The sequence below is a fragment of the Aquirufa sp. genome, assembly GCF_044239315.1.
GTDB lineage: Bacteria > Bacteroidota > Bacteroidia > Cytophagales > Spirosomataceae > Aquirufa.
Genome location: NZ_JBIIBQ010000007.1, coordinates 1 through 57,671 on the forward strand (window position 1 = coordinate 1; position 57,671 = coordinate 57,671).

The 57,671-nt window shown below is 39.7% G+C and carries 52 protein-coding genes and 1 pseudogene (1 of these 53 running past the window's edge); 26 read left to right on the forward strand and 27 right to left on the reverse strand.

Annotated elements, in window-relative coordinates; translation table 11 throughout:
• Both ACILP5_RS03675 and ACILP5_RS03680 read left to right on the forward strand, forming a co-directional pair.
• Window positions 1-300, forward strand: a pseudogene (locus ACILP5_RS03675) (MFS transporter); the annotation flags it as partial.
• An 82-nt stretch (window positions 301-382) separates the two neighbouring features.
• Entirely contained in the window at window positions 383-577 is a 195-nt protein-coding gene (locus ACILP5_RS03680; RefSeq protein WP_395617308.1) for a hypothetical protein, read from the forward strand.
• 75 nt (window positions 578-652) lie between these two features.
• Here the strand turns inward: ACILP5_RS03680 and ACILP5_RS03685 are convergent, their stop codons facing one another.
• From ACILP5_RS03685 to ACILP5_RS03710, 6 genes are all read right to left on the reverse strand, one after another.
• Complete coding sequence (locus ACILP5_RS03685) at window positions 653-2,488, reverse strand: RagB/SusD family nutrient uptake outer membrane protein (RefSeq protein ID WP_395617309.1); 1,836 nt, start codon at window positions 2,486-2,488, stop codon at window positions 653-655.
• A gap of 11 nt (window positions 2,489-2,499) precedes the next feature.
• Window positions 2,500-5,640 carry a SusC/RagA family TonB-linked outer membrane protein gene (locus tag ACILP5_RS03690; RefSeq protein ID WP_395617310.1) on the reverse strand — a complete coding sequence of 1,047 codons (3,141 nt, stop codon included), beginning with the start codon at window positions 5,638-5,640 and terminating at the stop codon, window positions 2,500-2,502.
• Between the two features lie 105 nt (window positions 5,641-5,745).
• Window positions 5,746-7,125: a Gfo/Idh/MocA family protein gene (locus ACILP5_RS03695; protein ID WP_395617311.1), complete on the reverse strand. Its 1,380-nt coding sequence runs from the start codon at window positions 7,123-7,125 to the stop codon at window positions 5,746-5,748.
• Between the two features lie 8 nt (window positions 7,126-7,133).
• A complete protein-coding gene (locus ACILP5_RS03700) occupies window positions 7,134-9,746 on the reverse strand; it encodes a family 20 glycosylhydrolase (protein ID WP_395617312.1) in 2,613 nt (870 codons plus the stop codon).
• 35 nt (window positions 9,747-9,781) lie between these two features.
• Entirely contained in the window at window positions 9,782-10,672 is an 891-nt protein-coding gene (locus ACILP5_RS03705; RefSeq protein WP_395617313.1) for a PmoA family protein, read from the reverse strand.
• A gap of 2 nt (window positions 10,673-10,674) precedes the next feature.
• Window positions 10,675-12,027: a putative oxidoreductase C-terminal domain-containing protein gene (locus ACILP5_RS03710; protein ID WP_395617314.1), complete on the reverse strand. Its 1,353-nt coding sequence runs from the start codon at window positions 12,025-12,027 to the stop codon at window positions 10,675-10,677.
• A 335-nt stretch (window positions 12,028-12,362) separates the two neighbouring features.
• Here ACILP5_RS03710 and ACILP5_RS03715 point away from each other — a divergent pair, with 335 nt between their 5' ends.
• The gene (locus tag ACILP5_RS03715; RefSeq protein ID WP_395617315.1) at window positions 12,363-13,532 is read left to right on the forward strand and encodes a LacI family DNA-binding transcriptional regulator; all 1,170 of its coding nucleotides are present in this window, start codon (window positions 12,363-12,365) and stop codon (window positions 13,530-13,532) included.
• 194 nt (window positions 13,533-13,726) lie between these two features.
• Here the strand turns inward: ACILP5_RS03715 and ACILP5_RS03720 are convergent, their stop codons facing one another.
• Window positions 13,727-15,034 carry a hypothetical protein gene (locus ACILP5_RS03720; RefSeq protein ID WP_395617316.1) on the reverse strand — a complete coding sequence of 436 codons (1,308 nt, stop codon included), beginning with the start codon at window positions 15,032-15,034 and terminating at the stop codon, window positions 13,727-13,729.
• Between the two features lie 213 nt (window positions 15,035-15,247).
• Between ACILP5_RS03720 and ACILP5_RS03725 the strand changes: the two genes are divergently transcribed.
• From ACILP5_RS03725 to ACILP5_RS03735, 3 genes are all read left to right on the forward strand, one after another.
• A complete protein-coding gene (locus tag ACILP5_RS03725) occupies window positions 15,248-15,715 on the forward strand; it encodes a GNAT family N-acetyltransferase (RefSeq protein ID WP_395617317.1) in 468 nt (155 codons plus the stop codon).
• A gap of 100 nt (window positions 15,716-15,815) precedes the next feature.
• Complete coding sequence (locus ACILP5_RS03730; protein WP_395617318.1) at window positions 15,816-16,289, forward strand: nuclear transport factor 2 family protein; 474 nt, start codon at window positions 15,816-15,818, stop codon at window positions 16,287-16,289.
• A gap of 53 nt (window positions 16,290-16,342) precedes the next feature.
• Complete coding sequence (locus ACILP5_RS03735) at window positions 16,343-17,194, forward strand: alpha/beta fold hydrolase (protein WP_395617319.1); 852 nt, start codon at window positions 16,343-16,345, stop codon at window positions 17,192-17,194.
• A 20-nt stretch (window positions 17,195-17,214) separates the two neighbouring features.
• On the opposite strand, the gene ACILP5_RS03740 is transcribed toward ACILP5_RS03735, so the two are convergent.
• Window positions 17,215-17,748 (reverse strand): DinB family protein, encoded by a 534-nt coding sequence (locus tag ACILP5_RS03740; RefSeq protein WP_395617320.1) that lies wholly within the window; start codon window positions 17,746-17,748, stop codon window positions 17,215-17,217.
• A gap of 283 nt (window positions 17,749-18,031) precedes the next feature.
• On the opposite strand from ACILP5_RS03740, the gene ACILP5_RS03745 reads away from it, so the two are divergent.
• The gene (locus ACILP5_RS03745) at window positions 18,032-18,352 is read left to right on the forward strand and encodes a hypothetical protein (protein WP_395617321.1); all 321 of its coding nucleotides are present in this window, start codon (window positions 18,032-18,034) and stop codon (window positions 18,350-18,352) included.
• A 94-nt stretch (window positions 18,353-18,446) separates the two neighbouring features.
• On the opposite strand, the gene ACILP5_RS03750 is transcribed toward ACILP5_RS03745, so the two are convergent.
• Genes ACILP5_RS03750 through ACILP5_RS03785 form a run of 8 tightly spaced genes read right to left on the reverse strand, consistent with a single transcriptional unit; the run spans window position 18,447 to window position 28,371 of the window.
• On the reverse strand, window positions 18,447-19,277 hold the full coding sequence (locus ACILP5_RS03750) for a hypothetical protein (RefSeq protein ID WP_395617322.1): 831 nt from the start codon (window positions 19,275-19,277) through the stop codon (window positions 18,447-18,449).
• A 31-nt stretch (window positions 19,278-19,308) separates the two neighbouring features.
• On the reverse strand, window positions 19,309-20,373 hold the full coding sequence (locus ACILP5_RS03755) for a serine hydrolase domain-containing protein (RefSeq protein ID WP_395617323.1): 1,065 nt from the start codon (window positions 20,371-20,373) through the stop codon (window positions 19,309-19,311).
• 39 nt (window positions 20,374-20,412) lie between these two features.
• Entirely contained in the window at window positions 20,413-21,561 is a 1,149-nt protein-coding gene (locus ACILP5_RS03760; RefSeq protein WP_395617324.1) for a Gfo/Idh/MocA family protein, read from the reverse strand.
• A gap of 14 nt (window positions 21,562-21,575) precedes the next feature.
• Window positions 21,576-22,598 (reverse strand): sugar phosphate isomerase/epimerase family protein, encoded by a 1,023-nt coding sequence (locus tag ACILP5_RS03765; protein ID WP_395617325.1) that lies wholly within the window; start codon window positions 22,596-22,598, stop codon window positions 21,576-21,578.
• A 12-nt stretch (window positions 22,599-22,610) separates the two neighbouring features.
• Window positions 22,611-23,819: a class I mannose-6-phosphate isomerase gene (locus ACILP5_RS03770; RefSeq protein ID WP_395617326.1), complete on the reverse strand. Its 1,209-nt coding sequence runs from the start codon at window positions 23,817-23,819 to the stop codon at window positions 22,611-22,613.
• A 3-nt stretch (window positions 23,820-23,822) separates the two neighbouring features.
• Window positions 23,823-24,881: an aldose 1-epimerase family protein gene (locus ACILP5_RS03775; RefSeq protein WP_395617327.1), complete on the reverse strand. Its 1,059-nt coding sequence runs from the start codon at window positions 24,879-24,881 to the stop codon at window positions 23,823-23,825.
• 11 nt (window positions 24,882-24,892) lie between these two features.
• Entirely contained in the window at window positions 24,893-27,595 is a 2,703-nt protein-coding gene (locus tag ACILP5_RS03780) for a c-type cytochrome (protein WP_395617328.1), read from the reverse strand.
• 2 nt (window positions 27,596-27,597) lie between these two features.
• Entirely contained in the window at window positions 27,598-28,371 is a 774-nt protein-coding gene (locus ACILP5_RS03785) for a DUF1080 domain-containing protein (RefSeq protein WP_395617329.1), read from the reverse strand.
• Window positions 28,372-28,472: 101 nt separating this feature from the next.
• Between ACILP5_RS03785 and ACILP5_RS03790 the strand changes: the two genes are divergently transcribed.
• Window positions 28,473-29,711, forward strand: coding sequence for a neutral/alkaline non-lysosomal ceramidase N-terminal domain-containing protein (locus tag ACILP5_RS03790; protein ID WP_395617330.1), 1,239 nt, complete (start codon window positions 28,473-28,475; stop codon window positions 29,709-29,711).
• 20 nt (window positions 29,712-29,731) lie between these two features.
• Here ACILP5_RS03790 and ACILP5_RS03795 read toward each other — a convergent pair whose 3' ends face one another.
• Window positions 29,732-30,235, reverse strand: coding sequence for a cupin (locus tag ACILP5_RS03795; RefSeq protein WP_395617331.1), 504 nt, complete (start codon window positions 30,233-30,235; stop codon window positions 29,732-29,734).
• 84 nt (window positions 30,236-30,319) lie between these two features.
• Here ACILP5_RS03795 and ACILP5_RS03800 point away from each other — a divergent pair, with 84 nt between their 5' ends.
• Genes ACILP5_RS03800 through ACILP5_RS03810 form a run of 3 tightly spaced genes read left to right on the forward strand, consistent with a single transcriptional unit; the run spans window position 30,320 to window position 33,208 of the window.
• Window positions 30,320-31,519 carry a glycosyltransferase family 87 protein gene (locus ACILP5_RS03800; protein WP_395617332.1) on the forward strand — a complete coding sequence of 400 codons (1,200 nt, stop codon included), beginning with the start codon at window positions 30,320-30,322 and terminating at the stop codon, window positions 31,517-31,519.
• The gene (locus tag ACILP5_RS03805) at window positions 31,503-32,426 is read left to right on the forward strand and encodes a glycosyltransferase family 2 protein (RefSeq protein ID WP_395617333.1); all 924 of its coding nucleotides are present in this window, start codon (window positions 31,503-31,505) and stop codon (window positions 32,424-32,426) included. The genes ACILP5_RS03800 and ACILP5_RS03805 overlap by 17 nt, the downstream gene beginning before the upstream one ends.
• Complete coding sequence (locus ACILP5_RS03810; RefSeq protein WP_395617334.1) at window positions 32,423-33,208, forward strand: polysaccharide deacetylase family protein; 786 nt, start codon at window positions 32,423-32,425, stop codon at window positions 33,206-33,208. The genes ACILP5_RS03805 and ACILP5_RS03810 overlap by 4 nt, the downstream gene beginning before the upstream one ends.
• A 60-nt stretch (window positions 33,209-33,268) precedes the next feature.
• On the opposite strand, the gene ACILP5_RS03815 is transcribed toward ACILP5_RS03810, so the two are convergent.
• The gene (locus ACILP5_RS03815) at window positions 33,269-34,201 is read right to left on the reverse strand and encodes an alpha/beta hydrolase (protein ID WP_395617335.1); all 933 of its coding nucleotides are present in this window, start codon (window positions 34,199-34,201) and stop codon (window positions 33,269-33,271) included.
• 96 nt (window positions 34,202-34,297) lie between these two features.
• On the opposite strand from ACILP5_RS03815, the gene ACILP5_RS03820 reads away from it, so the two are divergent.
• The 3 genes from ACILP5_RS03820 (at window position 34,298) to ACILP5_RS03830 (ending at window position 35,803) form a co-directional block, all read left to right on the forward strand.
• On the forward strand, window positions 34,298-34,585 hold the full coding sequence (locus ACILP5_RS03820) for a hypothetical protein (protein ID WP_395617336.1): 288 nt from the start codon (window positions 34,298-34,300) through the stop codon (window positions 34,583-34,585).
• A 170-nt stretch (window positions 34,586-34,755) separates the two neighbouring features.
• The gene (locus ACILP5_RS03825) at window positions 34,756-35,136 is read left to right on the forward strand and encodes a helix-turn-helix domain-containing protein (protein ID WP_395617337.1); all 381 of its coding nucleotides are present in this window, start codon (window positions 34,756-34,758) and stop codon (window positions 35,134-35,136) included.
• A complete protein-coding gene (locus tag ACILP5_RS03830; RefSeq protein WP_395617338.1) occupies window positions 35,117-35,803 on the forward strand; it encodes a hypothetical protein in 687 nt (228 codons plus the stop codon). The genes ACILP5_RS03825 and ACILP5_RS03830 overlap by 20 nt, the downstream gene beginning before the upstream one ends.
• 24 nt (window positions 35,804-35,827) lie before the next feature.
• Here ACILP5_RS03830 and kbl read toward each other — a convergent pair whose 3' ends face one another.
• From kbl to ACILP5_RS03855, 5 genes are all read right to left on the reverse strand, one after another.
• Window positions 35,828-37,024 (reverse strand): glycine C-acetyltransferase, encoded by a 1,197-nt coding sequence (gene kbl, locus ACILP5_RS03835; protein WP_395617339.1) that lies wholly within the window; start codon window positions 37,022-37,024, stop codon window positions 35,828-35,830.
• Window positions 37,025-37,031: 7 nt separating this feature from the next.
• A complete protein-coding gene (locus tag ACILP5_RS03840) occupies window positions 37,032-37,979 on the reverse strand; it encodes an NAD-dependent epimerase/dehydratase family protein (protein WP_395617340.1) in 948 nt (315 codons plus the stop codon).
• Window positions 37,980-38,195: 216 nt separating this feature from the next.
• Complete coding sequence (locus tag ACILP5_RS03845) at window positions 38,196-38,936, reverse strand: hypothetical protein (protein ID WP_395617341.1); 741 nt, start codon at window positions 38,934-38,936, stop codon at window positions 38,196-38,198.
• Between the two features lie 107 nt (window positions 38,937-39,043).
• Window positions 39,044-40,633, reverse strand: a complete 1,590-nt coding sequence (locus ACILP5_RS03850; RefSeq protein WP_395617342.1) for a beta-N-acetylhexosaminidase — start codon at window positions 40,631-40,633, stop codon at window positions 39,044-39,046.
• 38 nt (window positions 40,634-40,671) lie between these two features.
• Window positions 40,672-43,662, reverse strand: coding sequence for a PVC-type heme-binding CxxCH protein (locus ACILP5_RS03855; protein ID WP_395617343.1), 2,991 nt, complete (start codon window positions 43,660-43,662; stop codon window positions 40,672-40,674).
• A 128-nt stretch (window positions 43,663-43,790) separates the two neighbouring features.
• Here ACILP5_RS03855 and ACILP5_RS03860 point away from each other — a divergent pair, with 128 nt between their 5' ends.
• Window positions 43,791-45,107 (forward strand): Gfo/Idh/MocA family protein, encoded by a 1,317-nt coding sequence (locus tag ACILP5_RS03860; protein WP_395617344.1) that lies wholly within the window; start codon window positions 43,791-43,793, stop codon window positions 45,105-45,107.
• On the opposite strand, the gene ACILP5_RS03865 is transcribed toward ACILP5_RS03860, so the two are convergent.
• Window positions 45,102-46,799 carry a GMC oxidoreductase gene (locus ACILP5_RS03865; RefSeq protein WP_395617345.1) on the reverse strand — a complete coding sequence of 566 codons (1,698 nt, stop codon included), beginning with the start codon at window positions 46,797-46,799 and terminating at the stop codon, window positions 45,102-45,104. The genes ACILP5_RS03860 and ACILP5_RS03865 overlap by 6 nt on opposite strands.
• Window positions 46,800-46,802: 3 nt before the next feature.
• Window positions 46,803-47,699, reverse strand: coding sequence for a sugar phosphate isomerase/epimerase family protein (locus ACILP5_RS03870; protein WP_395617346.1), 897 nt, complete (start codon window positions 47,697-47,699; stop codon window positions 46,803-46,805).
• Window positions 47,700-47,799: 100 nt separating this feature from the next.
• Here ACILP5_RS03870 and ACILP5_RS03875 point away from each other — a divergent pair, with 100 nt between their 5' ends.
• The 9 genes from ACILP5_RS03875 (at window position 47,800) to ACILP5_RS03915 (ending at window position 53,105) form a co-directional block, all read left to right on the forward strand.
• Window positions 47,800-48,150: a bleomycin resistance protein gene (locus ACILP5_RS03875; RefSeq protein WP_395617347.1), complete on the forward strand. Its 351-nt coding sequence runs from the start codon at window positions 47,800-47,802 to the stop codon at window positions 48,148-48,150.
• Window positions 48,147-48,884, forward strand: a complete 738-nt coding sequence (gene bla, locus ACILP5_RS03880; protein WP_395617348.1) for a subclass B1 metallo-beta-lactamase — start codon at window positions 48,147-48,149, stop codon at window positions 48,882-48,884. Before ACILP5_RS03875 ends, bla begins: the two co-directional genes overlap by 4 nt.
• On the forward strand, window positions 48,877-49,164 hold the full coding sequence (locus ACILP5_RS03885) for a hypothetical protein (protein ID WP_395617349.1): 288 nt from the start codon (window positions 48,877-48,879) through the stop codon (window positions 49,162-49,164). The genes bla and ACILP5_RS03885 overlap by 8 nt, the downstream gene beginning before the upstream one ends.
• Window positions 49,165-49,262: 98 nt before the next feature.
• Window positions 49,263-50,063, forward strand: coding sequence for a type II toxin-antitoxin system antitoxin SocA domain-containing protein (locus ACILP5_RS03890; protein ID WP_395617350.1), 801 nt, complete (start codon window positions 49,263-49,265; stop codon window positions 50,061-50,063).
• On the forward strand, window positions 50,060-50,404 hold the full coding sequence (locus ACILP5_RS03895; protein ID WP_395617351.1) for a hypothetical protein: 345 nt from the start codon (window positions 50,060-50,062) through the stop codon (window positions 50,402-50,404). Before ACILP5_RS03890 ends, ACILP5_RS03895 begins: the two co-directional genes overlap by 4 nt.
• Before the next feature lie 71 nt (window positions 50,405-50,475).
• Window positions 50,476-51,348, forward strand: coding sequence for a sugar phosphate isomerase/epimerase family protein (locus ACILP5_RS03900; protein ID WP_395617352.1), 873 nt, complete (start codon window positions 50,476-50,478; stop codon window positions 51,346-51,348).
• A 24-nt stretch (window positions 51,349-51,372) separates the two neighbouring features.
• Window positions 51,373-51,819, forward strand: a complete 447-nt coding sequence (locus ACILP5_RS03905; RefSeq protein ID WP_395617353.1) for a winged helix-turn-helix transcriptional regulator — start codon at window positions 51,373-51,375, stop codon at window positions 51,817-51,819.
• Between the two features lie 154 nt (window positions 51,820-51,973).
• Complete coding sequence (locus ACILP5_RS03910; RefSeq protein ID WP_395617354.1) at window positions 51,974-52,522, forward strand: hypothetical protein; 549 nt, start codon at window positions 51,974-51,976, stop codon at window positions 52,520-52,522.
• A gap of 25 nt (window positions 52,523-52,547) precedes the next feature.
• Window positions 52,548-53,105, forward strand: coding sequence for a hypothetical protein (locus ACILP5_RS03915; protein ID WP_395617355.1), 558 nt, complete (start codon window positions 52,548-52,550; stop codon window positions 53,103-53,105).
• Window positions 53,106-53,160: 55 nt separating this feature from the next.
• Here the strand turns inward: ACILP5_RS03915 and ACILP5_RS03920 are convergent, their stop codons facing one another.
• Window positions 53,161-54,498, reverse strand: a complete 1,338-nt coding sequence (locus tag ACILP5_RS03920) for a PhoPQ-activated pathogenicity-related family protein (protein ID WP_395617356.1) — start codon at window positions 54,496-54,498, stop codon at window positions 53,161-53,163.
• Between the two features lie 43 nt (window positions 54,499-54,541).
• Window positions 54,542-56,965: a TonB-dependent receptor domain-containing protein gene (locus ACILP5_RS03925; protein ID WP_395617357.1), complete on the reverse strand. Its 2,424-nt coding sequence runs from the start codon at window positions 56,963-56,965 to the stop codon at window positions 54,542-54,544.
• A 178-nt stretch (window positions 56,966-57,143) separates the two neighbouring features.
• On the opposite strand from ACILP5_RS03925, the gene ACILP5_RS03930 reads away from it, so the two are divergent.
• Window positions 57,144-57,584, forward strand: coding sequence for a ubiquinol-cytochrome c reductase iron-sulfur subunit (locus tag ACILP5_RS03930; protein ID WP_395617358.1), 441 nt, complete (start codon window positions 57,144-57,146; stop codon window positions 57,582-57,584).
• A 48-nt stretch (window positions 57,585-57,632) separates the two neighbouring features.
• Window positions 57,633-57,671 carry the beginning of a hypothetical protein gene (locus tag ACILP5_RS03935; protein WP_395617359.1) on the forward strand. The gene runs 189 nt beyond the window's last position, so only the first 39 of its 228 coding nucleotides appear in the window; it begins with the start codon at window positions 57,633-57,635; its stop codon lies beyond the right edge, outside the window.

Here is a 57,671-nt window from a genome sequence, read left to right on the forward strand (position 1 = left end):
TTCTTAATTTCTGTCGCGGCCTCTGCACACCAGGCCTGGTCAGCGAACATCTTCACGACGGTGTCGGATATGTTTCCCAAACACGCCGTTTCATCCGTCGTGGGTATTGGTGGCCTCGCGGGTTCGCTGGGAGGTGTGATTTTCCCCTATATTATCGGAGTCATTTTAGATTCCTACAAAGCGGATAACGCTTTGTCTGCCGGATATAATGTTATATTTGTGGCTTGTGGCTGCGCGTATTTATTTGCGTGGTTGCTCATTCATTTCATTTCTCCTAAAATGGAGATCGTTAAATCGTAAATCTACTCAGAAGTGTTTTTAATGACAGCGCGTTGGACAAAGAGGAAACTGCACTTAAATCCTATCCTGTTTCAAGGCGATCATGGCACCGTGGAGTATCGAAATAGTAGAGAAAGTAGTGATTTATCAACCAGAGTGGCTGTATTTTAAATACCTCAATAAACCCTTTAGAATCAAATCGCTTAGCTGGTCCGTATTATCGCCTACAAGTGGAGACCTTTGCACGGTAAAAGAATGCCCGTCACTATTTAACAAATACTTTGATACCATTACCTAAAAACGAAAAAAAGCCCCGCTGATACAACGAGGCTTTTAGTCAATCTACAACTTAATTTTAATACTAACCTTTTTCTTATTCTACTATTTTATCTAATGCAGGCTTATTTGATTCACTGCCAGCGTATCCTATATTTTGATTAATCTGTCCCAAGCTATTTGCCAAAATTGCAGCTCTAGGAATTGGCCATAAAACATGGTATGGACTCATCGTATATGCATCATTACGAATATTTCTAACCTTATTGTAGAAATTATTTTTCTCAATTACTCTGTCATAAAAGAAATTAGCGGTTGAAAAATTTTGTAATGAATACGTTTTGCCCTTATAACTTCTACCTGCCTTAGCCATTTGATAGGCAATACGAGTTAATTCAGTTTTGCGAGGCTCTTCATAGTACAATTCTCTTCCTCTCTCATCTAGTATGGTGCCTATATCAATTACTTTATTTTGAGGATATGGGCTACAGTTCGCTCTAGTTCTAACTGCATTTAGGTCGGCAATAGCCAATGCATTATTACCCTTAAACCAATGAGCTTCTGCTCTTAAAAGATAAGTTTCTGCTAAGCGATATACATACCAGTCTGAGTTTCCACCCTGAAATGGAATTCGGATTTGGTCTTCAACATAAAGTTTGTAATGAGGCCAGTTATACCAATTTCTTATAGTATCGCCATTGCTTATCAATAATTTTCCAGCGGCGTCTCTTAGTTGGAGAGGTTTCCCATAAAAAGGCGATACCCCTTTTAGAGCTGGATTATTATAAACCAAATCTTCCATTCGCATCCAGTTACCTGATTTTGTATCATGACGATGATCATTTTCGTCATCCCAAACGTCGTATTGTGTATAATTCGTTGCACGGCATCGACCTATGCCACGACCAAATCTTGTCGATAAATCAAATTCCACTTGTCCAGGCACTAAACCAGACCTACCATCAGGAGTCAAAATAGCACTGTTTGAGAAAAAAGGAACAGCTTGACGCATAGATGTAGTTCCAGAAGCAGAAGAACTTGCTAAACCAAAACGATCTGTTACTGAAAACAAAACTTCAGTATTTGCGGCAGCAAATTTATTTGCAGGGCGATGTAGGTCCCAAGTAACATTTTTTGAACTGTTACCTGCATCTACTCCAAATCTCCCGGTTACTAATTTATAAGGACCAGTGTTTATTACTTGGTCAGCAATAGCAATAGCTTCATCATAAAGACCTAAAGCCAAGTTGACCTTTGTAAGTAAATGGCCAATTGAAGCTTTATTTACATCTCCTTTGTCACCAATAAATGGCACATTTTTAAATGCAAAATCTAGATCTGCTTTAATTTTAGTTAAAATAGCTTCTCTTTTTACAGTTTGAAAATCAAGTTTAGGACTTGAAATTTCTTTAAAAGAAGTTGGTACATCCCCAAATTGATTAACCAATCGATAATAATGATACGAACGATAAAAATACGCCTTTCCTAGTAGCTGGTTTTTAACGTCGTCTTTTATCGTCGTAACGGCAGGAATTTTATCAATTATAGTATTCGCCAATCGAATTCCTAACCAATGTCTTTCCCAATACCATCCAATTCGATTGAAATCATTGCTGTTTAGGTTTGCGTCTGGTGTAATCAATACATTCAAATCTACAGCTGGGCCAAATTTATCAGTGGTACCCTCCACTGCCATTTCTGAAAACAGTAATTCTGTAATGATTGGGGAACCATCTCCATACCATTCATCTTTTAGATTTGCGGAACAGGAAGCCAACGCTGATTTGAAACCAGCTTCATTTGTAAATGTGTTTTCTGGAGTAAATAGGGAAAGTGGCTGAGGTTCAAGCCAATTGTCTTTACAACTTGTATTCACTGCTAGAATTAAAGCAGCTACAATGGTTATTTTTCTGAATTTAAATATGTTTTTCATAAAAAATTGATTTAGAATGTAATGTTTAAACCAAGTGTTGAAGTTTGTGGCATTAAATTTTGATAAAATGCATCATTGGTTTCGGTATTTGCTCTTGATTCAGGATCAAAATATTGCCATGGCGTAAATACTGCTAAGTTGGACACATTCACATAAAACTTCATGCTTTCAAATTTGACCTTATTAGTTATTGTTTTTGGAAGGGTGTATGCCAAACTAATATTATTCAATCTGACAAATGAAGATTTTCGCCAAACAGTATAGGCAACTGATCCACCTGCCGCTGACATCATCTTTGCATAGTCATTTCTTGGGTTTTCAGGAGTCCAATACGGCCTTTTGTAGAACTGAGAACGATCATAAAACAAATCCACATTTTTAGCTTCGTTGAAAGCTGTATATTGGCCAATTCGGCCATACAATGAGAATGAAAAATCGAAATTTTTGTAAATATTAAACTCATTTCTTAAGTTGAACGAAAACAAAGGATTTTGATGACCTAAAAATTGTCTATCATCAATGGTATATTTACCATCGTTATTAAAATCCTCCAGTTTAAAGTCACCCGGAGTAAAGCCATATGTTTTGGCTAAAGCTCTCTCAGATTCTTGCCAAACGCCCAATACTTTATAATCCCATATTTGATTGATAGGTTTTCCGATAAACCATCCGTTTGCTCTATCGTCTTGATCCACTAATGTTTCTTTCCCACTTGCATCTTTAACAGGAACGGCACCATACAGTTTCAATATTTTGTTATCATTGGTCCAGAAACTGACATTGGAACGCCACACAAAATTTTCACTTTTATAGTTTTCTGAGTTTATCGCAACCTCAAGTCCATTGTTACCAACAGCGCCTAAATTTGAAATAACACTTGGGAATCCTGTAACATTAGGAAGGGAACGGAATAACAACAAATCATTTGTTTCTCTGATGTAGTAATCCACCGAGCCATTTATCTTGCTATTAAAAATTCCAAAATCTAAACCAAAATTGTATGAGGTATTTTTCTCCCATTTCAAATTGGGGTTGGGCATATTAGTCGTCCTAACAGTACCAGTATTAAATGTTGTTCCCCCAGGATTAGTATAGCTATAAATTCCAGTTGAAAGGGCAGAAAGAGAAGCGAATCTATTAGCAGATCCGTCGGCATTTAATATTTCACGGTTTCCATTGACACCATATGAAACTCTAAGTTTTCCGTAATCTAAATATTTTTGGATCCCTTCAAAGAATTTCTCATCAGTAAATTGCCATCCGATTGCTACAGATGGGAACATTGCCCTTTGATTGGCAGCACCAAAGCCCGAGTATCCATCTCTGCGCATGGTGGCTGTTAGGAAATATCTTGAATTAAAATTATAACTAATTCTTCCCATTAAGGCATCGCCCGTAAAATAGGTATCGTTGCTAGTTATCGATGGATACAATGTTGCCGCTCCCACATTATGGTATTTTAAGTTATCACTTGGTGAATAATTTTCGGCATTGATTACATTCTGCCAAATTTGAGCTTTTTCAGCATTCACTAAAAATGTTGCATCAAAATTGTGTTTTCCAAATGATTTATTCCATCTTAAAATATTATCGAGTTGCCATTGAAATGAATTACTATTTTCTCTTCTAGATATTCCTCGGCGATTAGTTATTCCTGGCTTATTTGCCGAAATATGATCTAAATAGTTTGCAAACTCGAATCTTGGAGTGTAATTAACCTGGTAAGAAAAACCATAACCTAAATCTCCTTTTATGAAAATAGAGCTAAATAAGTTATTGACTCTTCTATCTCTAGAATTAAAAACTTGGTCAAGGAATGGATTAGTGTTATTACCTACGTCATCATTAGTACTTTGACGTAATGTAACACCATCATCTTGATATAATTGACCAAACGGAGTTGTACGAATAGCATTTCCTAAATCAATTGGAATACTACTTTCATCACGATTTGCAAATTGTAGGTTTAAGCCTACAGTAAGAAATTTGGCAATTTTATTTTCTAGGTTTACTCTTGCTCTTACAGTTTTAAAAACATCCCCCACCGAGAGTCCTTCATTAGACAAATAACCCAAAGACATGTAATAGTTGGTAGTAGGCGTACTACCTGAAATACCAACTGTATGATCTTGTTGGACAGCATTGTCATTTATAAGAATGTCTTCCCAATTAGTTGTTCTACCTGCTTTATAATTTGCTATTTCGACAGGGAAAAGTTTAATGCGATTAAGCCATACATCCACAGGATCCCCTTTGTCACTTCCTAACCATTGCGTCATACTTACAGTTGAAGGTAAGTTGCGAGGGTCATAAAAAGTGTATCTTTTATCAGGATCGTGTCCATTCATGCTCCAAAGTACATCACCACGCCATTTCAAAAACTCTTCTGGATTTAAAATATGGTTGAATTTTCCAACCTTATTCATTGCAAAATTGGAATTAAGTGTGATTTGGGGTTTCCCTGATTTACCTTTTTTTGTGGTTACTAAAATTACACCATTGGCAGATCTTGCACCAAACACCGAGGCTGAACTGGCATCTTTCAGAACGTCCACCATTTCGATATCATTGGGATTGATGTCGTTTAAAGAACCCGGATAGATAACTCCATCTACCACTATCAAGGGGGAAGTAGCGGCAGTTAATGAAGCACGACCTCTAATAAGAAAACTACCACCACCTCTTGGAGAGGCGTTATTAGATACATCTAATCCTGGCGTATTTCCACGTAACATATCTTGTACTGTCCGTGGGTTTTCGTTTTCCAATTTAGTAGCTTTAATTTGACCCACAGCCCCAGTTACATCGCTTTTTTTCATAGTACCATAGCCTACAACCACCACTTCATCGAGATTTTGATTGTCTTCAGCTAGGCTAATATTGATTTGGGTTCTGGTGCCAATTACTTCCTCCCTCCTTAAATATCCAACGGAGGAGAATACCAGTGTCCCATTTTTCGAATTTACATTTAGGGAATAATTTCCATTCCCATCAGTAAATGTACCTTGCGTGGTTCCTTTTATTGAAACGCTAACGCCTGGTAAGCCCCCTCCTGAGGGGTCAGATACCTTACCTGTCAATTGCCCTGTTTGGGCAACTACTATCTGCAAGGATAAAAACATTACAGATAACAAAAGATAAATTTTCTTCATAGTTATATAAAGGTTTAAGTGATTGATAAAAATTGAATTTTACACATTGTTAGAAATTATTAATAAACTAAAAAACTAAATTTTACATATTTCAAAATACAATAACTATCTGTTTTTGAACTGATTAGTACCATATGGTACCCTTTGAGATCGCCCAAGCATCGTATTTGCTTTTTCGTTATTGGTAAACCTTTCAGTCTTTGGATCCCATTTTAATTTACCAGGTAGTTTCATGGCAATATGACTAATCAAGCAAATTGAGCAAACGCGGTGTGCAATTTCTACTGGAGATAATACAGGAGTCTTATTTTGAATTCCTTCTAGCCAGTTTAAATGGTGTTCCTCACTTACCTGAAGTTTTATTTCGCTATCCTTTATTTGGGAAGTTAATATTTTGGGGTTACTAGCGTCTAAAGCCTTAGCACTTTTAGCTGCTGCAACAGGATCAGATGCGGATGCGACATAACTACCTCTAGAAACAAAAATCCAACCCTCTGAACCTTCAAAACGAATTCCATTAGGATAGCCTCCACTTGTATACATCGATACTCCGTTTGCATATTCAGCTTTTACCATAAAATCGCCATGAACATTCCATAAGCCAGATTTTGGAAACTCGGCAATGGCTTCTACAGATATTGGACCACTGTGTTCGGTATCCATGCCCCATGCTGCTATATCATAGTGATGTTGTCCCCAACCGGTAATCATACCAGACCCAAACTGCTCAAGTCTTAACCATCCCGGTCGACCATAACCTACTTGAGGATGAACCCCTATTTCAGTGTAGGGCACAAAAGGTGTAGAGCCTAACCATGCATCATAATTCAAATTTTTGGGAATAGGCATTTCGGGTGCAGATGGGCCTGATGGGTCACCTGGTAGTCCTATTTTTATGGTGTGTAGCTTTCCTATTCTACCGTTTCGGACTAACTCTGCGGCTATTCTAAATTGTGATGTAGAACGTTGCTGGGTTCCTACCTGAAAAACCACCCCTTTTTTGTTTACTATTTGACAAAGCTGTCTGCCTTCCGATATGGTCAAAGAAGTAGGTTTTTGAAGATATATGTGCTTACCTGCTAATGCGGCTTCCATGGCAGGCTGAGCATGCCAATGGTCTGGCGTACTAATCATGACAGCATCAATATCTTTGTTTAAGAGCATTTCACGGTAATCGTCATACATCTTAGTATCCATGTATTTGCCATTACCTGTCTTTTGTCCATAATATCCATCAATGAGTCTTTTGGCATCTTCTAATCTATTTCGATCAATATCACAAGCAGCTATGATTCTTGCTGAATCATGTTTTAATGTTTCTGCTAAGTCATGTTCACGTGCAATTCTACCACATCCAATTTGACCTATATTTATTTTATTCGAAGGCGCGTTTTTCCCAAATACGGAAGAAGGTACGATGGTAGGTAAACCCATTGTCGCTACGGCTCCTGTGAGAGTTTGTTCAATAAATTTTCTACGTTTCATATTTTGATTTATTTAACAATGAATGTTTTACTAGCTCTACCAAACGTATTGAAAGACCTAACTTTTATGGGGCCACTAACTTTTATAGGGTTAGTATATTCTTTAGAATTTACGTTGGGTTCAGAACCATCTTCAGTGTAGCGGATAGTAAAACCTGGAAAAGCAACATTTGCTTTCAGTAAACCATCCTCTATGACTGCTCCGGGCGGGGCTATTCGGTAATTATAGCCATCAAATAAAAAATCTAAACGGGGAAATTCGCGCTGCCCAATTTGATTTGCAATTTCTGCCCAACCCGCCCATATTGAATTTACACGGGTAGAAATAGCACTTTCACTTTCCCAAGTAGGAGCATTAGCCCATGCTTTCTCAGCAAACGCAAACAATTTAGGGGCAAGGAAATATTCTAGCATTTTCGAGCCTTTAATAGTTTCAGACCACAATTGGCCCTGAATACCTACAATGTTTTTTTGAGCTTCCGTCTTCAAGTGCTGACGTGGCATATTAGCATCAATTTTTTGAGATTTACGTCCAAAAATCTCCTCTTTTTCTGTCAGCCTGCTGTATTTATCAAAATTGATGGATTTAAATACATCAAAAGGCGTCATTACATAGGGGTCTATTGCATCTTGATATCCTGCCCAAACCAGTCCTGGTTCAGTAGGGTCAGAATTGTAGGAAAGATCAAAATATAGATTAGTTGCATTGCACAATACCACCTTGTACCCAGCATTTGCAATTCGATAACCTAGGTCAATATTTTTTCCTGTATTATCCCAAACTAATGGCAGAACCTTTTTGTCCTTAAATTTGGGGTTAACTTGAATGTTGTTCTGACTATCTTTATTCAATACGATTTCTTCCCAGCCAGCAACTTCCAAATTGTATTTTTCAAAAATTGTTACCGCTTTTTGAAGAAAATATCCTTGTAACTGGCGGGCATCTTTAATTTCAGGGAGCGTTTTCATCAACTCGACACAAAGGGGTGATTTTGCCCAAGCTCCGTTGGGCACTTCGTCTCCTCCTGTATTGAAAGTGGTCAATTTTAAGCCTGCTTCTTGATACATGGCTACTATATCTTTCACCACTGTTTCGTAGAAGTGATACACAGAGGGGAGTGCTACACAAACAATATTGTCCTTATACATCTGTGCTGACAAGTAAACGGATTTATCATTTGGATCAATCAATCGAAATTCATTTGCTTTTTCAGTCTCCCCTTTTGCCATAAAATAATCGTATCGAGCTTCCATGGCTTTAATCGCAGCACGGGCATGGCCAGGCATTGAAATCTCAGGAATAACTTGAATATGCCTTTGGTCAGCATATTTAATGATTTCTATAAATTCCTCTCTTGTGTAAAACCCTTTTCCATAATTGTTTTCAGAATCGGGATGAGGGCCAGAGCCATATGATGGAGTAAGCCAGTTTTTAGAATCAACGGTATGCCCCCGTTTACTGCCTATCTGTGTCAATTCCGGAAGACCCTTTATCTCTAAACGCCAACCTTCGTCTTCAGAAAGGTGGAGATTGAGTTTGTTAATCTTATACATTGCCAAAAGGTCAATAAGCCTTAAAACATCCTCTTTTTTGGCAAAATTTCGAGATACATCAAGCAAAAAGCTCCGAAAACTAAATCTGGGAGCATCCGATATTTCCACGCGTTCAACTTTGATTTGAGCACTATTTCTCGCTGGCATTAAAGCTGAAAGACTTTGAATACCATAAAAAACACCCGCCGCATCATTTCCCGTAATTACGACTCCTTTCCCTTCACCTACGGTCAGAGAATAGGATTCTGCCGAAACGCCATTGATCTTTAATGGAGCCGTTTTGATAGTAATAGAATTTGCTTCCGCTCCATTTCCTTCTTTTATCTTTAATTTTTTACCCAAATATCTTTCCATCAACGACGCCAAATATTCAGCCTCTTTCTTAAGCGTATTATTGTAATATACCGTAGAGTTTTTATCTAAAATAACACCGCCTTTTCCTGATTTTATCGAAAAAGGACTCGGTATGATTTTGCCAATCTTGTCAGTTGGCAGAACAGGAATTTTTTGGTTTATAGCGTATTGATTAGCCGCAGTAGGTATAGTGGCAACAAATTCAGAATCAGGGAAGATATTTGTATAATCTGTGATTGGAACAATATTTAAATCTTTGTTAATGATTTTTGAATCATCGTAAACAATATAAGCACCTTGTGGAGCATATTTTTCATTAAATAGAATACCATCAGCTTCGTACTCAAAAGAAATCGAATCACCTTGACGCAGGGTAAAATTACTATGAGGTACATAGCGGTATAGATCGCCATTCAGATGTTCAATTTTCCCATTAGCCAAATCTGCTGGCTGCTTGGGTTTCAAGAAACTTTGATTGAAATACAAAGACCATTTTCCGGTGTTAATTGTTTCCGGCCCATTATTAATAAAAATGAAGGCTGCTTTGTTAGCCCCTGATTCATTCGCTGGATTTTTGATTAATCTCCATTTTAAAGCAAGTTTTTCAAACTTATCTGAATTATCCACTTTTGCCCCCAGAGAACCAAAATTTAGGCAAATGAGATAAATAAGTGATACAATCAATGCTAAATTGTTGTAATTCTTCCTTAACATATTATTTTTTTCAAAAATTTAAACTTGGTCCTGTTTTACTTTGATTTATAAACTTCAAATTGTTCTGCAATTTTAGCCGACGCCACATCTCCAGCATGTACTAATACACGGTATTTTAATTTAATCGTTTGCCCCTTTTTTAAGGTTGTTTCTTTATCGTCTGCTGGCCAATACATTGGTGTTGGTGAAAAGAAACCATAGTCACGGGTGAACCACGGCGAAGGATACCATTCGTTAGAAGGGTGCTGCATGATAGCCATACCTTCAAATTTATCGCCCCGTTTGCCATAAAAATCTATCCAAGGTGATCTTTTGCCAAATGTTCCTTTTTCTCCTTTATCGCCATTGGCATTAACCATAGTGCCACCATTTGTTACAGCAAGGTCAGCATCCATACGACCGCTAAACAGAGAATGGTTCGTTTTATCTATTGTTACATCCATTAACATTTCCATAGTAATATCGAAATCAATTTGAAAAAGATCATTGGAAGGTGCCGTAATCGTAATCTTCCGAAAATCTTTTATGGGTGAGTTGGCATTTGGTCTACGCCAAATGTTTTCAGCTTCAATGACAACTTTATCATTTCCTGATTCAATAATATCTGCTCTCAAAGAAATTATTTGTCCTCTTTCAAGTCCTTCTTGCCAGTAGTTTCCGCCATTTACCTTATCACAACCAAAAAACAAGGAACTGTGATGTGGATAATTTCCATTTCTCATCGATGTGACACTGCTATTGGAAGGCCCATTTACTGGAAAAAAGAATGGGTATTTTTCGTCTTCAGAAAAAATATAACTCGTAAAAAGGTTTTTGTTGATAAGAACATCAATTTTCGAGTGATGTTTTTCAGCCACTATTTTTGTCTGTCCGAAAGAGGATATACATGTTCCCCAAAATAATAGGGCAATAAATTTCGTTTTCATAATTAACTACTAGTTTTAGCCAATTTTAAGGCTTTTGTGGTGATAAAATATTTCAAAAGCATATTAGGCACTTCCCATTCTGGCAATTGATTTTTTGCTTGAAATTGCAAGAAACGGTCCATTACTTCACCAAAATGTGCTTCATGTCCAGTGCGATAAATGGATGGAATTTCAACTAGCCATTCCGTGTTTTTTTTGATAAGCTCAATTCCCGGGTATTTATGTTTTAGATTCTCAAAACCTTGAATCAACTCTTTTTCAGAGATGTTTATTGGTTTTATATATAGTTGAGGAATGTATTTTTCAGCCTTACCTTGTCTTATTTCTACATTTGCTTTTGTGCCTCTCATAACAGAATAATGAGTATCGCCCCCTTCTGGTGTACTATAATTCCATAATGCACGGAGTTTAGTATGGATTCCTCTCAAACTGTAATTGATTTCACCGTTGGCAAAAACATTGATTGTAGTATCATTTTTTAGGTCTTTTTTTAAGAAATCCGGAAATTGTTTCTTGCCAGTAATAAGTGAAAATTGACTCAAAGCAATGGGTGTTGGCCATCTTTTGGCAGTAATATTTTTGATGTCTTTACTACTTAAAGAAACATTCGAAAAAGCAGACCATTGAGCCAAATCAACAAGGTGAACCATTACATCTGCAATACCTTCGCCTTGTTGTGAAACGTCCATAAACCATGTTGGACGTATAAGCGGACTTCCGGAAACATATTTATAAAAATAATGGACACTCTCTATCGAAATGGCTGGATTTTCGGCTGTCCCCTTTTCTAATTTTCCAAAAATGCCTGGTATTTGGGTTAGTTCTTTTTGCAAAACTGTGGTAATTTCCGAGCGCTCAGTCATTATATCGTAAAGAAGAACATTGTTTTTTTGGGCTGTAACAAATGCTTTTTTTAAAAGTTCATAACCTTTTGAATCAATGCACATTGGTTTGTCTGCTAATATATTTAAGCCAGACTCAGCCGCTTTTAAAATATACTCCGTTTTCTTTAAATTGTTACCCGCGAGAATTAGCACACTATTTTTTGCTGTTGCCCCCTTGCTTTCGACAAGCATTTTTTCAAAAAAATCATTTCCTTCATAGACTTTTTCCTGCCATTCCGTAGGATTTTTCGAGCGAGTATTATAGCTATTGATTCGTTTTAAATGATCCTGTAAATCTTGTCCTGATGGTGCGTATACATTAACTTTTGGATTAACATTTTCATACATTTTGTTTTGAACCAAAGCTGCATGAAAGTGTCCGGGGTCAAGGGTTATAAAATCTATTGGCTTTTGAGCAAAAACAATTGAATTTGCTAACACAATTAGAATAAATATTGATTTTAAAAACATTATTACTACGCTAAACAATTTTACCTGCAATCACGGAAAAGTACAATCAAATTAGTTGCTATGAATTTTAAATGAGTTGGCTGTCCTTTTGTGATTTATTTAGAAATTTGATTTAAAATTGAACATAGGAAGCATTTATAATATCCTAACAAGAATTTTCATAAATTTTTTTATAAATTTTCCACAAAACTACCGGAAACGTTTTCGAAAACGCATCCGGTAGTTTTGTGGAAAATTATTTTTTAAAATATATTTTTAACTTACTTTTATAATTATTTATAAATTCAAAACAGAGGGAAATACTCATTATTAGAATAATTCAATATCAATACTAGATGATTGCATGTATCCAATGTGGTAAGGTAGAAGACATCGTTCGATCAGGTTTTATAAGAGGCAGGCAACGACTATATTGTAAAACTTGTGTAAAATATTTTTTTGAAACCCCCACGAATCAATTAAGTAATAAAAAGCCACATCAAACAACCATTGTTGATGTGGCAAAAGTCTTGGGAGTGTCACCTTCTACTGTTTCTAGGGCATTAAATAATAGCTCAGAAATCAATGAAAATACCCGTCAAAAAATAATTAAAGTTGCCAATGAACTTGACTATCGTCCTAATTTGCTGGCACAAAGTCTGAATCGAGGTGAATCGCATACAATTGGTGTGATTATTCCTGATATTCAAAGACCTTTTTTTGCAGGAGTAGTGGCAGGAATACAGAAAATTGCATCAGAAGCAGGATACAGAGTAATGATATGTCAATCAAATGAATCTCATTATGCAGAAACACTCAATGTACAGGCATTGGTAGCAAGTAGGGTAGATGGACTTTTGATAAGTCACACTAAAGAAACAAATAGTTTTGAACACCTAAAATTACAACTTAAAAATGGCTTACCTATTGTCCATTTTGACAGGGTTTGTGGTGAAGTTGATACGGCAAAAGTAATTCAAGAAGATTTTTCAGGCAGTTTTGCTTTAGTTGAACATTTGATTCAGCAAGGATGCACAAGAATTGCGGCTTGCGCTGGACCTAAAGATTTATTGATAAGCGAAAACCGGTTAAATGGTTACAAAGCGGCATTAGCAAAACATGGGATTCCCATCGATGAGGAACTTATATTTCATAGTAATTTCAGAGAGGCAGATTCATTGATTGCACTTTCAAGATGGTTGGATTTGTCTCATAAACCCGATGGAATTTTCACCTTGCATTATGGGAATGCCATCGAAATGATGGTAGAATTAAAACAAAAAGGCATCAAAATACCTAATGAAATTGCTTTGGTGGCATTTGGAGATGACTTATTGGCTTCATTGATAGAACCATCACTTACAGTTTTTAATCAATCTGCATATACAATTGGACAGGAGGCGGCCAATATTTTAATAGATAACATCATCAATAAGGAGACATTTATACCATATACCAAAACTATCAAAGGCAAATTAATAATCAGACAATCCTCTCAAAAACAGGCTAAGTGTACAATAGATTAGAAAATCTACCCAAAATGCGCCTTTTTAACACAATAAAATAAATTTGCAATGGGTGAAGAATAACAAATAAACTTCCTGCAAACTTACATGAAGTTCAACCCATTAATTTCCTTATGGTTGCAAGTTCAAACAACGAAAACGGCTGCAACATTCCAACTAGTAAGTGAGCCACACTGGACAAGCCAGTAATTCATCTACTTTTCAAATTCAATGTAATGCTCCGACGCATATTCATCATCCCCTGGTTTAATTCTTTTAACAAAAAAACGGGCACGCTTCCCAAGTTTAACGGAGGTGTATTTTTCTTTGATATCAGTTGGGTCATTTAATGGTTGCAATGAGGGGTACCATAAAATATATCCTGGTTTCTGAAAAACCAATTCAGGCTTTGACCAATCTTGGCTATTGTTTCCTGTACCCAAATCTTTATGTTTATTAAATGAAATATAGATCTTATCACCTTGCCATGATTTCCCCTCCACTTTTCCCATCATCATTACCCAGCAATTCAAATACGTATTCCAACTAACAGATGGCCCCCAATGAAATCCACCTGTTGGTGAAGAAGCGCCACCGCCACCTTCATTGATTGGAATTTGTAAAGAACGAACGGGAACCCCATAGCTATCGTACGAAATAGAGAAGGATTTGCCATCCCATCTTTTGGCTTTTCCAACGGGATTATCTAGATCTTTCAAAGCGATACGGGCGATACTTATACATTGACCACTCCACTCTTTTTGAACGGTATACGTTTTTTCATCATACACGCCAGGATAACCATACTCTCCATAAAATAAATACAAATAGTCGCCACTCGCTACAGCAGACGGGTCTCCAACGCCACCCGCAAACGTATTTGAAGTATTAAATGGCTTTCTAATCATCCTTGGGTCGTAATCCTCAATAAATATGCCCCTGTTATCCCAGCTTTTACCTCCATCTATGGATTTCATCACACCTATTCTACAAACAGCTGCAGGACTTTCTGGACCAGTCAAACCTTGTGGCCAACGTACATTTCTATATCCCTCTTTGGTAACGGAATCGTATGGTAAGGTGCTTGGATAATTTTCGTTATGGTAAATGCCATATAATGTTTTCCCACTTTTATCTTTAGAATCTTGGTAAACCGTTTCAAACCATACCGCCCCATGCAAGCCTTTCTGCCCTGTAGGTACATTGCTCGGCATACTCGGGTTAAAGAACTTATTAGCAGGGTTTTTAAATACAACCTCTGCGTTTTCTCCATCTGAGTACTTTAAATCTCTTGCATAACCCCATAAAGGGTCTTCGCCATATTTGCCAGGGAAGATTCTAAATGTATCGCCAATCCAAACTTCTGCCATATTACAATCCACAAACGAATTGAAAGTAATTTTAGGAGCAGGGATTAATTTAAACTTGGGAGTTGAGTCTACCTGTTGAGTTATATCCAATTTAGTGGAAGACAGGAACCCTATAATAATTGAGAACCAAGAAAATAAAATTAAATGAGGCATTCTATTTCAATTTATAGTTAGTCAATAAGTGCTTATAAATTTATAAAAATAATAGTATTCCCAAATACTAGTTTAAGCACTTTCAAATAATTCAATGGGGGCAATTTGTAAATTCTGTATTTTAAAGCTGCATCTTTTGTTGAAAAGGGGAGCAAGCCGATCAAAAATGTGTAAAAATATAAAACCCGAAAAACTAATTATTATTTTTGATTCATGGATACAATCGAAATAGTTAACTACGAATCTGCTTATAAAGAAGTATTTCGGGATTTAAACGTTGAATGGATTTCTGCCTTCTTTAAAATGGAAGCCTCTGATTATAAGGCCCTAGATAATGCGGATAGTTATATTTTGCAAAATGGAGGTCATATTCTAGTTGCTTTATTAAATAAGGAGCCAGTAGGAGTTTGTGCATTAATTAAAATGAACGATCCTGTATATGATTTTGAACTGTCGAAAATGGCTGTAGCACCCAAGGCACAAGGCAAAAAGATTGGTTGGTTAATAGGGGAAGCAATAAAAGACAAAGCAAGGTCTATCGGGGCAAAAACACTTTATTTAGAGAGCAATACTATTTTAACACCTGCCATTAGCTTGTACCGAAAGCTAGGATTTATTGAAGTATTTGGACGAAATACATCTTATGAGCGTTGCAATATTCAAATGGCACTTGTCTTATAACGGAAATCTCAAATACCCCTCCTGAATTTGCCCCAAATCGGTTAAATATTTCATTTTCCGGCAGTGAATTAGGGGGTTCATCTTTCGTTATATTTACCTTATGAAAAATCTAATTAGTCTATTTTTGAGTATTTCTATTTGCTCAACTGCATTAGCACAATCCCAAACGGGAAAGAAGGTAAGTTTCACAGAAAAAAAACTTTTTGATAAGGTTGCTAAACTTGACAGTTCGCTTTTTGCAGCCTATAATTCAAAGAATTTAGATTTAATGAAAACCTTTTTTACAAAAGACCTTGAGTGGTATCAAGACAATGGCGGACTTATTGGTTTTGAAAAGGTGTTTGAAAATTTCAATTCAATATTTAATAGAGATTATGACCTTAAAAGAAGTTTAATCAAAGAAAGCTTAGAGGTTCATCCAATTGATGGATATGGTGCAATTGAGATAGGGAATCATCAATTTAAACATATTGAAAATGGTAAATTGGAAGTAGGCACATTTAAATTTCTTATGATTTGGAAGAATGATAATGGTAGCTGGAAAATAGCAAGAGTTGTCAGCTATGATCATTAGAAGCTCCTTTTAAAATTTCTTTACTAACTTTAATTCATAACTATTCAGTGTGAATGCAACAGAATATCTTAATTCAAGCGAGAGACGGCTATAATCTTTCGGCAACAATCCGAAGACCAGTAAATGAAGTCAAGGGAGTTGTTCAAATCAATTGTGGCACCGGAATTCCTCAAAATCTATACAGTAATTTAGCAAGCTATCTGACCGAGTGTGGATATGCTACCGTTACCTATGACTATCGGGGCATAGGGAATTCTAAACCAGCGAGTTTAAAGGGATTTAAGGGAAATCTAGAAGATTGGGGGATTTTAGATATGACAGGTATTTTCGATTGGATTAATCAGGAATTCCCTTCTGAACGCAAAATTATTATTGGCCACAGTATGGGCGGGCAGCTTGTGGGGTTAATGGACAATTATGATAAAGTAGATAGGCTTATTCTGATTGCCTCTTCTACCGGATATTGGAAAGATATGGGGAGCCCATTTAAATGGCTTATGCCACCATTGTGGTTCTTGCTGATTCCGATTATCGTGGCAATGTATGGCTACGCAAATGCAGAAAAAATAGGACAAGGAGAAAATTTGCCGAAGGGTGTTGCTTTACAATGGCGCAAGTGGTGCATTAATCCGAACTATTTCGAGGACCATTTCAAAAATTCAAGCACAAAATTATTTTTTGACAAGTACTTAATTCCTCTAAAGTCTATTCAAATTGAGGATGATCCTATTGCAACTAAAATCACCGCAAATAAGTTAGTAGGCTATTTTAAAAATGCCAAAATCGAAGTAGAAACAATTAGCCCCCTAAAAATGGGCGTTAGAAAAATTGGACATACGGGCTTCTTTTCAAGAAAATTCAAGGACACACTTTGGAACAAATTAATAGCAGATATTGAAAAATAGAAACCTGATTTAATTCACAATTAGTTGTTTAAATGTGCCAGTTTTGACTTTAATGAGTCGAAATGATGCGCCGTGTGGAAGGACGTGAAGCTAGCCAGTTCTCTTAAGGATATTTTGCCTAAAATAGGGTGAGGTAACCGATAGCTATCTAATTCATGTGCCGTATGATTATTCAATTTATCGATAAACGATTTATTCAATGACGTATACTTTTGAATCAAATGCTCTTTATCACGATATGAAACTGGTTTTGGGATATATATTGTGGGAGCTTTAGCGCCGCCATCTAATGCGTTTTTATATACCTGCCGAAGATCTTCAAAAGGCCGACTATCATTTTTATTGATGCCAAATAGTAATCTTAAAATGGGCTTGGGTAATGAAAAGCCGACATTGACTATTTGTAGGACTTTAATTAAGTGCACTAAATCTTGACCTGCAGACCATTTATCGTTTATATTATCTTCAAATTCGTTTTGATTTAAGCCCTTCACCAACTCAATAAATTGAAGGGCATTTTCATCTAGCGATTTTGTTAACGTTGTTTTTTCCATGTTTCACTTTCATTAATAATGAATTGAAATGTTTATTAAGATGTATCGAAATTAAAAAATCATTTTACTTTTGTGGCACAACTTTTTATATTTTTTATGGAAAACCTAGCTCAATTCTTTAAAAAGTACCGAAACGAAGTCATCGTGGGCGTACTTGTATTTCTCTCAATTATTTTCAGAGATGTCATCAAGACACTCTTCTAAAATGGCATGAGGGCATCCCCTCGATTTTCTCGCATTAATAATTAATGCAATGACATACAAGGCACTTTTTCTTAGTCCAATGATACCCTCAACGGATCTTTTAGAAACGACATGTTTCTTTAAAGACATGTTAGGCTTTTCAATTGTTATGGATAACGATACGTATGTCGTATGTCAAAAAGACCACCTAACTATTCATATTTTACGTGCAGGACAAGATATTGGAGAGATAGAGTTGTACTTGGAGATGGACAATGTAGACGCCTTGTGGTCTACAATTAAAGACAAAGTAGGAGGCTTAAAATACAAAGAGCCCTTTGATCAAGAGTATGGTATGCGTGAAATTCACATTTGCATTCCACATACAAACGCCCTTTTATTCATCGGGCAAAAATTATAGATGAAATTCATGCAATTTGTATCTATCCTTGTAAAGCGAGTAAGATTTTAAATGTAATCAAATCGACCGTTTTTGTGGGAATAGAGTTTCTAGCTCATCTATTATTTATGAAATTATTGAATTCAGTTTTTGCTGATGTATTTGTAAATAACGCAGTATGTCCGCCAGGTATATCTACAAATTGACTTTTCTGGCAATTCGTACAGCTTAGTACTTTTTGCTTAAAACTTGGCCAAGAATACATTTGAATAGGGGAGTCATCTTGTCCTTGAATAAATAAAATATCGGACTTAAATCCATCTGTAAAATTAAGTAATGACCTTTCAAAATAACTACTTGAATTGGCTGTAGTTAAACCATATACATTTTTTAATTTTAAACAGGTGCTGGATGATTGAACTTGGCCATTTTCTTCAAGCTCGCATCGGTAAACTAGATTTAGGGGCCCAGGAGCATTAGCAATTACACCATTTGTTTGATGCAACCTATTTAAACGAGTAACTAAATAACCTCCTTGTGAGTGTCCAGCTAAAAAAACCTTTCCTACAGTAATTCCTAATTCTTGATTTGCCCTGTTTTTTACCCATAACAATGCCGCCTCTGCTTGCAGTATGTTGTCTCCAAACAATATATTTTCTTGAGGGTGAGCAACACTTACTATCATCATATTCTTTTTGTCTAAAATGCTTTTGAAATTATTGAGTGCCGTATTCGCAGCAGTTAATATTTCACTGTCATTTTGAACTGTTCCATGAAATACAATCAGTACGTCAAGATTTGTGATAGCAGGTTTGTCTATTATAACATCAACTTTAATATTATTGTAAGTAATATTTTTAGTTAGTATGGTAGAGCTGGGAGATTCGACTTGAATATTCGTTTTGCATGCGAAAAGAATAACAAGTGGTATATATAAAAATCTCATTAGTTTTGATTTTATGAATCAAAATAAACATTTATTTAATCACCGCATTAATTTTCGCCCAAAGTTCATTGTCAAATCCTGATACAGCAAAATTTATATTTGTAGGGTCGGACGCTTCGCCCATTCGTACGATGACCATTTTTTTACTGGGAATGACATAAATCCGTTGGTCTTTTGCGCCCATGGCGGTGTACATATCAGCTGGGGCATTGGGAACTAAAAAACCTTGATTTACCTTTTGTTCTCCAGGTATGATAAAACTCGATTTTCCATTTAACCACCACAAATATCCATAAGAAGGATTGATGTTTTGCGAGGTAGATATACTTTCGATAAAGTAGGCTTCATTTAGAATCTGCTCGTTATTCCATTTGCCTTTGTTTAATGCCAAAAGCCCGAACCTCGCCATACTTTTTGTATTGCTTTGGTAAATGGTAAAGATTGTTCCAAAATTCCAGTAGCCTTCCATCCCAATTTTATTCTTCAATTTTTCATTAAAGTATGTCTCAAAGGATTTATTACTTGTGCTGCTTACTACCTCCGTCAATTTTTGAAATATATTACTGTAGGCCCACCTCGTTCCAGCATCTGCCACATAATTCAGGTTTGCTTTGATCATATATTGCTTCGTATCATCATTGCCCGCTGTCATATTCAGCAAATTCTTCACGGTAATTAAATTCTCTTTTGGTAATGGCATATTTGTCCAACCCGCGCCCAAGTAATCAGATACTTTTTTATTAATACTCAAAAGATTTTCCTGTTGTGCAATACCGATAGTAGAAGCGACTAATGTTTTCCCGGCACTATTCCACTCCCAGGTTGTTGTAGCATTATGGCCATTAAAATATTCTTCCATCACGATTCGCCCATTGACAAGCACCATAAATGATTTTGTCCCTTTTTGATTCAGGAAATCTTTCAATGGCTGAACTGCATTTTGATTCCAGCCTAAACTAGAAATGGATATAGTCTCCCACGAATTAGTAGATGGGAAATACATCGTATCAGGAACCGATGGTGTGATCTCGGCCTCCTTTTTTTTACAACTGCTTGACAATAACAAGATCATCAAGAAGTGGGCAAAAATTCTCATAGGTACTAGGGAAAAAGTCGAAAAGCCCTCAGCGAGTACTCAGGGCCATTCAACATGTGTATCTTTCCAAGACTTTGTATTGGCTGATTCGATCACGGCTTCGCAGACCCTTTGTGTCTGTAATGCATCTCTAAATGTAGGGGCACAAGGCTTATTTTCTCCTATTGCTTTTAAAAAGTCAGCCGCTTGATGAACAAAACTATGCTCATACCCAATAATTAAACCAGGAACCCACCATTTGTCCATGTAAGGTTGATTGCCATCTGTCACCAATATGGTTTTCCATCCCCGGGTTAATCCATCATCTGCATGATCAAACATTTCTAAGCGATTTAAATCATGTAAATCCCAACGCAAGGAAGCATGCTCCCCATTGATTTCAAACGTATATAGGGCCTTGTGACCACGCGCATACCGCGTAGATTCAAAAAGGCCTAAAGAGCCATTGTCAAAGTGGCAATGGAAAATACAGGCATCATCAATGCCTACTTTTTTCACGGCACCACTACTAACGTGAACCCGTTCTTTAATAAAGGTTTCGGTCATCGCAGACACGTCTGTAATGCCGCCATTCAACCACATAGCCGTGTCAATACAGTGAGCTAATAAATCCCCCGTCACCCCAGAACCGGCCGCATCCACATCCAATCGCCAAGTGCCAGCACCTCCTTGTGGTAAATCAGGCGAAATGGTCCAATCTTGAAGGAAATTAGCTCGGTAGTGAAATATGCGTCCCAGTTTTCCTGAATCGATGATTTGCTTAGCTAAGGTAACCGCAGGTAAACGTCGGTAATTATACCAAACGGTATTCGCCACGCCAGCTTTCTCAATCGCGGCAACCATTTGCTCTCCTTCTGCTAAGGTGCGAGACAAGGGTTTCTCGCATAAAATCATTTTTCCTGCGGCAGCAGCGGCAATCGCGATTTCAGCATGCGTATCATTTGGTGTACAAATGTCCACCGCATCAATATCATCTCGGGCAATTAATTTCCGCCAATCGGTTTCATAAGAAGCATATCCCCATTGTTCGGCAAAAGCTTTCACACTGGCTTCATTTCGCGAGCAGACCGCTTGCAAAAAGGGCTTGCAGGTCAACTCTGGGAAAAAGTTTTGGATACGATTATATCCGTTGGAATGGGTTCTACCCATAAATCCGGTGCCAATTAATCCAATTCTAATCTGTTTCATAGGTTATAGGTTTATTATGACCAACCATGTGCCTTACGCACGTCGATCATGGCCGCTAAAATATCATTCCAGGTCTGCTGTTGCTCCATTACGGAGTTGCTGAACATGCAGCCGTCCCAACAAATATGCTTGAACGCTTTGGTTAATTGTCCATCTGCATCTCTTAACCAGAAACCAGCATCTTCAGCAATGTTCAATTTGCCATTCGGATCCGTCGCTTGGCAGTGACGGCCCGTCTTATCATGACTTCCTGTGCCATGCACGGTTCCATCATTTTGAGCTACGTGAAAATCGATTGTCCAAGGGCGCAAAGCAGCAGTCAATTCTTTCAACGAAGCTTTCAAAATCTCGCGATTTTCCCAGTTATAATCTACGGGTAAAATGCGGTCATCAGGGCAATTATATCCCATCGTGTAGAGTAAGGTATGGGACATGTCCGCTTGGAATCCAATGTTAGGACGATCTACGGACTCTAAGGTCTGAATCATATTGCGCCAAGAGTGCATGCCTCCCCAACAAATTTCTCCTTCAGCAGCTAATTTTTCACCGAAATCAGCGGCGACGTCGCAGGCTCTTTGGAATGTATCCACAATTAACTTAGAATTTCCTTTCGGGTCTTTGGCCCAATCTGCTACTCCCGCAGCCGAATCTATCCGGACAATGCCATTAGGACGAATGCCTAAATGGCGCAATTCCGCACCTATTTCACACGTTTTGCGCACCATATCCACAAAGGTATCGCGGGCATCTTTATCCCCCATCGCATTACCTGCCCAAATAGGAGCGACTAAACTCCCAATTTCTAAGCCATGAGCGGCCACTTTATCTGCTAGGGCTTTGGCGCCATCTTTCCCACTTTCAATATCAAAGTGAGGAGGCAGCAAACCAATATCCACGCCATCAAACTTAACGCCATTAACTTCGGCGGCGGCTGTCATGGCAAGCATTTTATCAAGTGAAATAACGGGCTCAGAATCGGGGCCTTTGCCTACAATTCCTGGCCAAGTTGCATTGTGTAATTTAGGATACGTATTCATGTTTGAAATAGGTTATAATTTTAAATCTGGGTTAGCTGGGCCAAAATGTTTCAACATAACAATCGGGTCCGTAGACGAGTAATTCGTGATTTCAACACCGGCTTTTGCAGTAGCCTCAGTGACAAAAAATTCATCGTTAGTCAATTGTCCGTACCGAATCATGGCCGGGGTCTCGATATTCCAAACGCCCATTTTACCATGTCCTTGCATCATGATTAAACCATAGGCGGCGGCATCGGTAATGGTAACAGTTTGGCCTGGGAATACTGTTAATTCCTTCGCGCTGAACGCATCTGATCGGTAGCATACCCATTTTTCGGAGTATCCTTCTGCCGCCATTTCGGCCTCATCCCGCACAGGAATCGGTTGCATAAAGCGCGTTTCTAATAAATTCGGGTTCGTATTTAACTCCCAATCGATGACCTCCATCAATTGATCATAATTTCCTATTTCCTCTTTGGGAGTACCATTCCACAATAACTCCTCTGGAATTACGGCTTCATTAACCAGCGACTGATACATCGCAAAAACATCGGATGCTTTTTGTGGCTCATAGGTACACATACTGCCCGGTGCGTGCAACATCCCCGGAGGAACATCCCAACCCGTCCCAGGAATCAACGGAAACGCCTGAGAATACATCGTAATTTTGTTATCCCCTTTCGTGAAGTTCATCAAACACTCTTTGATTTGTTCCTTCGTCGTTCCAGGAGCAATGCCAAAGAACGTATACGGGAAATCCCCACCATGATTATTTAATTGCGGCGGGAAATAATAGGCCTCCGGCTTCCCCAATTGGCCTATTTTAGCCGCATGCTCATCATTGTGGTGAATGTGGTGCGGCAATGGCCCCATGTTATCAAAAAACTTCGAATACATCGGCCACGATTTGTATTCATTCCATAAACGATCACCAATGATTTCGCCTTTCAATTCTTCGATGACATCGATCAACAGAATCTGCTCTTCTTTCCCCCCTTCGGAATAAACAACGGCACTTAAGCCTTCGTTTTCTCCAGTCAATGGACCGTTTTTAGCCGGAGTCGTAGAAGATAACCAGCGCTCATCAATTCCACCTCGAACACCACCGAGCACATAATAATCATCTGGATGTAATTTTATTCTTCTACCAGGCACGCAAAAAGACCTGGGAACCCAAGTGGGCGCTAAACGTAAAATACCTTTTCCTTGCGCAAGCGCTTTAGCTGCATTATTGCTCATTTGTCATGGTGTTAAATGTTGTAAAAAATCTATATCCTCTTTTGACTTAGGTAAATTCGGTGCTAAAATAGTCAGCGTTAATGTTATCTCTTTTTTCTCCCCAGGCGCCAGACTCGTTAATGTGTTTGATTCTCGAGCGGCTTTTTGGCCAATGGGCGGGTTCGTGCCAGGTTCAATTCCTGTGACATATTCATGTTCAGCAAAATGGTGCCAGTTCGTCAAACAAGGTAATTCACGCTTATCAAATGTGATGCGCAGGCCTAGCTCTCTTTCTTTGTTCCAAAGTCCGCAATGAACTTTATGCTCTGCATCAGCCTCTGGATCAATGTAAATGACAGACTCTCCGCTTCCTTGATGAATTTCGAGTGGTGGCGGGCACTTTTTGATGTCCTTTACGCCTAGTAGTTGAGGATCTGAAGCGACGCGGTGCGTCCCCTTCCAGATAATATCCGTGCCTTCATCTACCAATGGCCAACCAAAATTAAAATGATACAAAAGCATCAGCGGCGCAGCGGTATTTCCTTCGTTACTTATCTCGTCATGGATTTGTAAAGCCGCTTCGCCCAATCTACCTGAAATGGTACGTTTAAGCGTGAGACAGGGCCCAAAAATTTTATGTTGGCGTATAATCCCCGTAATCGACATATCCAGCGAGCCAATACGTAAATCAGGTTGAACGATGGATACGATTTCAGCTGACAAATTTCCTATTTGACCATGAACTCCTCGGTCCCCCGTTTCGTCAGCTTCTGGACCACCCACATGATCAAGTCCACAGGTAGCCAGTAGGCCACCACCAAAAGTTCGTAGCCAATCAATCCCATGATTCGACATAGGCTGAGGGGCTGTGATACCCGCCGGGCTGATCCAAGCCAGGCTATGTTGGTTATAAAACGCCTCCGCAATGTCCATGGCACGATCAAGCACCACTTTATAACGGAAACCGGTTCCGGTATCAAACCAGGCAATTCGAACACCTCGACCTGCCCCATTATCTAAAACGGACGTTTCGATGCCTCCTAATTGCCTGTGATTCGCTATTTTACCGGTCCAATGTGACATGTTTATTGCGCTTACTTCTTTTTAAATACAGCATTACTCTCACTGCCACCCGCCATTAAATAGGCCATTAAGTCCTTTAATTCTTCGGCGTTTAGACTATTTATTAAACCGGGTAACATACTTGAAACCGGGGAGTATTTCAACGAAATGACATTTTTCTTCAAAATCTTCTCCACCTGATCCGGCGCATAAGGATTTTGAGAAACGTAATAGGCCATTTTATCCTGATTGGTTAATCGGCCTATCACCGAAGTGCCATTGCGCAGCATAAATTGTGTCGCGGCATATTGATCCGAAACGGTTTTGTTTGGATTGATGATGGCCTCTAACATATCTTTTTTCGAGAATCGCGTACCTAAATTCGTTAGATCTGGTCCTACGTTTCCGCCGCCTTCGCTTCCAATTGCATGGCAACGAACACAGGTGGTTGCAGCATACATCGATTTTCCGTTTTTGAAATCACGGTCTGTTAATGGAGCGTCAAATAAAGCTACCGCTTCCTCTAATTTCCATTGCTTACCTGGACCTTTCGGGCTATCGACATTCATCACATCATTCCCATTCGCAGATAATAAATCAGCGCCGCCTAATTTATCATAGTAAGTCCGCTTATTCTCAGCTACATTCTTCAAGGCTAATTTTCGTGCCCGATCAATGAACCCTACGTAACTGCGCCCACCAGAAAATTGGAATGAATTTTTAAACCACTTGAAATAACGCTCGTGTAATTCGGGAGTCCAATTATTTTTAGCGGCGGATAACATCGTTGCCATATAGGTTTGTTGGGCTGGCGGAATTTTCTCCAACATCTTCGCAATATCCGTTCCGTATTGCGGGTTACGCATAATTAAGTCCGCGGATGAAGTAGCAGATTCCACCCGGTATGCCGTTGCGCTAGCCGTATCCTTCGTTTCCATTATTTTTAAGGTCCGCTCTATTACTTTAGGCGCTTCTAATGGAATGAGTAGGCGACTTAATGCTCGATCCATATTCATGCGATTTGAAGGATATTTGGCATCAAACTTCGCAATAATTTTAGAGGCCATTGATGCATCAGGCATACCCAAACGCAACATTGCTAATTCATAGGCGCGCAACACATCTAGTGTTTGAGACTCCGTCAATGCTTTGTTATCAATCGCTAATAAAGCGGTGTAAATTCCTGATTTAAACTCGGGCTTGCTTTGACGAATCAGGCCGATAAGAGCTTGAGTTGCGGCAATCGGATCTTTTTCTGAGAGGGCTTTATCTTTCCACTCGGCAACAGGCTGGTGCTCTAAGGCCATGCGTGCTGCATACCGAATAAAACGGTCTGGGTGTTTTAAATATGGCCAGGCCATGGCCACAGCAGCAGGATTAGGACCTTGATGGAATTGCTCTATTTTGCGGCGTAATTCATTTAATGGATTAGGTGTACCCACAATTGTTTTAGCGGATGTTTCCTCCGGTCCCACGTAGGTTATGCGATATAAATCAGATTCAAGGCGACGACCACCTGTCAAGAAATACAAGTTGCCATCTGGGCCAATCACCCCGTCAGTTAAAGGCAAAGGAATGCCTGAAAATAACTCTTCCCGATCAGCCAAAAACGTAGAACCCGAAGGCTTTAATTTAATGATGTGTCCGATGCCAAATGTCCAGTCGAAAGCCAATAGGGATTTCTTGTATTTAGCGGGGAATTTAGCATCCCGTAAAGACAATAAACTGGTAGGCGATCCTTGACCAATATTTAACACCGGGGGCAGGTTATCGGGGTAGGTGGTGGACCATTTACTATTACCCGTTCTCCAGCCATACTCACTACCACTGGTTACATGGCAAATACGCGTAGGTCTGTACCAAGGTAAACCAAAATCCCACTCCATATCCGCATCATAGACGAATAAATCCCCTGTTTCATTAAAGGCAATATCAAATGCATTCCGATACCCCGCACTGATTAATTCCCATTTCTTTCCTTCTGGATCAATGTTTGCAATCCAACCACCTGGTGCATAACGATCGTTTGCATGCCCACGTGGATCTTTGATCAAAGGAAAAATATTGTCTTCTTGCCAATTTTTAGGCAAGCGATAGGCGTCCATTGGAGGGACATCGGTATGATTCCCGGAAATTAAATAAATCGATTTTTTATCAGGCGATAGAATAATGCTGTGCGGACCATGCTCGCCTTCGCCTACAAATTCTTTCATCAAAGTGATTTTGTCAAATTGATCATCCCCATCTAAATCTTGTACGCGATACAAACCACTACCTCTGGGAGTAAAGCTAGAACCAGGGCCACGAACCGCCCCCGGTTTAGTTACGCGCGCATTAACCATCACATACAAACTGTTGAATGCGTAAAGCATACCGTGCGCGTTTCCGATACCCAACGTATCCACGCCTTTGCCAAATTTTAATTTCTCAATTTGTGGTTTCACACTTGCTGCTCCTGCCGCAGGAATCGTTAAGCGATACAAACCGCCATATTGATCTGAGCAAATCATTCTGCCCTTATCATCAAATGTCATGGATACCCATGATCCGATGTTTTCATCTGATGGGCTAAGTAAATGTTCGAGTTTAAACCCCGGCTGTAATCGAATTTTATCCAATTTTGGATTAGTTCCTTCTACGCGGGCAGGCTCAATTTTAAACAAGCGGTTAAAGCCTAAACTCCCAAGGCTAAGCAACACGACACTGGCGATTAAATACTTACGGATTGCGTTCATTGTTATTTTAAATTTTTGATACGAATATTTTTAAACTCTACTTTCATGGGTGGCCCTACGTGTACTTGCACACCTAGCCAGCCAGAGGTTTTACCATTTACTTGATCTAAATCTGTCACGTCACTCATCAAAATACCGTTCACAAAATGTTGCAAACGCTTGCCTTTGATAACTAAGTGTACTTCATTCCAATCTTCGGATTTAATACTAGTTTTCAACGAATCTTTATTGCCTAAAGAGCCGGTAACTGTGCGGGGCAACCAAGCGTTATTTTGCGAAAACGCACGCAAATTTGTTTTCATCGCCGGGTCTGTTTGTTCATTCACAGATACAATTTCCCCTCGATAAGCCAAGGTTGTTCGACCCCTTTCTTCATAGTTTTGGCCCGTATATCTGATTTCGCCATCGATATCAGCTTGATATCCCTTTAGCGCAAATGGCAAATCGGGTAGCAATTCCTCCGAACGATAATTAATGCCTGTATTGCCCCCTTTTGAAATTTTAAACTCGGCTTTTAGCTCAAAGTCAGCGGGTTGGGCATCCCGATAAATTAAAAATGTATTACGTTTTAGTATGGTTTGAGGCGTGATTTCGCCAATGATACTCCCATTTTCTACCCGCCAGTAGGCAGGATCGCCGTCCCATCCCTGCAAGGATGTTCCGTTAAAAATGGATTTAAACCCCTTCTCTAGCTGTTTGTTCTGGCCAAAGCTGGGAGCTTGAATAGCCAGCAAAGACACAAACAGCCATATGAATTTATGGAGATTAGTTTTCATTTTTAATAGGTTTGGAATTTTAAATTAGTTTAAAAAGTTTGAAAAATGGTTTATTGGCAGGAATTTTTTCGCTAAAATTATACTTCAAATATGATCCTTATATGAAAAACAGATCAGTGCTTTTATTGATATTACTTATATCACACTTATCAGCTTCTGCCCATGATTTTTTTGCTGGCGCTGCCATAAGAACTATCAATCCTGAAAAGGATTCTTTATACCTAGCAGGAGGCAAACCTAATCGTCCATTTGTTGACGTACACGACAATCTTTATGTCAAAGCTTTGGTGCTAAGTAATAGCAAAAACAATATCACTCTACTTACCTTCGATTGCATCGGATTATTGTATCCTCAATTACAAGAAATCCGAGCTAGAATTAAATCCGAACTACCTTCAATTGATCCTGAGCACATTGTTATGTCCTCCACACATACCCATTCTGGCCCGGATGTGGTGGGGATTTGGGGTAAAGATTTAGCGCATTCTGGCGTTGTGGATAAACATATGAAGCTCATTGTTAATAGGGCTGTAGAAGCTATCAAGGAAGCTTTTAATGCCAAAAAGCCGGCAACTATATCCTATGGAAACGGTTCTTTTGGCGAGGATTGGGTAAAGAATATTTCAGAGCCTGGTGAGCTGGATAGGTCGGTAAGCGTCATTAAGTTCAGCGACCTGAATGGAAAGAATATCGCTACGCTGACTAATTTTGCCTGCCATCCTACGATCATGGACGACACTAGCACGGCGGCAAGTTCGGATTATGTTTGGGGATATTACACCTATTTAGATGCGGCACAAGGTGGGGTGAATATGTTCCTGCAAGGCGCAATAGGGGGATGGGTTCAACCAGAAGGCGTTCCTCATACCTACGATCAAGCAAAGTATTATGGAACGTCATTAGGCAAATATGTTTTCGAATTGCCTAAAGGCAAGAACACGAGCAAAAACTTAAGCTTTGCTTCTGCTAAAGTGGACTTCCCATTAGCGAATCCAGGGTTTCAAATGTTGTCCAAATCGGGGATCATTAAAAGAAACTTCGGAAAAAAGGTGAGTTCGGAGATAGCTGTTTTTAGTATCGGCGATGCTTATTTTGCTACTCATCCTGGTGAAACTAGTCCAGCACTAAGTCTTGCCACAAAGAAATTGATGAACAACAAGGGTCCTAAATTTGTCCTAGGTTTATCACAGGACGCATTAGGTTATATCGTTAAACCAAGCTTTTTTGATTCAAGTAAGAATATTCCTCACAGTAAATATTTGACAGGGATGAGTATAGGGCCAGAAACGATGGATATCATTTATTCTACCTTGAATGCGCTGGTTAAAGGCATTAAATGACCCACTTTGTACTATTTCTTTTAATGCCAAAACTCAAATAGCGGACCATTATCTCCAAAAATCGGATCTTTCTCTGGAAGTGGAATATTCGCGATTTCTGCTAAAATAGATGGGCTATTTTCCTTTTTCAAACTGAACTTTAAGTTCCAATCTGCGCCATTCGGATAGCCTCCCACAAATTGATAATCCCCGGAATTGTCTACCGAAAAATGCCCTACTCCGGCGGGTAAGATGATCACATCCCCCTGTTCCACGTTGACAATTTCACCTTTTATTCCGCCTAGCATTAAGCGCGATTGCCCACTTTTTAGACCCAAAACTTCATGCGTGTTGCTATGAAAATGGTCCTCAGTTAATATGATGTCGTGCCAATTATTTGTCCATCCATTTTGTGAAAATGTAGATTCTAAATTTTTATCTGTTAAGTATTGAAGGGCATTTTTGTAAATAATTACCGGGAGAATATTGTTCGGAATATCTCCATCATTGTCGAAATAATAAGTGATAATGTTTTCTTTGTTCATGGTTTATATAAGGATTATTTATCATGAAATTTCGCTAAATAATCAATCTAAATTAATATTAATAATACCTTTGTCCTTTGTCATATGCAGGAATCAGGAAAAAATATTTTTGATTTTGGTAGAAAGCCAAATTTTGTGACCATTCTATGGTTCATAGCACCCCTCATTGCAGTCCTTGTATTAATTAGCCGAGGGGAATTGCACATCAATAATTATTTGATATTCAAAAATGTATTTTGGCATTCTGTTCATGAGCAACACCTTTATCAATTATACCCAACAGAATATTCTGATAAAAATCACTACGGGCCATTTTTCAGTATTTTAATTGCCCCTTTTGCCTTGCTTCCTACTTATATGGGGGTCACTTTTTGGGCAATGGCAAACGCATGGATCTTATTTTATGCAATTCAGAAATTACCTCTCACGTCTTGGGCCAAAAACGTCATTCTGTTAATTAGTTTAATTGAAACATTGACTTCGATTCAAAATGTACAATTCAACCCTATGCTTTGCAGCTGGGTTATTTTAACCTATGTGTTTATCAAGGAGGAAAAATTAGGCCTGGCAGCGATGTTAATCGTGGCTGGAACCTTGATTAAATTATACGGGATTGTGGGTATTTTATTTATCTTTTTCACAAAAAAGCCCAAGAAATTAATAGCCTATTTATTCTTATGGGGAGCCGTATTTTTTTGTTTACCCATGCTTATTTCAAGTCCCGAATTTGTGTTAAAGTCGTATGTTGATTGGTACCATGTTTTGATGGAAAAAAACCTACAAAACATTTCTTCCTACCAAAATATTGGAATGACTGACATTTCTGCCATGGGATTCGTAAGAAGAGTTAGCGGAATGCATGATTTATCTAATTTGTTTTTTATTCTTCCTGCAGGCCTTTTAATGCTTTTGCCTTTAGTGAGAATTTCAAAATGGCCTGAAGTTTCTTTTCAATTAAGTTATCTAGCACAAGGCTTAATAGGAGTAGTTATTTTTAGCACCTCCGCAGAATCCCCTACGTATGTCATTGCCGTAGTAGGGTTTGCTATTTGGTATGTTTTGTACGCGCCTACGCATAGCAAGTGGATGTATTTTTTACTGTTATTTGTTTTAGTATTTACGGTTTTATCTCCTACTGATATTTTCCCTAGATATATACGCCTTGAATATGTCATCCGATATTCTTTAAAAGCATTGCCTTGTTTTTTGGCGTGGTTGATCATTACCTACCAATTGCTTGTTTCTAACTTTGAAAAAAAGAGCCCACATGCAAACGAAGCTTGAAATCATTTTGCCAGCTCATAACGAGGAGGGGAATATTCGTCCCATTTATGATGCAATTTTGCAGGTGCTAAGGGCCACAAATTATAGGTACACGATTTTATTTGTGGATGACGGAAGTACAGATGATACGCTTTCCAGAATAAAAGAATTGGCTAACGAAGATTCTAAAGTAAAGTACATTGAACTTTCTCGGAATTTTGGCCATCAAAATGCCATCAAAGCAGGACTAGACTCTACACATGCGGATGTGGTTGTTATGATGGATTGTGACTTACAACACCCCCCCAGCTTACTAAATGAGCTTCTAAATAAATACGAACAAGGCTATGATATTGTTCGGACGATACGTATTGAAAATGAAACTGCAGGGTTTTTAAAGAGGAAGGCATCTAATCTTTTTTATCAATTTCTTAACCAATTATCCGATATAACATTAGAACAAGGTTCTGCAGATTTTCGATTAATTAGTGGCAAAGCAATCGATTATTTAAGAGCATTTAATGAGTATGATTTATTCTATCGAGGCCTAGTAAAATGGATTGGTTTTAAACAGATTAGTTTAGCGTACCAACCTGAGCAAAGGCTTAGCGGGGAGACCAAGTATTCGATTAAAAAGATGATCAGCTTTGGGCTAAAAGGATTTACTTCTTTTAGTACGAAACCTTTATATTTTGCCGCCTACCTCGGGATGATTTTCTCTTTGTTGTCGACCTTATCTATACCCTATATTATCCATGCTTTTTATACAGGCTCCCAAGTGCCAGGGTGGGCATCTGTGATTGCGGCGATTGTTTTTTTTGGTGGATTAAACCTGATGATTTTGGGTATTATTGGGGTTTACTTGAGTAAATTATTTACCCAAAGTAAAAGTAGGCCACACTATATTATCAAAGGATCTAATTTATGATTCCTAAAATCTTATTGAGCTTTGATGTAGAAGAATTCGACATGCCATTAGAGTATGGTTATTCTATTTCGCCTGAACAACAAATGCAAGTGGGCAAATTAGGCTTAGATAAAATAATGCCTACCTTGTTAGAAGCTAACATCCAAGCAACGTTATTTACTACAGCAAATTTTGCGAATCAGTACCCTGAAACCATCAAGCAATTATCACTGAAACACGAGATCGCCTCTCATACATTTTATCATTCCTCTTATACCACGGCGGACTTGAGACGTTCGCGTGAACGATTATCTGAAATTATTGAGAAGGAAGTGGTGGGTTTAAGAATGCCCCGTATGAAGCAAGTTCCGGTCGCAGATATCATTAACGCCGGGTATGGCTATGATGCGTCTATTCACCCTACTTGGATTCCAGGAAGGTATAATAACTTACATCTACCCCGAAATCCTTACCTGGAGGAAGGGCTTTGTAGGGTACCTGCTTCGGTTAGCACGTTTTGTCGAATCCCTCTTTTTTGGCTTAGTTTTAAAAACTTTCCTTATTCTTTATATCTAAATCTCGCAATACATTCCTTGAAAAAAGAAGGCTTTCTAAGTTTGTATTTTCATCCTTGGGAATTTGTTGATATTCAATCCTTTGGATTGCCTAAATATACCATAAAGGGGGGCCAATCAGTGCTTTTTGAAAGATTGAATCAATTGATTAGCGACCTTAAACCGCATGGGGAATTTATTTCCCATCAAGAGTTTGTTTCGATTAGATCTAAACACTCGGGGGGGTAACAAGTAATAACAATTGCTTTTAGGTTTAGTGGGATTTATGATCTGCTACCTTTTTCTGTTCTACATAAACTTATTCACCTCTAACCAGTGTATAAACGCATCAAACCATTTATTGCTCGTGCGATTCGGATTACCAAGTCCAAAGCCGTGTCCACCGTTTTGGTATAAGTGAAACTCTACCGGTCTTTTCGCTTTGAACCATGAGTCAATCACCCCAAACTGGGAGTTGAACAAAAAGTCATCAGAGGCAATCACATTAAACATGGGCGGGGCATCTGCTGGAACTTTCACGGGGCCCATGCCTCCATAAATGGGGCCAATAAACGCAAGTTTCATGGTTTTAGAATTAAGCGTAGCATGCATAGTCAATCCTGCTCCGGCAGAAAATCCAATCATTCCGATTCGCTTCGTATCAATGCCCCATGTTGTAGCATTTTTAACAATCATGGCGTAGGCTGCTTCTGCATCTTCAAGCTGATTCGATAAATCCATTTGGGCCATAGGATTCGTATTTTTAGGAGCCTCATCCGTTTTTTGTGAAGCCGAACCTGGTGCAGGCGCCGGAGCCGGAGCCGGACGTGGGCGGTTCATCCAAGCGGTAAAATCTTCTAGCTTTTCAGCTGTGGGAAATAGTCGGTATTTTAGAACGAAGGCGGTGATACCCTTTTTGGCAAGCGCCTCAGCTACTTCCCAGCCCTCATTCCCCATCGAAAGCCAACGATATCCTCCACCCGGAGCTACAATGACAACGGCCCCATTAGCCTTCCCTTTTTCAGGGAAAAAGGGCGTTAAGGTTGCCTTCGAAATGTTTCTAGCCATAGGGTCCCCCCATTGTTTGAACCACGTTTCTGGCGCCGGCTGATCCTTTACAGACCCAGTATTTAGAGGAATGGCATTAGGTTCTTTAGGCGCTTCAAGCGGATAAATTGTTCCATCTTGCGCGATGGTGGAGAATGCTAGACCGGTTAGAAGGGCAAACAATAGCTTTTTCATAGTTTTCAGAGGTTTAGATGGACAAGATAAATAATATGATTATTGGTTTTGTAAGGGCTTATCCTTTTATTTGACAATCAAACCAAAAAACGCATAATGAATCTAGGAAAAATTGTATCATGGAGCTTTTTCATCAGCTTAGTTCTGTCGCTGGTAGGGGCGTTCATGAAGATATTACATTTACCTGGTGCGGAAGAACTTTTGATAGTGTCAGTGGTGTCGAATGGGGTCTTTGTTGTATCTGCTTTAACAGAAGTATGGCGCTCTATAAGAATCGATAAAAACGAGAAAATCATGTGGACTATCGCCTTTGTTTTTATGGGATTCTTAGGGGCAATAGCAGGGATTGTTTATTTATTGTTGGGAAGAAAACGAATAGTATAATTATAATTTTATGAATGAATTTTTGAAAAAGTATCGAAATGAAGTTATTGTGGGTGTTCTCGTATTTCTATTCTTGATTTTTAGAGATGTAATTAAGTCAGTATTTTAAATGTCGCCTAAATGACGCATTGCTGTCATTTATTAGTAAAAAGTAACGATCATATTTGCAAATGGATTTTGGTGCCAGAGTTAAAGAAATTAGAACAAGTTTTAATTATTCTCAAAAGCAACTTTCTGAACAGACCGGTCTAACGCTCAGAACAATTCAACGAATTGAGAACAATGAAGTTAAACCAAGTCTTCATTCATTGAAGGTGATAGGAGAGGCTTTGAAAACAGATTTGTCCGAGTACTCTATAGTGGCTGGCACAAAACCCTATGAGTTTAATTTCACCATTAAAATCACGGATATGAATCAATTTATCAATGACTTAAAGACATTAGTAAAAAACAATTGGAAGGTAATCCTATGGATTATTTTAGTAACTTTTTTAATTTCTAATTACGATCAAATTAAAGCCGGGATTATCGATGGCTGGAATAATAAGTAATGGAATGAATGACTTTTATAACCAGTCCAAAGCCTTAGTCTGGATCGAATCCATCTTATTTCTTTTGGCTGGTTTTTTTCTGGCTGTTTTGATCATCGAAATAGGCTATGATCAACCGCTCTACTATTTAGCCTTTGTTTTATACGTTCCGATTAGCCAATTTTTATATACCCCTTTGTTTACTTTGACGGGCGGCTATACGTATTATTCCCCCATTCTTTTAGGCTATATGGCGAATGAAAAGCAAATAGATTTACATAGTGGGACGGGCTTTGACCATTTATTTGTTTTGCGGAAAATTAAGCCAGGTGTTGAATTAAGAAATAGGCTGCTCGCGTACCATTTGGAAGGATTACTTCAGCTAATTTCACAAATTGAAAATAAGCAGATTCCGGAGTCAGTTACGATTGTGGGTACGTCGTATTTTTTCAATGATAGGACGCTCCATAAATTAGGGTTCCAAATAGAAAAAGCCTCTACCTTCTATAGAGTAAACCTCTTCCTTAACTTCATCGATTTAACGTGGATGTATTCTTTATCGCGCGGGAAGTTCTCCATCCCCTCTTTGTGGGACGCTAAAAAAGCGAGTATTCAAGGCAGTGCTTTGGTTGCACAGAAACATAATTTAGCTGCGCTTTACGGTAAATTGAACACAAAAAAGGGCTGAAATGTCAGCCCTTTTGAAAATTGGTTAGGCAATTACTCCTAGTTCTTTTCCTACCTCCGTAAAGGCAGCTATCGCGTGATCTAATTGTTCCCGGGTATGGGCAGCTGAGATTTGGACGCGTATTCTGGCTTGGCCTTTGGCCACTACCGGATAATAAAATCCAATCACGTAAATTCCTTTTTCTAAGAGTTTTTCCGCCATTTTTTGGGAGATAACCGCATCATATAACATGATAGGGACAATCGGGTGTTCACCTGGTTTTACATCGAAACCAGCAGCAACAATTCGCTCCCGGAAATACGCCGTATTTTCCTCCAGCTTATCGCGCAATTCGGTTGTTTTTGATAAGATATCAAATACAGCAATCGATGCACCAGTAATGGATGGAGCTAATGTATTTGAAAACAAATAAGGTCTAGATCGCTGTCTTAACAAGTCGATGATTTCCTTGCGTCCGGAGGTAAATCCGCCTGACGCACCGCCTAAGGCTTTTCCTAAGGTACCGGTAATGATATCAATTTTGCCCATTACCCCTTTTAGTTCGTGCACGCCACGTCCCGTTTTTCCCATAAAGCCAGAGGAGTGACACTCGTCGATCATTATTAAGGCTTCATACTTTTCAGCTAAAGCCACGATTTTATCTAATTGTGCAATGGTGCCATCCATAGAAAAAACGCTGTCTGTGACAATCATTTTTTGGACTGCCCCATCCGCAATCGCTTGCTTTAATTTAGCCTCTAAATCGTCCATCGAATTGTGCTCATAACGATAGCGCATCGATTTACACAATCGGATCCCATCAATGATGGAGGCGTGGTTCAACGCATCAGAAATAATGGCATCTTTTTCCCCTAACAAAGGCTCAAAAACGCCCCCGTTTGCATCAAAAGCCGCAGCATATAGGATCGTATCTTCGGTACCTAAAAAGGTGGAAATCTTCTGCTCTAGTGTTTTATGAATATCCTGTGTTCCACAAATAAAGCGAACAGAAGATAAGCCAAAACCATGCGTATCAATCGCCTCTTTTGCCGCCTGAATGACCGCTGGATGTGAAGAGAGCCCCAGGTAGTTATTCGCACAAAAATTATACACTTTTTCGCCGCCTTGAATCGTAATTTCTGCCGCTTGAGGTGAGGTGATGACGCGCTCTTTTTTATATAGTCCAGCCTCTTTGATAGACTCAATCTCTTTCGTGATGAATGATTTATATTGATTGTACATGGCTCGTTTACTTTAAATTTTGAGGTAATTTAGTTAAAATTTCTGTGGTCATTTTTGGAAGATCATATAGCGCTTTCCATCCCCAGTCGTTTCGAGCACAGTCATCATTGATACTTGAAGGCCACGAATCAGCAATTTTTTGTCTGAAATCTGGTGCGTAAGTAAGGCTAAATTCGGGATAGTGAGAACGAATGCTTTCTGCTATTTCTTTAGGCGAAAAACTCATTCCTGCTAGATTATAGCTAGTTCTGATTTGGATGTTAGAAGCCGGAGCAGCCATTAATTGTAAGGTAGCTTGAACAGCATCCTCCATGTACATCATGGGAAGGGCTGTGTCCTCTTTCAGGAAGCAGGTAAATGGTTCCTTGTTTACGGCTTTGTAATAAATATCGACAGCATAATCGGTTGTGCCACCACCGGGCAATGATTTATAGCCTATCAGTCCTGGAAAACGTAGACTTCTCACGTCTACACCGTAGGTATTGAAATAATATTCACACCAATGTTCGCCGGCTAGTTTAGAAATGCCATACACCGTGGTGGGATTTTTAAAGGCGTCTTGCGGGGTGTTTGATTTAGGGGAATTTGGACCAAAAACAGCAATAGAACTAGGCCAAAAGACTTTATCTAGCTTCATTTCTTTCGCTAAATCCAATACATTTAATAAGCCTTGCATATTAATATCCCAGGCCTGAACGGGATTTTTCTCCCCATTAGCGGAAAGAATCGCAGCTAAATGATAGACCTGCGTAATCTTTTCTTCTTGTATCAAATTCGCGATAGCGTCTTTGTCTAATACATCAAGGGTTTTAAAGCGGCAATAGGCAAATTTAGATTTTACACTTTCCTGAAAATCTGTTGCAATGACCGCATCGCTACCGTGTGTATTGACTAAGGCTTTGGTGAGCTCGGATCCAAGTTGGCCGCCCGCACCAATCACCAATAGTTTATTCATTTATAGTTTGTTTGTTGATAAGTGTATAAAATTACCAATGTTGATTTAAATTGGCTACTACTAATTCAAAAACTATTTCAGTTTTGCCTGCCAATTCCTAAATATAATGACAGGCCATCCTAATATCACTGTAACCCGTAGAGGCAATTTAAAATGGGGTAAATAGAAAAAGGGGCCCAATTGACCCCTTTTCCTATTTTAATATCCAATAAGTATTTACTTACTAGTTAATCTTTTATTTAATGTCATCATAAAACGATCGGTTCTAGTCCATCCATTAGCAAAAATTACACCGTCTTTTTCCCAAGCACCTTTACCATAAACTTCATCCCAAGCAACCGCAAAATCTGAATCTTTTGCATCATCTAAATCTTTCCATCCATTAGGCAAATATCTAACGATATAATATCTAGTTTCCCCCGTAAATGTCACCCAAATTCCTATTTTTCTACCTAGTTTATTCCAAATTTTTGGCATTTTTAGTAATACATCATTAAACGCTTTGGAACTATTGGTAACCGTCCATTCTGTGTTTACAAATTTTTCAGCCTTTTCGTCCGCGCCGATGTTAGACATTTCAGGTTTAAAGACTAAAATATCACTGGTCATACTTTCAATATGGGGCGCAATAGTTGTGTTCCAATTTTCACCCCATCTTATATTATCAATAGTAGAGGGAGTTACCACATCTCTATCAGCAAAGCTTTTCCCTACATTATTTAAAAACAATTGTTCGCCGTGGTGTTTACCTCCGGTAATATTGTATCCGTAAACTTGGGGTTTACCGTCTTTTGCCGGAAAAAATTTAGTTAAAAATGTTTCGGTCGCATCAACAAAAGAGTTAGAATGGCCCACTTTAACTTTCCAAAAAGCGGAATTCATGGTATTTGTTTTTTGTTGAGCGAATGGCGCAAAGCTTACTAAAGTCAATGCAACCAGTAATAATTGTTTTTTCATTTTTTTACAGGTTTTAGAGTGAAAAACTTATCAAATATAAGTATCATTTTGAAACCTAAAATAAAATCATATTATTTTTTCAACAAATTTATCTAACAAAAGAGCCTCTACGGTTGGCTTAAAAATGCTTTCGAATAATTGATTTTCAGTGCATCCATGGCTGGCAAATGGCCGGTCAAGCGCTTTTTGAAATCCGCATAGTTTTTGGATTCTTTTGCAGACCACGCTATTTCGGAAAGCGCTAATGCACGGGGATAGGTCATGTATTCAGCGTAAGCAATATTGCTAATGTATTCCGTCCAAACATTCGCTTGGATACCGACCACATGCTTGGCTTCTTCTACCGTTAATTCTGGAAGATTCGGTTCAAATGAATAACTTTTACTCAATGGCAACAAGCCACCAATAGCTAGGGGCTCCGTTTTGGGATCTGCTTGGTAGTAATCCAAATAGAAATACGAATTAGGCGACATCACCACATCGTGGTTTTGCTTCGCAGCTTCTACGCCCCCCGCTGTTCCGCGCCACGACATCACCATGGCGTTAGGCGAAAGGCCACCTTCTAGGATCTCGTCCCAGCCAAGTAATTTTTTGCCTTTTGAGGTGACGAATTTATCGATGCGACGAATAAAATAACTCTGTAATTCATGCTCATCTTTCAGGCCTAATTTCTTCATTAAATCTTGGCAGAACTTACTTTCCTTCCATTGGGTTTTGGGACACTCATCTCCACCGATGTGTATGTATTGACCCGGGAAAAGAGCCATGACTTCTGTTAGCACATCTTCCAAAAACGTAAATGTTTCTTCCCGCGGAAACAATACATCTTCCGATACGCCCCACTTTGTTTTCACTTGATAAAGTTTGTCGGCATTCGCCCCGAACTGCGGATAAGCAGCCAATACCGCCTGAGAATGTCCCGGCATTTCAATTTCCGGAATCACCTCGATGTATTTTTTAGCGGCATAGGCCACAATGTCTTTTACTTCTTCCTGGGTGTAAAATCCACCATGCGGTTTGCCGTCATATTTTTGGTCCTTATAATGACCTAACATACTTTCCTTGCGAACAGAGGAAATGGAGGTCAACAATGGATACTTTTTGATTTCAATGCGCCAGCCTTGATCTTCGGTTAAGTGCCAATGAAATGTATTCATTTTATAAATGGCCATTAGATCGATGAAGCGCTTCACCGATGCCACCGGAAAGTAATAGCGGCCCACATCTAACATCAACCCGCGGTAAGAAAAGCGAGGCTCATCCTTTATTAGAACGTTTGGAATTGAAATACCTCCCGCCAAAGGCGATCCAGCATAAACTTGTGCAGGCATCAATTGCAACAAGGTTTGCAAAGCATAAAATGCGCCCTTGCCCGTTTTTGCTTGAATGCTGATTTTAGAAGAATTGACGGAAAGCGTATATGCCTCTTCGCCTAACATGTTGTTTTGCGAAAATTGAATTGACGCTGATTTAGCTGACTTTAATGTTATTGGATATCCGCTGGCCCCTTGAAGATACTCCTGCAATAAATTCGCTACGGGAGCAAAATCGGCATGTGAAAAACCAATGGTCGTCGACTTTTTGACGGTAAATTGGCCGGTAGAAGGTGTAACTTCTTTAGGCAAAGGAATGAGGTTGTAGGTGTTTTGTGCGAGTCCTGCGAACGAGACAAAAACGAGAAGAGAGAGAATTTTCATAGGAGATTGAATAGGGTTGACACTGAAGCGGGTTTAGATTATTTTTTAATGTATGCCAATAAATCTGCCATCGCTTGCACGCTGATGTTTGCCTCTAGCCCATTCGGCATGGCTGAAACACGCAAGTCTTTTTTCGATTTTATGGTGGATTTGGAAACGTTTTGAATGGCGCCTCCCATTAGTTTTAGCGCGATGGTTTGATCATTCTCCGAAGTAATGATGCCGTTTAGTCGCGTACCATTCTTTAATTCTATGTCCCATTGGCCATATTTATCGGCAATGGAATTGTTTGGATTAATGATCTCTGTAATGATCGAAAGTGCGTTTCTACTCTTCAGCGTATTTAAATTAGGGCCAAAATCTACTCCTTTTAAATTTTTGATGGCATGACACGAAGTGCAATTTGCCTCAAAGACTTTTTGGCCCATCGCCACATTTCCATTCTTCTCCGCCGCTGGCAGGTAATTTTGCAAAATAGCCTTTCGATCTTCTGCAATCGCTAAGACCGAACGCGCTAAACTTCTAATCCCCGTATCGTAATAATTCATGAGTCCCACAATTTGGGGCCACTCTAAATCGGAGCGTTTGATATTGTTTTTCTTTACCTCTTGGAGTAAGGCGGTCACTTGATTTTCATGCTCCAGTAAATACGCAATCCAAGCTTTTTTTACCGGAACTGATAGCGAAGGATAATAGGCATTTATCTTTTGTAAATCGGTCTTAGCTAGGGTATTTGGTAAGGATTCGATGGCGCCTAATTGTAAGTGAACTGGGCTTTTCGAAGAGAGGTATTGGATTAATGAGGCTTGGGTTTTTGCGTCTCCACGCAAGGCTAACAGCGACAAGGCATCTCGCTGAAATTGGGCATCTTTTGATTGGCTAAATCGCTGCTCCACGCGCGCGAATTGGGTCGCGTTTTTAGGAAGCCCGAGGGATTTGAATAGCGAAAGAATAGAGGTGCGCAGTTCAGGTTGGTTTGTTTGCATGAACGATGCCAACAGCGCCTCTTTTTGTTTTTCTTCTAGCGGGAAAGGCACGCCTGCTTCTTTGATGAGCGTCGCAACGCCATACCAAATAGCAGCTTGCCACCAGTCATTCGAAGGATTTTGGTCGATGGCCAAAGATAGGAATGCGGGATCCCCTTTCTTAACCAGGGTCGCTGCGAGGTAACTGAAAAAGGTCGATTTCCCCTTTGATGGACTCATGCCTAATGTCTGAATGGAGGATTTTAGTAATGCCTCCTCCGTATCTTGTGAGGCGGCAATCGCTGCAATTCCAGCCCATTGATCTTCTATATCTTTAGCTAAAATTTTAGCCCGCAAAGTGGCGGAATTAGGTAAATGTAAATAGCTCGACGAACATAACCACTGGAATCGAACGCGCGCAGACGGGTCATCTGCTAGGCCTATTAGCTGTTTCTGTAAGTCGGCATTTTTCGCAAAGCCGGGTTTATCGATAAGCCTATCGGCCACCTGCAAGGCATTTTCGCGCATACCCTCGGTGGAAGAACCCAGTGCATTCGCTAGATCTTTGGCATCCACCATACCCCAATCATGCAATAACCAAAGCGCCTGTACCGCCCCTAATTTTTGATCTCTATCAATAATTTTCTTTAGTTGTGGCGTCACGGATTTGTCTTTCCGGTCAAACAATAAACGTTGCGCAGTCCGACGGTACCAGCCGTTTTCATGGGTTAGTAGTTCAGCAAGATCCTCGGAAGATTTAGTAGATAACTTCACGGATTTCATCCAATCCATCGCCTTTGCTCCTTTTTTCGTGATGCGGTAAATGCGGCCTTTAGTCGAGCCATTGTACAAGGCCCCACTTTTGTTTACCTCCTCCGACATCCACTCTGGATGCTCCACTAATTGTCGGTAATAATCCACCACATACATAGCTCCGTCTGGTCCTACGTAAAAATTAACGGGTCTAAACCAAGGATCTTTTGAAGCCAAAAATTCCTTTTTCTCCACCAAGCGTTTCCCTTTAAATGTCGCACCATGGGATTCAATAATATCGGCATGAACCAAATTATGTACCGGCTCTCCCACGAACGTAACCTGATTATAGTTTTTGCCAAAAGCCCCACCATCATACCACGTAATACCACAACTAGAAGTCACCACCCCCACATCTGTTAATAATTGATGATTCGGACTCTCAGAAATAGGATAGATTTCACATGCATTGCCATGGTCTGGAATTTTTTCCATCGCTTCTGCAATGACTAGGTTTTTGTTTGCATTGACATAGCGTGCATCGATAACCTCATGGAATAAATGATTCGCGTTGTCGGTGTAAAACCGTCGGCCCCAAGGATCCGTCGTGTGCCCATATTGTGTTTCACCCGAGAGTGATTCGATCTGATAGGAATCAGGTTTAAACCGAACGTTTCGTCCGTTTCCATTTTTGGGTAAAAATGCGGTATTGGGTTTGTTGGGGAACGTAATTTCTTTTCCTTTATCCCCAAAAATATCTTCATACGTAAAGGAGTTGATCGCTCCCGAATGACCTAAGTAAATCCAGTTATCTATCCCGAATTTCGGGGTATTCATGTTATGCTGGGGATTTGATAAAGAAAATCCGGTCAGAACGACCTCTCTTTTATCCGCCTTCTGATCCCCATCGGTATCCTCGAAATAGAGGATATTAGGTGAGTCGGCTACAAGGATTCCTTTTTTCCAGCGCATAAGACCCATGGGAAGCGTAAGGCTGTCCGCAAAGACGATGCTTTTGTCTGGATAGCCATCGTCATTGGTATCAATAAGTTTTCGTATTTGACCCTTTTTGCTGAGGTCTAAGGGGTAGCCCGGCATTTCGGCTACGTACCAATTGCCATCTTCGTCGATTTCCATAGCCACGGGATCTTCCACTAGAGGCTCTGCTGCGACAAGCTCCAATTCAAATCCGTCCAACACCTGAATGGATTGCAAGGCTTTTTGTAATTCAGGCGTATTGGCTAGATTAGGTCGCTGTTTTTCTTGGCAACCTAGAAAGAGCAAACTAATACCTAGAATTAATTTTTTCATTTTGAAAATTACTAAAAATCTATTGAAACTTCAATTCGACACCTTGCTACCTCATTAAATTTTATTAGCTTAGCCTCAGCGTGTTACAGCGAATAGATATTAAATACCTCTACCTAAAAAAGCAAAATATGAAAAGTTCAAAATCGATTAACAGACGTGATTTTCTTGCTAAATCTAGTCTTGCCATTGGCTCTTTTTTCATTGTTCCCCGTCATGTTTTGGGAGGGATTCGTCCAGATGGATCTCCTTACATAGCCCCAAGTGATCTCATTAACTTAGGTTTTATTGGTACCGGAAAGCAGGGAAGGGGATTATCCAATTCGTTTTTGAGCACAGGGGAGGTCCGAATTGCGGCGATATCAGAGGTATACCAAGCGAAGGCAAACTTGTTTTTAGATCGAGTAAAAGAGATTTATTCCAAATCATCTACCCTAGGTACTTATTCTGAAATTCCCCAATACCAAGACTTTACAGAATTATTAGCATTGAAAAATATTGACGGGGTGGTGATTGCAAGTCCAGATCATTGGCATGCTGCCATGGCGGTGCGTGCTGCTGCTGCCGGCAAAGATATTTATTGTGAAAAACCGCTTTCGTTGACCGTAAAAGAGGGTCGTGCGATGGTGGATGCGACACGAAAATACAAGCGCGTTTTTCAAACGGGATCCATGCAAAGATCCTGGCCAGAATTTAGACAAACCGCGGAGTTAATACGCAATGGCTATATAGGCGAAGTGAAATCGATTAAAGTGAATGTAGGCCCACCGCCTGTAGCCTATGATTTAAGTGCTGAGGCATTGCCATCGGGTTTGGATTTTACGAAGTGGCTAGGACCGAATGACGCGGTTGCATTTAATTCCGAATTAGCTCCTCCAATTTCAAAAGACGTGTTCCCTAATTGGAGAAAATACAAGGAATTTGGCGGAGGCGGTATGACGGATTGGGGCGCTCACATGTTTGATATTGTCCAATGGGCACTAGATATGGATGGAAGCGGACCGGTTCAAGTGGATGCTCCTAAAACGAATGGAAATGAATTTTTGACCTATACCTACGCAAACGGCATTAAAATGACACATCAGCCATGGGAATGGAATAATGCCATCGAGTTTGTGGGTACGGAGGGTACATTACGCGTGCAACGGAAGAAGTTGGAAACATCGAATGCGGCCTTGAAGGATCGGGTGATAGGCGCTTCTGAAAAGCATGTGTATGAAAGCACAAATCACTACAAGGACTTCTTGTCTGCGATGCGCAATCGTACGATGCCTATTTGTGATGTGGAGATTGGCCACCGAACAGCCTCCATTTGTAACATTGGAAACATTGCCTATGAGACGAAAAAATCATTGGCCTGGAACCCAAAATCGGAAAAGTTCAATGATGCGGAGGCGAATGCCTTGCTTGGTAGAAAACTGAATAAAGCGTGGGGGATTAAGTTATAGATTCAATCGTTTCTTCTCTTTCACCGCATAATCCACCGCGCGAGCGGTTAAGGCCATATACGTCAAAGATGGATTCTGTGTCGATGTCGATGTCATGCAGGATCCATCTGTGACGAATACATTCTTGCAGTGATGCATTTGGTTAAATGCATTCAACATAGAGGTTTTGGGATCCCTTCCCATGCGTACTCCACCCATTTCGTGATTCTCGTTACCTGGTAGACGTTTCGTATCGATGGGTTGAATGTTGTGGAAGCCTGCCGCGGAGTACATCTCCGTAAATTGTTGATGGAAATCGGTCAACATCTTCTCATCATTTTCGTCGTAGCCGATCGAAACGCGTAGTTGTGGAATGTCATATTTGTCTTTCAGCTGTGAGTCCAATCGGACGGTCGAATGCGCTTTTGGAATTGTCTCGCCCATCATGCCCACGTTGATGTGCCAGTTACCTAGTTTTTGGGCTAACAAAGAATTTTTCAAAGATTCGCCTACTAAATCGGACGCATTTTCGACGATACGTGCCGCACTTAAGTTGCTGGCATAGCCTCGTAGGAAATCGGTTTCTTGTTTGTACACATTTCTGAAGCGTGGGATATATCCAGACGTAGGTCTTTTCCCGGCGGTTATGTAGTCTAAATCCCCATCGTATTCAGCTGTAATTCTGCCACGGTAACTGTGGAAGGCCATGTGCGTTCCTAAGATGCCGGAGTCATTTCCTAGTCCATTCGGGAAGCGAGCTGAGGTGGAATTTAAGAGGATTAAGTTGGTTGCCAAAGGCGAGGCATTCACAAAAATGATCGAAGCAAAATACTCTTCCATTTCATGTGTCAGCGCATTCACAACCCTTACTCCAATTGCCTTCTTTTTCTTCTCATCATAGATGATAGAATGGGCCACCGAGTGCGTTTTTAAGGTCAAATTTCCGGTCTGATATGCCGCGGGTAAAGTTGCCGAATTACTGCTGAAATAGCCGCCATAAGGACAACCACGTTCGCAGAGGTTGCGGTTTTGGCATTGACTTCTTCCTACTGACGTATGGATTTTATCTGCTTGACTTAGGTTCGCCGTACGAGCGATGATGACATGTCGATCAGGGAATTTTTCATTCACTACTTTGCCAAAATGTTTCTCCACACACGAGAGCTCATAGGGTTTTATAAAGTCGCCATCTGGCAGAGTTTCTAAGCCATCTTTATTGCCAGAAATCCCCACAAACTTCTCCACATAACTATACCAAGGCGCGATGTCCTTATAGCGAATGGGCCAGTCCACCGCGAAGCCGTCACGGTCAGGACCGCTGAAATCAAAGTCACTCCAACGCTGGGTATGTCGCCCCCACAAAAGCGAACGACCGCCCACGTGGTAGGCCTGAATCCAATCGTATGGCTTGTCTTGAATGTAGGGTTGTTCTCCGTCTTTGGTCAAAAAATGAGACGTCGCCTCTGAAAAAATGTAATTCTTACTCGCAATTCCATACTCTTTTTTCAGCTCTAATGGCACCTGCCCGCGATGTGGTAAATCCCACGGATTCGCTAAAGTGGTGGGATAATCGGTGACGTGTTTTACCTCTCTTCCCCGATCAAGCAATAAGGTTTTTAGCCCTTTTTCCGTGAGTTCCTTCGCAGACCAGCCGCCGCTGATTCCGGATCCGATGACGATGGCGTCGTAGGTATGTTTATCTTTAGATGTCATAATTTAGATCCACAATTTCGTGAAATTTTTCGCAAAATGTGGAATCGCTATTTCAGGTTCTTGAATTTCTGGATGCCAAAGCTTCTCCCACTCAAAACTATAATACCCCTGATATCCTCCCGCCTTTAGTTCATGTAGCGCTTCTCTAACGGGGGAATTTCCCTCCCCTAAAAGCGTATACGTTTCCCCTTTCTCCGTTAGGATGGCATCTTTAATGTGCGTGTGAAAAATGTATTTTTTCAAAGAAGCATACATCTGCTCCGGCGACTCTTTCGTGATCGACCACATATTAAAAAAGTCCCACACTAACCCCACATTTGTGTGATTCGCAGACTGCATGATGTGCAAAAGCATGTCGCTTTTGATAACTTTTCCGTGGGATTCTAATAATACTTTTACCCCGCTTGATTTCGCATGATTGCCTAATTCGCGCAAGCTGTTTATGATGGCATCGACCGTGGCATTTTCCTCCTGATCTTTTGGCAAATCATTTGGGAAAACACGAACAAAAGGACAATCTAATTGATGTGCGAGATCGATGAACTTCTTAGCCTCATCCAGATTTTTTTGCCGTTTCGCTGGATCTAAAAAATGCAGGTTCGCAGATGACCCTAAGTTCACTATTTTGATTTTTGCATCTGCCGCTTCTCTCTTCGTACTCGCGATGTTAGATGCTGAAAATAGGGGATTCGAAGGAAGATCTAATTCGCCTTTAATTCCCCTTATCTCAATGCCAGCATACTGATTTGCGGAGGCGTGATGTAACACCTGTGAGAAATTCCAGGAAGGACAACCTAAAGTTGAAAAGGATAATAGCGGTTTAGCAGGAGCTGTGAAATCCAGGACTGAAAGGCCTAAAAGGCCTGTGCTTTGCTTTAGAAATTCTCGGCGATTGTTCATTTGATTAGGTTTAGGTAGATGAAATTTAATAAAATACGTTGGCTTTCTCTAACTTTGGGCAGATAGACAGATATTATGAGAAATTAAAATTGACTTTCCTATGTTATTAACCATCATCCCTAAGCTCCCCATGCGCGATAAATCGGCATCGAAGCAATTCTATATTCAGGGTTTGGGCTTTTCAGAAATGGGGGATTATGGGGATTATCTTTTACTTAAGAAGGAGGCCATCGAACTTCATTTGTTTGAATTTACAGATTTGAATCCTTTTGAAAATGATGGGCAGGTTTATATTCGAACAACAGAAATTGAGGCGCTGTACCAAGATTTAATTGATCGGAAAATTCCCATTCATCCGAATGGGCCATTAGAGAATAAACCTTGGGGTCAAAAAGAGTTTTCACTCTTAGACCCAGATCACAATTTGCTTACTTTTGGCGAAAATCTATGAAATTAAAAGGTGTTCTATTTCTTATTTTCTGGGTTAGCGCCTCAGTCAAGGCGCAGAAATTACCCGTTGAGGTCTATCGATCGGCCGATTTAGTAGTTGTTCAAATTGCACCAAATGCGTTTGTGCATACCTCTTATTTGCAAACGAATGATTTTGGGAAGGTCCCTTGTAATGGGATGATTGCAAGAGACGCAAATGAAGCGCTCGTTTTTGATACACCCACAAATGACAAGGGTGCTGAGGAGCTTATTAATTTCATTGAAAATAAGTTAAACTGTAAAGTTAAGGCCGTGGTTCCCACCCATTTTCACGACGATTGTTTGGGAGGTTTAGCGGCGTTTCATGCGCACAAAATCCCATCTTTTGGCAATAATAAAACAATAGATCTAGCGAAAGCTAATCAGACGGCATATCCCCAAAATGGATTTACAGAAACGATTAAATTGAATGTGGGAGGGAGTTTCGCAACCGCCACTTTTTTAGGCGAGGGGCATACAAAGGACAATGTAGTAGGCTATTTTCCATCTGAAAACGTGCTGTTTGGAGGCTGTTTAATTAAAGAAATACAAGCTACAAAAGGGTTTTTAGGGGACGCAAATGTGAAGGATTGGTCTGGAACGGTAATGAAGGTGAAGCAAGCTTTTCCATTTGTTAAATTAGTCATCCCTGGTCATGGGGAAATAGGGGGGCAAGAATTGTTAGATTATACGATTAACCTATTCAAACATGAGTAAATTTCCTTTCTACGAATCACTAACAGAACCTTTACCACCAGCACATTTTTCCGTGCTTTTAAAAAGCCTTTGGTATGACGCTAAAGGCGACTGGAAAACAGCACATGATCTTGTGGATTCTTTAGCTGGCGAGGAGGCAGCTTGGGTACATGCTTATTTGCACCGCAAGGAAGGGGACAGCTGGAATGCGGATTATTGGTATGCGAGGGCGAAGAAAGTGCGGCCGTCACATACGTTAGAGGAGGAATGGGAGAGTTTAGTCATGCATTTTATGGCTTAGGCGGGAAAACTATTTGTTTTGTTATCAAACAATTGATAGTTCTTTTATCTAACAATTGTGTACCTTTGTTTTATTCCAAAGAGTAAAACAAAATCGAGATGGAGGATAAGCTAACAAAAAAAGATATTGGTTTTCGCGTGACTGAGCTTCGAAAAAGGAAGGGTTTATCTCAAGAAGATTTAGCAAAAAGCGTTCAGATTTCACGGTCTTCTTTAACCCAAATAGAATTAGGAAATAGAGGCGTCGATGTTCTAGAACTACATAAATTATCGTTGCAATTAGGGTTCTCCTTAGACGAATTTATGTCTGAAGACTTTGAATTGAGTCCTGATTTCGTGTTTGATGACTCCCCTTCTTTGGCAAAAAAAGAGCGAATTTCTGACCCGTTGTTTCAAGTAGAAAAATGTAAAAACGTATTACTTTATTTATTAGAGCGCTGTGCTGGCAAACCCAATGTGGGAGAAACTGTATTAAATAAGCTTCTTTATTTTGCAGATTTCAACTATTATGAGCTTTATGAGGAGCATTTAACAGGGGCAAAATATAGAAAACTTCCGTTTGGCCCTGTCCCTTCACAATTAGATACTCTTATTCAACAAATGATTGAAAAGGAGCATTTGCAACGTGTAAAAACAGTTTATCGCGGTTATGCCCAAACGCGGTTTTTACCCCTAGTTAAAGCAGATTTAAAAGAGTTAAAAGCGAGTGAAACGGAAGTGATTGATCGTGTGATTGAACAAATGAGCGATTGGTCTGCCGCGGCCATAAGTCAATACTCGCACAAAGATATGCCTTGGATAGCGTCTAAAGAGGGGGAAATAATCAATTATGAACTCGCATTTTACCGAGAGGCCCCTTTCTCTGTTAGAAATTATGGAGAGGAGAATGAGGAACAATGATTTTTCTGGAGTTAGAGGAATATAGAAAAGACCTAAAGTTTTTAGTAAAGAAGTACCGTTCAATTATAGAGGATTTAGAGGTGGTAAAGCAGATATTGGCGGTTTTACCCGATGAACGGCCACCTTTCAGTTTTGAAATAAGCGATTTAGGGTTGAGCACATGTGTTATTAAAGTGAAGAAAATTGCTTGTAAATCTTTAAAAGGGCGTGGCATTAATTCTGGTTTGAGACTAATTTACGCTCATTTTCCAGATGAATCTAAGATTGTATTTGTAGAAATTTATCATAAGAATGTGAAGGAGAATGAGGACCGCAAACGCATTTTATTGAACTTTCGATAACCCACTGCGAATCATTTTATCAAATAAATACATTAAATTGAACTTTCAACAAAAATTTTAAAACAGTACCTATGAAAATCAAATCAATTGTAGCGGTATGCGCCTTCATGGCGTTGTCGTTGGTTTCCTTTAAGCCATCTGATAAAGAAGTCCAATCTGAAAAACGTTTTGGAGGTTTAGCTTTGTACACGGTGCGCGATGCGATGAAAGATGCGCGCGCGACATTAGAAAAAGTAGCACAAGCAGGTTATGTAAACGTAGAATCTGCGGGTTATAATAATGGCAAGTTTTACAACTTGTCTCCGGCGGATTTCAAATCCCTTTTAGATGAGATGAAATTAACGCCCATCTCTGCTCACCAAAGTTCGGTTACTTTCGAAAATGTAGACCAACAAATCGCTGATTTAAAGGCAGCCGGATTCCAATATTTTGTCGTTCCTATCCCTCCAATGGGTTTGTTTGGACACGATGGGGGAAAAATGACCATGAAAGGAGGGGCTAAAAACTTAGCTCAAATCCTAGATAAATTAGGCGAGAAATGTGAAGCGGCTGGTTTACAATTACTGTATCATAACCACGATTTCGAATTCGTGAATGATGCAGAAGGAATTGTACCTATTGACTATTTGTTAGAGAACTGCAATCCGAAGTATGTTAATTTCCAAATGGATTTATATTGGGTGACTAAAGCAGGGGCAGATCCAGTGGCTTATTTCAAGCGTTATCCAGGTCGTTTCAAGATTTGGCATGTTAAAGATATGGATGATCAAGGTCGTTTCGCTCCAGTGGGAAATGGCAAGATTGATTTCAAGCGTGTTTTAGACAATAAAAAATTGTCAGGAATGCAGTATTATTTCGTGGAGCAAGACGCTTGCTTTAACGAAACAGCTTTAGAGGCCATTGTGATTAGCCATAAGGGTTTAGCGAAAATCGGATTTAAGTAACAATTCTTATTTTTGCGCACCGACATGAAAAAGAACAACAAGGATATGTTTCGATCTTTGTGCCCTATAGCTACCGGACTGGATGTTTTAGGCGACAAATGGTCGTTATTGATATTGAGAGATATGATATTTTTTCATAAATCCACTTTTAATGAATTCAAAACCGCTCCTGAGTTAATGCCTAGCAAAATGCTTTCAAATCGACTTAAGAAATTAGAGTCAACGGGGTTTGTAAGCAGAATGAAGGGGGTATTAAACAAGAAAAATGTTCACTATTTACTAGAAGAAAAAGGAATGGAAACCTTTCCCATCATGGTAGAAATGGCCATTTTTACCACTGATTTTTTTTACGATCACTTGGGAGATACCTATACAGGAATTGTAAAAACTAGAATGAAAAATGATAAAGAGAATTATATCAATGAAATGATAGATAGTTATAAGTCATTTAAAGAATCCCTCATTATTTAAGTAATCTTACTTCTTTTGATTTTCAGAGCCCCCGGTAAAATACTGGGGGCTTTTTTGTTGCTTTAATTATCGGAAAAATAATCCCGAATTTGTTTTTAGTTTCAAAATGATACTTATATTTGACAAACCAACTATTCTAAATTTACTATTTATTATGAAAAAATTACTATTACCCTTGATGGTATTGGCAACTATGTTTGCTTGTACATCACCAGAAAAAAAGGCAGATGCTGTTGCGTCTGATGATCCAAGAACCGGAACATTTTCTTCAAAGGATGCCAAATCTCAAAAAGTGAAAGAACTTATTGAGGCCTACATGAAGAATGATTCCTCTAAGATCTATGAGTATTATGTAGATACTGTTAAGATTTATGACCAAATGGCGAACCGTCAAGAGAATGGGAAAACCATTCCTAATCCGGGTGGCAGAACGGGTTTTGCGGCTAATGAGCGCATGAACCATGATTATTTTACCAATATCAATATTCCAACAGATTTGATTACAACCTTTGAATTTAAAGATGGAAGAGTCCATACTGGGCTTTGGGGATTATGGACTGGTAAAGGGAAATTTTCAAATAAAGACATCAGCTGTCCTTTGCACCTTATTTTCGTTTGGGAAGGCGATAAAGTGGTCCAAGAATACCGCTACTTTGATCCTACTGCATTAATGGAAGAGGTTGCAGCATCAAAAACTAAATAATTCACCTGTTTAAACTATAATCAAAATGAAAAAATTATTCTTATCCCTAATTGTACTTGCAACGATGTTTGCTTGTAATGCACCAGAAAAAAAGGCTGACGATGCTTCTTCAAAGGACATGGAAGGCGGGAGCTATATCTCTACGGATGATAAAACAGCCAAAGTGAAAGAATTGATTGAGTCCTATATGAAGGGGGATTCTTCAGTTGCACATGAATTATTTGTAGATTCGCTTAAAGCGTATGATGGTTTTGCTCAGAATGTTGATAGCTTAAACAATGTAAAAGTTAGTCCAGGAGGACGCTCTGCCTTTATTAATGCGGATATGTATACTCACACCATTTTTAGCGATATAACTATGTCATTAAAGCCGGGGGATCTTAAAACGTTCACAGGTAATAATGGACAAGTCGCTACCGGATATTGGGGTTTATGGAGTGGAAAAGGGAAGCATACAAATATGGAAACAAAGGTCCCTCTTCATATGATTTTATGGTGGAAAGACGACAAAATTGTATCCATTTATCGCATGTTCGACCCAGCTACTTTAAATGCGGAGGTGGCTGCGTCACAAAAGAAATAAGTTTTATTTTGTTTAGGGTTTGATACAAAAAGGGGGGCTTTCATTGCCCCCCTTTTTATAAAACATTGTTTGTATCTGTCGTAAATATGCGGGTACTTACCGTGTAGGTTCCGCCATTCGGATCTTTGTATTTCAGGTCCATGTAAAAGGCTTGGTAGCCTTTCTTCACATAGGGGATGGTATATTTTGCGGTTGATCCTTCTAATTTCACTCGGCGCGTTAGCCATAAATTATTGCGGAAATCGCGATCCGCAGAGGTGGTTGCCCAAATCGCCGCCTCCACTAATTCCTCCGGTTTTGCTTGCACGGTTAACTCAAATCCGTCTTTTCCTTTCTCCACATTCCAGGTGCTTACAGGATACTCTTTGTTTTGTAAAGTAAGTCCAAAGAAAGCACTCAATCCTTCTAGCGCCTGTTTCCCCCCGCCTAAATCATGGCCCGCGTTAGGGACATAATGGATTAAATTTTTGCCGGGGATTTGGTCAAAATAATGTTTAATCGCATCCGCCGTCCAATAGGGATCGTTCGTCGCCACAAAAATCATTTTAGGAACCGTCAGTTTTGTTCGATAGGAATATGGGTCAACCATGGCGGTGATGGCTTTGCCGTCCGGAGATTCCGTGCTTTGCGGGATACCAATTTTAACGTAATCCTCTATCTGATCGCTGTATTCCCCATAGGTTTCAAACTGGTAGCTCAAAGTTTTAGGCATGTTCAACATATCAATCACCATTGGTCCAATTGCCTTCACGCGCTTGTCATCAATCGCACTTGAAAGCCAAGTCGTCCAGCCTCGTTTAGAAGCCCCTGAAATGACAAAATTGTTGATTTTATGCTTCGTTTTTTGTGCAATAATTTCCTGAACTGCGTCCATTCCTTTCACGGCTGATTTCACCATCGGAAATAATAATGGCCACGAATAATCCCGGTCTTTTCGGAATTCATTCAGGGTATGGGTGATTAATTCATCCTCCGTTTTTCCATCAAAAAAGGGCTGGTTAGGCACCTGCTTGATGAGCGCAACAATGGCTTTGTTTTTGATAGCGATGGTACCTAAAGCGGGCCACAATTTGTCGTCTTTGCTCCAGTTTGGCAGCTCATCTTTGTTGCTTCCCCCCGTGATAAAAAACAGCGCACCGTCATATTGCACAGTTCCTGGGATGATAATGGTGAGCTGGTGCGTCCATTTGAAGCCGCGCCATTTTTGGGAAGTTAGCAATACCTGATAGGCTTTAGTGCTACCTAGATTAGCGGAATCTTTTAATTCCCATGAGTAGTTAGCGTCGCCATTAGTTAAATAGCTTTTTAGTGCATTTTCTGGAGTGATTTTGGTTTGTGAAAATCCCAGAATAGGAATCATAACGAAGATGATTCCAGCGAATAGATTTTTCATATGTAGGTTAAATGGTTTAGGTAAATATAGAAAAATATTTTAGCTAGTTTACAAACTTCACATTCAAACCTACATACCAGGTTCGGCCGTCTGCCGGCAGAATTCCTGGACCTGGATAACCGCCAGATCTACGCGTAAAATAGCGTGCATCCGTTAAGTTGTTTACGCCAAACTTCAGCTGGGCATACTTTTTAAATTTATAGGATCCCGAGATATCCTGCACTTGATACGCTGGAATTAGGCCAGTTGTCGCTGCGGAATTAGGAGTAACGGTGTTGCTCGCGTCTGAGAACGCTTCGCTAATGTCACTTATTTGCCAGCTCAATGAAAAGCCTTTTTTAGAATAGGTAATTCCGTAGCGATTGATTTTATCAGGGGCATTTTCCACGTGCTTACCTGCTAGGTTTCCTTCGACAATTTTGCCGTTTACGACTGATGTTGTTTTGAAGTCCAAATACCGTGCGCGAATCGCAGCCACTGAAGCAAATAAAGAGATGTTTCCAAAGCGTTGATTTTTCAGCCATGCGGTCGTTGGGCTAAATTCGATGTAAGCCTCTGCGCCTTTGGAAACCGAATGACCTAGATTTGTACGGTATTGATAAATTTTTCCATCAGCAGCAGTTTGCGCAATTGTTCCCACACGATTGTTGTAGTCAAGGTGGAAATAATCGATATCAAAAGTCAGGTAATTTCCTATCTCTCCTCGATAGCCAAAGTCAAAGTTATAACCTTTTGCATCTGATAAATTAGGGTCAATCACGTCTGTGGTCGCTGGAGGCAACAAATCGGAGGATAAAACAGGGCGATAGGCTTGCGCAATGTTGCTGTACAGTTTTGTGTTGGTGCTGATTTTATATTCTGCTCCTGCGCCTAGTAAGACGAATGATCGTCCTCGGCTACTCGGTATGGCCGCGATGGGCGAACCAGTAATGCTCAGACCAGATTGTCCCGTCATATGTGTTTCGATTTGTTCCAAACGGGCACCTACTGTCACAAGCAAAGGATCTGATGGTCTCAGAATCGTCTCCGCAAAAGCAGCATAATTGGTATTATGGAAGACCAAATCCCGAGTATACAATCCTTGAATATCAAAATCCATACCGCTTCCATTGCTTCCCACACCTAATTGCTTTCTTTTCATTTCACCGCCGAAATACCGAAGACCTGTGGCCACCGTATTATTCCAAGACCCTAGGCGGTAGTTTAGTAGATAGCGCAATTCCATGCCGTTTGTTTGGTAATAATCTCGGTCTACTTGTCTGTTTCCCATAAGATCAACCTCCGTTATGGCCTTTGTGAAACCCACCGAATTGCGTTCAGCCGTGGTCCCAAAATACTTCAAACTTAGTTTCGATTCTGTATTAATAACATAGTCAGCAGTCAATGCATAGATGAACCAGGGGTTGCTAAACCAGTTTCTGGCGCGCTTGCTTTGCTGGGCATTTTGGGCAAATTCTACGTCCGTTAAACCGCCTGCTTGTTGACTTTGTGTATACATGTAGGTCAGCTGGGCCCCTAACTTAAGTTTGTTGGAAACCGCGTAGGATAACTCTGCGTGCGAGTGATCCGTATTAAAATAGGAGTTTTGGCGCCATCCATTTCCTACTCTCTTCTGGTAGTAGGTGGTATAACTTAAACGTCCAGCTGTTCCCCCTAGGTAATTAAAGGAGCTAAAGAGGCCATTATTTCCGGTGGTGTTTTGGCTTTCAACCACCAGCTTTGTCGAAAGATCAGGCTTGCGAAGGACAAAATTCATTAGCCCTCCAAACTGAGGTCCATATTGTAGAGAGCTTGCCCCCCGAATAATTTCAATGCGGTCGACTACTTCCATTGGTGGGGTATAATAGGCCTCTGGGTAACCCATTGGGTCTGGGGTGATGTCGTAACCGTCCATACGCACATTGAATTCCCAGGACCGGTTAGGCGAAAGTCCTCGCGACGCCACTCCTAATTGGATGCCTGAACCATCGCTTTCCCAAACCGATATGCCGGGAGTTTTAGAAAAGATTTGGCGGGAATTATTCATCGCTAAATTAGCCTGCAGGTTATCGAGCAGGATGACCTCGTTTTTTTTGCCAGCCGTGATAGTGTATTCGTTTACCTCTGGTAAAAACGTGTTCCCTTTTACCCCTGATTGGGCAAAAACCGAAACGCCTTGAAGTTCTGTCACATCACTTAAAGAAATGTTTGCTTCGCGCTGTTCGCCTTCATTTAGCGTGACTTCTACAAGGCGGGGTTTATAACCTACAAAACTCACTTTGACTGTATACTGACCAGGCTTTAATCCTTTCAAAATATAATTGCCTTTTGCATTACTTTCTACTCCGCGTACTGTACCTACGAGCGCAATAGTGGCTCCAGGAAGTGGCTCCTTTGTTTCGGAAGTAATCTGCCCCGAAATAGCCCCTAATTGTGCAATAGAAGAGAAAGGAAGTATGAATAAGAAGGCTAGAAGGCGGTTTTTCACTCAGATTTTATTTAGACTAATTTTAAATAGAGCACAAATGTAAGTAGTGAATGCGAATTCTACAACACTATTTAGAATTATTTTAAATAAGACGAATGACGATTATTGATCGCGAGGTAGCTTTTTTCGAAACAAATAGCGGGATTTCTTGTTTAAAGTCTGATAAACAGCTAATTAGATGAAAATTAATCGCGAAGAGTTTTTAAATAAATTAACAGGGGGCCTTGCAGTCACTTGTGTTGCATGTATGGCCGCGGCTTGTGCTAAAGACGAGCCAGTCACGCCTGCTAATAATACAATTCCAGGTGGGAATACATCAGGAGTGACGGTAAATCTAGCTACCGAATTAAAGAACGTTAATGACTTTGTTGCCAAAACTGGGGTTATCGTCATTCGAACTGCCGCAGGAAATACAGCCAATAGCTTTTTGGCCTTTTCTTCCTCTTGTCCTCATGCAGGGGCAACGGTGGTATACAATAGTTCCACAAGTTCTTTTTTATGTGCTTCTCACGGGTCCACATTTAGCGCCAATGGGTCATTGTTAAATGGGCCAGCTGATAGGGGTTTGACGAGCTTAACAGTTGTGATTTCGGGTTCAACTTTAACAGTTAAGTCGTAGCTTAATGTGTAAATAAATTTTAACTTGTGGTTCACAAAATTTAACCACATGAAAAAATCTTTAACTAGATCGCTTTTTGCTTTAGCA

What these genes read in the sequence shown, in the direction of transcription:
- ACILP5_RS03855 (WP_395617343.1), bottom strand. Translation starts at nt 43,662, where the DNA reads ATGAAAAAATTAATTCTAGGTATTAGTTTGCTCTTTCTAGGTTGCCAA.
- ACILP5_RS03885 (WP_395617349.1), top strand. Translation starts at nt 48,877, where the DNA reads ATGAGTAAATTTCCTTTCTACGAATCACTAACAGAACCTTTACCACCA.
- ACILP5_RS03815 (WP_395617335.1), bottom strand. Translation starts at nt 34,201, where the DNA reads ATGAAAAAGCTATTGTTTGCCCTTCTAACCGGTCTAGCATTCTCCACC.
- ACILP5_RS03930 (WP_395617358.1), top strand. Translation starts at nt 57,144, where the DNA reads ATGAAAATTAATCGCGAAGAGTTTTTAAATAAATTAACAGGGGGCCTT.
- ACILP5_RS03690 (WP_395617310.1), bottom strand. Translation starts at nt 5,640, where the DNA reads ATGAAGAAAATTTATCTTTTGTTATCTGTAATGTTTTTATCCTTGCAG.
- ACILP5_RS03760 (WP_395617324.1), bottom strand. Translation starts at nt 21,561, where the DNA reads ATGAAACAGATTAGAATTGGATTAATTGGCACCGGATTTATGGGTAGA.
- ACILP5_RS03715 (WP_395617315.1), top strand. Translation starts at nt 12,363, where the DNA reads ATGATTGCATGTATCCAATGTGGTAAGGTAGAAGACATCGTTCGATCA.
- ACILP5_RS03800 (WP_395617332.1), top strand. Translation starts at nt 30,320, where the DNA reads ATGCAGGAATCAGGAAAAAATATTTTTGATTTTGGTAGAAAGCCAAAT.
- kbl (WP_395617339.1), bottom strand. Translation starts at nt 37,024, where the DNA reads ATGTACAATCAATATAAATCATTCATCACGAAAGAGATTGAGTCTATC.
- ACILP5_RS03910 (WP_395617354.1), top strand. Translation starts at nt 51,974, where the DNA reads ATGAAAAAATTACTATTACCCTTGATGGTATTGGCAACTATGTTTGCT.
- ACILP5_RS03860 (WP_395617344.1), top strand. Translation starts at nt 43,791, where the DNA reads ATGAAAAGTTCAAAATCGATTAACAGACGTGATTTTCTTGCTAAATCT.
- ACILP5_RS03865 (WP_395617345.1), bottom strand. Translation starts at nt 46,799, where the DNA reads ATGACATCTAAAGATAAACATACCTACGACGCCATCGTCATCGGATCC.
- ACILP5_RS03720 (WP_395617316.1), bottom strand. Translation starts at nt 15,034, where the DNA reads ATGCCTCATTTAATTTTATTTTCTTGGTTCTCAATTATTATAGGGTTC.
- ACILP5_RS03810 (WP_395617334.1), top strand. Translation starts at nt 32,423, where the DNA reads ATGATTCCTAAAATCTTATTGAGCTTTGATGTAGAAGAATTCGACATG.
- ACILP5_RS03820 (WP_395617336.1), top strand. Translation starts at nt 34,298, where the DNA reads ATGAATCTAGGAAAAATTGTATCATGGAGCTTTTTCATCAGCTTAGTT.
- ACILP5_RS03905 (WP_395617353.1), top strand. Translation starts at nt 51,373, where the DNA reads ATGAAAAAGAACAACAAGGATATGTTTCGATCTTTGTGCCCTATAGCT.
- ACILP5_RS03740 (WP_395617320.1), bottom strand. Translation starts at nt 17,748, where the DNA reads ATGGAAAAAACAACGTTAACAAAATCGCTAGATGAAAATGCCCTTCAA.
- ACILP5_RS03775 (WP_395617327.1), bottom strand. Translation starts at nt 24,881, where the DNA reads ATGTCACATTGGACCGGTAAAATAGCGAATCACAGGCAATTAGGAGGC.
- ACILP5_RS03850 (WP_395617342.1), bottom strand. Translation starts at nt 40,633, where the DNA reads ATGAAAATTCTCTCTCTTCTCGTTTTTGTCTCGTTCGCAGGACTCGCA.
- ACILP5_RS03870 (WP_395617346.1), bottom strand. Translation starts at nt 47,699, where the DNA reads ATGAACAATCGCCGAGAATTTCTAAAGCAAAGCACAGGCCTTTTAGGC.
- ACILP5_RS03895 (WP_395617351.1), top strand. Translation starts at nt 50,060, where the DNA reads ATGATTTTTCTGGAGTTAGAGGAATATAGAAAAGACCTAAAGTTTTTA.
- ACILP5_RS03710 (WP_395617314.1), bottom strand. Translation starts at nt 12,027, where the DNA reads ATGTTTTTAAAATCAATATTTATTCTAATTGTGTTAGCAAATTCAATT.
- ACILP5_RS03890 (WP_395617350.1), top strand. Translation starts at nt 49,263, where the DNA reads ATGGAGGATAAGCTAACAAAAAAAGATATTGGTTTTCGCGTGACTGAG.
- ACILP5_RS03685 (WP_395617309.1), bottom strand. Translation starts at nt 2,488, where the DNA reads ATGAAAAACATATTTAAATTCAGAAAAATAACCATTGTAGCTGCTTTA.
- ACILP5_RS03680 (WP_395617308.1), top strand. Translation starts at nt 383, where the DNA reads ATGGCACCGTGGAGTATCGAAATAGTAGAGAAAGTAGTGATTTATCAA.
- ACILP5_RS03700 (WP_395617312.1), bottom strand. Translation starts at nt 9,746, where the DNA reads ATGTTAAGGAAGAATTACAACAATTTAGCATTGATTGTATCACTTATT.
- ACILP5_RS03840 (WP_395617340.1), bottom strand. Translation starts at nt 37,979, where the DNA reads ATGAATAAACTATTGGTGATTGGTGCGGGCGGCCAACTTGGATCCGAG.
- ACILP5_RS03900 (WP_395617352.1), top strand. Translation starts at nt 50,476, where the DNA reads ATGAAAATCAAATCAATTGTAGCGGTATGCGCCTTCATGGCGTTGTCG.
- ACILP5_RS03915 (WP_395617355.1), top strand. Translation starts at nt 52,548, where the DNA reads ATGAAAAAATTATTCTTATCCCTAATTGTACTTGCAACGATGTTTGCT.
- bla (WP_395617348.1), top strand. Translation starts at nt 48,147, where the DNA reads ATGAAATTAAAAGGTGTTCTATTTCTTATTTTCTGGGTTAGCGCCTCA.
- ACILP5_RS03695 (WP_395617311.1), bottom strand. Translation starts at nt 7,125, where the DNA reads ATGAAACGTAGAAAATTTATTGAACAAACTCTCACAGGAGCCGTAGCG.
- ACILP5_RS03785 (WP_395617329.1), bottom strand. Translation starts at nt 28,371, where the DNA reads ATGAAAACTAATCTCCATAAATTCATATGGCTGTTTGTGTCTTTGCTG.
- ACILP5_RS03780 (WP_395617328.1), bottom strand. Translation starts at nt 27,595, where the DNA reads ATGAACGCAATCCGTAAGTATTTAATCGCCAGTGTCGTGTTGCTTAGC.
- ACILP5_RS03825 (WP_395617337.1), top strand. Translation starts at nt 34,756, where the DNA reads ATGGATTTTGGTGCCAGAGTTAAAGAAATTAGAACAAGTTTTAATTAT.
- ACILP5_RS03705 (WP_395617313.1), bottom strand. Translation starts at nt 10,672, where the DNA reads ATGAAAACGAAATTTATTGCCCTATTATTTTGGGGAACATGTATATCC.
- ACILP5_RS03735 (WP_395617319.1), top strand. Translation starts at nt 16,343, where the DNA reads ATGCAACAGAATATCTTAATTCAAGCGAGAGACGGCTATAATCTTTCG.
- ACILP5_RS03875 (WP_395617347.1), top strand. Translation starts at nt 47,800, where the DNA reads ATGTTATTAACCATCATCCCTAAGCTCCCCATGCGCGATAAATCGGCA.
- ACILP5_RS03745 (WP_395617321.1), top strand. Translation starts at nt 18,032, where the DNA reads ATGATACCCTCAACGGATCTTTTAGAAACGACATGTTTCTTTAAAGAC.
- ACILP5_RS03755 (WP_395617323.1), bottom strand. Translation starts at nt 20,373, where the DNA reads ATGAGAATTTTTGCCCACTTCTTGATGATCTTGTTATTGTCAAGCAGT.
- ACILP5_RS03725 (WP_395617317.1), top strand. Translation starts at nt 15,248, where the DNA reads ATGGATACAATCGAAATAGTTAACTACGAATCTGCTTATAAAGAAGTA.
- ACILP5_RS03765 (WP_395617325.1), bottom strand. Translation starts at nt 22,598, where the DNA reads ATGAATACGTATCCTAAATTACACAATGCAACTTGGCCAGGAATTGTA.
- ACILP5_RS03830 (WP_395617338.1), top strand. Translation starts at nt 35,117, where the DNA reads ATGGCTGGAATAATAAGTAATGGAATGAATGACTTTTATAACCAGTCC.
- ACILP5_RS03730 (WP_395617318.1), top strand. Translation starts at nt 15,816, where the DNA reads ATGAAAAATCTAATTAGTCTATTTTTGAGTATTTCTATTTGCTCAACT.
- ACILP5_RS03805 (WP_395617333.1), top strand. Translation starts at nt 31,503, where the DNA reads ATGCAAACGAAGCTTGAAATCATTTTGCCAGCTCATAACGAGGAGGGG.
- ACILP5_RS03770 (WP_395617326.1), bottom strand. Translation starts at nt 23,819, where the DNA reads ATGAGCAATAATGCAGCTAAAGCGCTTGCGCAAGGAAAAGGTATTTTA.
- ACILP5_RS03790 (WP_395617330.1), top strand. Translation starts at nt 28,473, where the DNA reads ATGAAAAACAGATCAGTGCTTTTATTGATATTACTTATATCACACTTA.
- ACILP5_RS03920 (WP_395617356.1), bottom strand. Translation starts at nt 54,498, where the DNA reads ATGAAAAATCTATTCGCTGGAATCATCTTCGTTATGATTCCTATTCTG.
- ACILP5_RS03795 (WP_395617331.1), bottom strand. Translation starts at nt 30,235, where the DNA reads ATGAACAAAGAAAACATTATCACTTATTATTTCGACAATGATGGAGAT.
- ACILP5_RS03750 (WP_395617322.1), bottom strand. Translation starts at nt 19,277, where the DNA reads ATGAGATTTTTATATATACCACTTGTTATTCTTTTCGCATGCAAAACG.
- ACILP5_RS03845 (WP_395617341.1), bottom strand. Translation starts at nt 38,936, where the DNA reads ATGAAAAAACAATTATTACTGGTTGCATTGACTTTAGTAAGCTTTGCG.